The sequence below is a fragment of the Paenibacillus sp. FSL H7-689 genome (assembly GCF_000517905.1).
Lineage (GTDB): Bacteria > Bacillota > Bacilli > Paenibacillales > Paenibacillaceae > Paenibacillus > Paenibacillus amylolyticus.
This window is the reverse complement of sequence record NZ_ASPU01000057.1, coordinates 230686-288356: the sequence shown is the minus strand read 5'-3', so window position 1 is coordinate 288356 and position 57671 is coordinate 230686. Positions and strand designations below refer to the sequence as shown.

46 protein-coding genes and 1 pseudogene (2 of these 47 only partly in view) are annotated in these 57671 nt (G+C 44.0%); 34 read left to right on the top strand and 13 right to left on the bottom strand.

All coding sequences use genetic code 11. From position 1 onward, the window contains the following. The 6 genes from C170_RS26165 to C170_RS26140 form a co-directional block, all read left to right on the top strand. Positions 1 to 1283, top strand: the 3' portion of a protein-coding gene (locus C170_RS26165; protein ID WP_036615824.1) for a sensor histidine kinase. 457 nt of this gene lie to the left of the window's left edge; only the last 1283 of its 1740 coding nucleotides appear in the window; its start codon lies beyond the left edge, outside the window; it ends in the stop codon at positions 1281 to 1283. Between the two features lie 121 nt (positions 1284 to 1404). Further along, entirely contained in the window at positions 1405 to 3066 is a 1662-nt protein-coding gene (locus C170_RS26160) for an ABC transporter substrate-binding protein (RefSeq protein ID WP_036615821.1), read from the top strand. 42 nt (positions 3067 to 3108) lie between these two features. Further along, on the top strand, positions 3109 to 4785 hold the full coding sequence (locus C170_RS26155; RefSeq protein ID WP_036615819.1) for an ABC transporter substrate-binding protein: 1677 nt from the start codon (positions 3109 to 3111) through the stop codon (positions 4783 to 4785). Between the two features lie 321 nt (positions 4786 to 5106). Then, positions 5107 to 6048 carry an ABC transporter permease gene (locus C170_RS26150; RefSeq protein WP_051153902.1) on the top strand — a complete coding sequence of 314 codons (942 nt, stop codon included), beginning with the start codon at positions 5107 to 5109 and terminating at the stop codon, positions 6046 to 6048. 15 nt (positions 6049 to 6063) lie between these two features. Then, positions 6064 to 6984, top strand: coding sequence for a carbohydrate ABC transporter permease (locus C170_RS26145; RefSeq protein ID WP_036615816.1), 921 nt, complete (start codon positions 6064 to 6066; stop codon positions 6982 to 6984). 97 nt (positions 6985 to 7081) lie between these two features. Continuing rightward, complete coding sequence (locus tag C170_RS26140; RefSeq protein WP_051447404.1) at positions 7082 to 9343, top strand: glycoside hydrolase family 3 N-terminal domain-containing protein; 2262 nt, start codon at positions 7082 to 7084, stop codon at positions 9341 to 9343. Positions 9344 to 9434: 91 nt separating this feature from the next. Here the strand turns inward: C170_RS26140 and C170_RS26135 are convergent, their stop codons facing one another. After that, entirely contained in the window at positions 9435 to 10079 is a 645-nt protein-coding gene (locus C170_RS26135) for a TetR/AcrR family transcriptional regulator (protein ID WP_036615814.1), read from the bottom strand. Continuing rightward, on the bottom strand, positions 10072 to 11274 hold the full coding sequence (locus C170_RS26130) for an MFS transporter (protein ID WP_036615811.1): 1203 nt from the start codon (positions 11272 to 11274) through the stop codon (positions 10072 to 10074). The genes C170_RS26135 and C170_RS26130 overlap by 8 nt, the downstream gene beginning before the upstream one ends. Positions 11275 to 11411: 137 nt before the next feature. Between C170_RS26130 and C170_RS26125 the strand changes: the two genes are divergently transcribed. The 9 genes from C170_RS26125 to C170_RS26085 all read left to right on the top strand — a co-directional run bounded on the left by C170_RS26125 (position 11412) and on the right by C170_RS26085 (position 22108). Then, complete coding sequence (locus C170_RS26125; RefSeq protein WP_036615809.1) at positions 11412 to 11834, top strand: DUF3237 domain-containing protein; 423 nt, start codon at positions 11412 to 11414, stop codon at positions 11832 to 11834. Between the two features lie 239 nt (positions 11835 to 12073). Next, a complete protein-coding gene (locus C170_RS26120; RefSeq protein ID WP_036615807.1) occupies positions 12074 to 13654 on the top strand; it encodes a histidine-type phosphatase in 1581 nt (526 codons plus the stop codon). 185 nt (positions 13655 to 13839) lie between these two features. Then, positions 13840 to 14331 (top strand): RNA polymerase sigma factor, encoded by a 492-nt coding sequence (locus C170_RS26115; RefSeq protein WP_036615805.1) that lies wholly within the window; start codon positions 13840 to 13842, stop codon positions 14329 to 14331. Further along, positions 14331 to 15305 (top strand): hypothetical protein, encoded by a 975-nt coding sequence (locus tag C170_RS26110; RefSeq protein ID WP_036615802.1) that lies wholly within the window; start codon positions 14331 to 14333, stop codon positions 15303 to 15305. The genes C170_RS26115 and C170_RS26110 overlap by 1 nt, the downstream gene beginning before the upstream one ends. Positions 15306 to 15499: 194 nt before the next feature. Beyond that, positions 15500 to 16255, top strand: coding sequence for a carboxymuconolactone decarboxylase family protein (locus C170_RS26105; protein WP_036615801.1), 756 nt, complete (start codon positions 15500 to 15502; stop codon positions 16253 to 16255). 128 nt (positions 16256 to 16383) lie between these two features. Then, positions 16384 to 17265 carry a LysR family transcriptional regulator gene (locus C170_RS26100; protein WP_036615799.1) on the top strand — a complete coding sequence of 294 codons (882 nt, stop codon included), beginning with the start codon at positions 16384 to 16386 and terminating at the stop codon, positions 17263 to 17265. Positions 17266 to 17443: 178 nt separating this feature from the next. Then, a complete protein-coding gene (locus C170_RS26095; RefSeq protein ID WP_036615797.1) occupies positions 17444 to 19333 on the top strand; it encodes a beta-glucoside-specific PTS transporter subunit IIABC in 1890 nt (629 codons plus the stop codon). Positions 19334 to 19361: 28 nt separating this feature from the next. Then, positions 19362 to 20786: a 6-phospho-beta-glucosidase gene (locus tag C170_RS26090; RefSeq protein WP_036615795.1), complete on the top strand. Its 1425-nt coding sequence runs from the start codon at positions 19362 to 19364 to the stop codon at positions 20784 to 20786. Between the two features lie 131 nt (positions 20787 to 20917). Continuing rightward, a complete protein-coding gene (locus tag C170_RS26085) occupies positions 20918 to 22108 on the top strand; it encodes an MFS transporter (RefSeq protein ID WP_036615793.1) in 1191 nt (396 codons plus the stop codon). Between the two features lie 59 nt (positions 22109 to 22167). On the opposite strand, the pseudogene C170_RS30575 reads toward C170_RS26085, so the two are convergent. Together C170_RS30575 and C170_RS26080 are read right to left on the bottom strand one after the other, a co-directional pair. Beyond that, positions 22168 to 22338: pseudogene (locus C170_RS30575) on the bottom strand (GNAT family N-acetyltransferase); the annotation flags it as partial. A gap of 26 nt (positions 22339 to 22364) precedes the next feature. Continuing rightward, complete coding sequence (locus C170_RS26080; protein WP_036616117.1) at positions 22365 to 23240, bottom strand: LysR family transcriptional regulator; 876 nt, start codon at positions 23238 to 23240, stop codon at positions 22365 to 22367. A 109-nt stretch (positions 23241 to 23349) separates the two neighbouring features. Between C170_RS26080 and C170_RS26075 the strand changes: the two genes are divergently transcribed. From C170_RS26075 to C170_RS26050, 6 genes are all read left to right on the top strand, one after another. After that, positions 23350 to 24744, top strand: coding sequence for an MFS transporter (locus C170_RS26075; protein ID WP_036615791.1), 1395 nt, complete (start codon positions 23350 to 23352; stop codon positions 24742 to 24744). Between the two features lie 398 nt (positions 24745 to 25142). After that, positions 25143 to 26507 carry a cytochrome ubiquinol oxidase subunit I gene (locus C170_RS26070; protein WP_036615789.1) on the top strand — a complete coding sequence of 455 codons (1365 nt, stop codon included), beginning with the start codon at positions 25143 to 25145 and terminating at the stop codon, positions 26505 to 26507. Further along, positions 26507 to 27520 (top strand): cytochrome d ubiquinol oxidase subunit II, encoded by a 1014-nt coding sequence (locus tag C170_RS26065; protein WP_179086461.1) that lies wholly within the window; start codon positions 26507 to 26509, stop codon positions 27518 to 27520. The genes C170_RS26070 and C170_RS26065 overlap by 1 nt, the downstream gene beginning before the upstream one ends. A gap of 52 nt (positions 27521 to 27572) precedes the next feature. Beyond that, entirely contained in the window at positions 27573 to 29357 is a 1785-nt protein-coding gene (cydD, locus tag C170_RS26060; RefSeq protein ID WP_036616114.1) for a thiol reductant ABC exporter subunit CydD, read from the top strand. Then, entirely contained in the window at positions 29354 to 31081 is a 1728-nt protein-coding gene (gene cydC / locus C170_RS26055; RefSeq protein WP_036615782.1) for a thiol reductant ABC exporter subunit CydC, read from the top strand. Before cydD ends, cydC begins: the two co-directional genes overlap by 4 nt. 166 nt (positions 31082 to 31247) lie before the next feature. Continuing rightward, a complete protein-coding gene (locus tag C170_RS26050) occupies positions 31248 to 31871 on the top strand; it encodes a hypothetical protein (RefSeq protein WP_036615778.1) in 624 nt (207 codons plus the stop codon). A gap of 220 nt (positions 31872 to 32091) precedes the next feature. Here C170_RS26050 and C170_RS26045 read toward each other — a convergent pair whose 3' ends face one another. After that, complete coding sequence (locus tag C170_RS26045; protein ID WP_036615775.1) at positions 32092 to 32367, bottom strand: hypothetical protein; 276 nt, start codon at positions 32365 to 32367, stop codon at positions 32092 to 32094. A gap of 187 nt (positions 32368 to 32554) precedes the next feature. On the opposite strand from C170_RS26045, the gene C170_RS26040 reads away from it, so the two are divergent. Both C170_RS26040 and C170_RS26035 read left to right on the top strand, forming a co-directional pair. Next, a complete protein-coding gene (locus C170_RS26040; protein WP_036615772.1) occupies positions 32555 to 34171 on the top strand; it encodes a helix-turn-helix domain-containing protein in 1617 nt (538 codons plus the stop codon). 28 nt (positions 34172 to 34199) lie between these two features. Then, positions 34200 to 35945, top strand: coding sequence for a cache domain-containing sensor histidine kinase (locus C170_RS26035; RefSeq protein ID WP_036615764.1), 1746 nt, complete (start codon positions 34200 to 34202; stop codon positions 35943 to 35945). A 105-nt stretch (positions 35946 to 36050) separates the two neighbouring features. Here the strand turns inward: C170_RS26035 and C170_RS26030 are convergent, their stop codons facing one another. The 4 genes from C170_RS26030 to C170_RS26015 form a co-directional block, all read right to left on the bottom strand. Next, positions 36051 to 36941, bottom strand: coding sequence for a carbohydrate ABC transporter permease (locus C170_RS26030; protein WP_036615762.1), 891 nt, complete (start codon positions 36939 to 36941; stop codon positions 36051 to 36053). Positions 36942 to 36959: 18 nt separating this feature from the next. Beyond that, the gene (locus tag C170_RS26025; RefSeq protein WP_036615758.1) at positions 36960 to 37850 is read right to left on the bottom strand and encodes an ABC transporter permease; all 891 of its coding nucleotides are present in this window, start codon (positions 37848 to 37850) and stop codon (positions 36960 to 36962) included. A gap of 89 nt (positions 37851 to 37939) precedes the next feature. Further along, a complete protein-coding gene (locus tag C170_RS26020) occupies positions 37940 to 39544 on the bottom strand; it encodes an extracellular solute-binding protein (protein WP_036615755.1) in 1605 nt (534 codons plus the stop codon). A gap of 186 nt (positions 39545 to 39730) precedes the next feature. Then, complete coding sequence (locus C170_RS26015; protein WP_036615754.1) at positions 39731 to 40741, bottom strand: alpha/beta fold hydrolase; 1011 nt, start codon at positions 40739 to 40741, stop codon at positions 39731 to 39733. A gap of 124 nt (positions 40742 to 40865) precedes the next feature. Here C170_RS26015 and C170_RS26010 point away from each other — a divergent pair, with 124 nt between their 5' ends. Beyond that, positions 40866 to 41750, top strand: a complete 885-nt coding sequence (locus tag C170_RS26010; protein WP_036615753.1) for a LysR family transcriptional regulator — start codon at positions 40866 to 40868, stop codon at positions 41748 to 41750. Positions 41751 to 41861: 111 nt separating this feature from the next. Next, the gene (locus C170_RS26005) at positions 41862 to 42326 is read left to right on the top strand and encodes an NUDIX domain-containing protein (protein WP_036615752.1); all 465 of its coding nucleotides are present in this window, start codon (positions 41862 to 41864) and stop codon (positions 42324 to 42326) included. Between the two features lie 162 nt (positions 42327 to 42488). On the opposite strand, the gene C170_RS26000 is transcribed toward C170_RS26005, so the two are convergent. Continuing rightward, positions 42489 to 42836, bottom strand: a complete 348-nt coding sequence (locus tag C170_RS26000; protein WP_036615751.1) for a winged helix-turn-helix transcriptional regulator — start codon at positions 42834 to 42836, stop codon at positions 42489 to 42491. A gap of 134 nt (positions 42837 to 42970) precedes the next feature. Here C170_RS26000 and C170_RS25995 point away from each other — a divergent pair, with 134 nt between their 5' ends. Together C170_RS25995 and C170_RS25990 are read left to right on the top strand one after the other, a co-directional pair. After that, the gene (locus tag C170_RS25995; protein ID WP_036615750.1) at positions 42971 to 43885 is read left to right on the top strand and encodes a DsbA family oxidoreductase; all 915 of its coding nucleotides are present in this window, start codon (positions 42971 to 42973) and stop codon (positions 43883 to 43885) included. A 116-nt stretch (positions 43886 to 44001) separates the two neighbouring features. Continuing rightward, positions 44002 to 44571 (top strand): hypothetical protein, encoded by a 570-nt coding sequence (locus C170_RS25990; RefSeq protein ID WP_036615745.1) that lies wholly within the window; start codon positions 44002 to 44004, stop codon positions 44569 to 44571. A 548-nt stretch (positions 44572 to 45119) separates the two neighbouring features. On the opposite strand, the gene arfA is transcribed toward C170_RS25990, so the two are convergent. Continuing rightward, positions 45120 to 46613 (bottom strand): arabinosylfuranosidase ArfA, encoded by a 1494-nt coding sequence (gene arfA / locus C170_RS25985; protein WP_036616112.1) that lies wholly within the window; start codon positions 46611 to 46613, stop codon positions 45120 to 45122. A 225-nt stretch (positions 46614 to 46838) separates the two neighbouring features. Between arfA and C170_RS25980 the strand changes: the two genes are divergently transcribed. From C170_RS25980 to C170_RS25960, 5 genes are all read left to right on the top strand, one after another. Then, complete coding sequence (locus tag C170_RS25980; RefSeq protein ID WP_036615742.1) at positions 46839 to 47771, top strand: ArsR/SmtB family transcription factor; 933 nt, start codon at positions 46839 to 46841, stop codon at positions 47769 to 47771. 230 nt (positions 47772 to 48001) lie between these two features. After that, positions 48002 to 48850: a BglG family transcription antiterminator LicT gene (gene licT / locus C170_RS25975; protein ID WP_036615740.1), complete on the top strand. Its 849-nt coding sequence runs from the start codon at positions 48002 to 48004 to the stop codon at positions 48848 to 48850. Positions 48851 to 49008: 158 nt separating this feature from the next. After that, positions 49009 to 50946 (top strand): beta-glucoside-specific PTS transporter subunit IIABC, encoded by a 1938-nt coding sequence (locus C170_RS25970; protein ID WP_036615737.1) that lies wholly within the window; start codon positions 49009 to 49011, stop codon positions 50944 to 50946. A gap of 42 nt (positions 50947 to 50988) precedes the next feature. Beyond that, positions 50989 to 52455, top strand: coding sequence for a glycoside hydrolase family 1 protein (locus tag C170_RS25965; RefSeq protein WP_036615734.1), 1467 nt, complete (start codon positions 50989 to 50991; stop codon positions 52453 to 52455). Between the two features lie 172 nt (positions 52456 to 52627). After that, the gene (locus tag C170_RS25960) at positions 52628 to 53752 is read left to right on the top strand and encodes a phosphotransferase enzyme family protein (protein WP_235200836.1); all 1125 of its coding nucleotides are present in this window, start codon (positions 52628 to 52630) and stop codon (positions 53750 to 53752) included. A gap of 98 nt (positions 53753 to 53850) precedes the next feature. On the opposite strand, the gene C170_RS25955 is transcribed toward C170_RS25960, so the two are convergent. Next, positions 53851 to 54702, bottom strand: a complete 852-nt coding sequence (locus tag C170_RS25955; RefSeq protein ID WP_036615732.1) for an AraC family transcriptional regulator — start codon at positions 54700 to 54702, stop codon at positions 53851 to 53853. A gap of 176 nt (positions 54703 to 54878) precedes the next feature. On the opposite strand from C170_RS25955, the gene C170_RS25950 reads away from it, so the two are divergent. Continuing rightward, on the top strand, positions 54879 to 56285 hold the full coding sequence (locus tag C170_RS25950; RefSeq protein ID WP_036615731.1) for a family 4 glycosyl hydrolase: 1407 nt from the start codon (positions 54879 to 54881) through the stop codon (positions 56283 to 56285). An 87-nt stretch (positions 56286 to 56372) separates the two neighbouring features. Here the strand turns inward: C170_RS25950 and C170_RS25945 are convergent, their stop codons facing one another. Next, the gene (locus C170_RS25945; RefSeq protein ID WP_036615729.1) at positions 56373 to 57260 is read right to left on the bottom strand and encodes a LysR family transcriptional regulator; all 888 of its coding nucleotides are present in this window, start codon (positions 57258 to 57260) and stop codon (positions 56373 to 56375) included. Positions 57261 to 57411: 151 nt separating this feature from the next. Between C170_RS25945 and C170_RS25940 the strand changes: the two genes are divergently transcribed. Beyond that, positions 57412 to 57671, top strand: partial view of an acetoacetate decarboxylase gene (locus C170_RS25940; RefSeq protein WP_081746052.1) — the beginning only. The gene runs 487 nt beyond the window's last position; the window shows 260 of its 747 coding nt (coding positions 1–260); its start codon is at positions 57412 to 57414; its stop codon lies beyond the right edge, outside the window.

The following is a 57671-nucleotide window of genomic DNA, read 5'->3' as shown; positions in this document are numbered from 1 at the left end:
CCGCCCCTTATCCGGCATTGATCTCATCGGATCAGATGTTAAGTCTGGTTCAAAGGCTCGACAATCTGGACACTGGGGGGAGAGAGCAGTTACTTAAAATTGACCTGAATATGGATATGATCAAGCAGTATTTTCACAACAGCGGATTTGATGGAAAAGTGTATCTTCTTGATCCGGGGGGACACATCCAATTTTCAAATGATCCTACAGCAGAAGAAGCTCAGATAGGGAAACGTTACAGCGAGATCCAGTTTCCAAACAAAATGATTCCCTTTGAGATTACGTATACAGGTATTAACTATCTGGAAGGGTGGTCCCTGCATGGAGTGATGGATGAAGAAATTGTGTTGAAGGAGGTGCGGAAGTCCCGTTCCTTCGTCGTATGGCTGGCTTGCATTAATTTTGTCCTGCCTTCTATTATCATCGCGGCGATGTCCAGATCCATCCATGTCAGGCTGGTGCGTATTCTAAAACATATGAAAAAAGTAAAAACACAGAATTTCCAGACGATTCCGCCTGAAGATGCAAGAGATGAAATAGGTCAACTCACGATGGAATTTAATCGAATGACCGAGACGATCCATAACCTGATTCATGAGGTATATCTCGCCGACATCCAAAAGAAAGACCTGGAGTTGAAGCAGCAGGAAGCACAACTTCATGCGCTCCATAGTCAGATCAACCCACATTTTTTGTTTAATACGCTGGAGTCGGTACGTATGCGGAGCCTCATCAAAGGTGAGAAAGAGACTGCCAAAATCGTGCATAACATGGCCAAGATGTTTCGCAAGTCGATTAGTTGGAATCAGAATGATGTGACAGTGAAGGAAGAATTGGAACTCATCGAGAGTTTTTTGCAAATTCAGAAATACCGCTTTGGAGAAAAACTCCAATATACCATTGAGGCAGATCCTGCGGTACTGATGTACCGAATCCCCAAGATGGTTATCCTTCCCTTTGTTGAGAATGCAAGTATTCATGGAATTGAGTCATCTCCGGGTGTAGGCATCATTCAACTCTTTGTTTCAATGGAAAATGAACAGCTCCATATCAGACTAACGGATAACGGTATAGGGATGTCACAAGCAAAATTAGAAGAGTTGTTAAGTTACCTGGATCAAAACACCGATATGGGAGAGCATGTTGGCATGAAAAATGCGTATAGTCGCTTAAAACTTTGTTATAAAAATCACTTTACATTCGACATCCAGACATGGGAAGGAGAAGGTACGCGTATCCAAATTAAGCTTCCACTTGATCCATCAGCCATGCCAGGCGACTAAATACGAGGGATATACTTTTCAAAGTAGGAGGTACACTTTCATGGGTAACTTTGAAAGCGCTATCTTGATATATTGAGAAGGCTTAAAGACACAAACAATACTTTAAGGGGGCATTTGCTACATGTTTAGAAAAAAAAACATTATAACAGGTCTGGCCATTTTACTGGCTGTAACCCTGGCAGGTTGTAATAAAGCCAGCCCGGAAGCCTCTTATCCTGACAGTAATGACAACACCCCGGTCACCTTTAAATATTTCACGTTTGGCGGTGGCAAGAAGGACATTCTGGCAAGCAGCACGACCATTGGCAAGAAGCTACAGGAACAAACAGGCGTTGACTGGAAGATGGAATATCTGGTCGGTGACGGTGCAACCAAGGCAGGTGTAATGATTGCGAGTGGGGATTACCCCGACATCATCGACTCCAGTGGTGAAATGGCCAAATTGATGGATGCAGGATCTTTTATCCCGCTGGATGAACTGATCGATCAATATGGGCCTAACATCAAGCGGGTATACGGGTCTTATATGGACAAATTCAGACAGGAGGATGGAAAGATATACTTCTTGCCATACACTGCCAACATCGGTTATGTGTCAGAGCCTAATTTTCAGACCGGCTTTTATATTCAGCGTGCTGTGTTAAAAGAGTTTAACTATCCCAAGATCAAAACGCTGGACGAATATTTTGACTTGATTGAGCAATACAAGCAAAAGCATCCGCAGATCGATGGAAAAGAAACCATCGGCTTCGCCACACTTGCTGGTGAATCGGGCAGCTTTTTCACCCTGCTAAATCCGGCTATGCATCTGGCAGGTTATCCAAACGATGGCAGTGTGATGGTGGATATGCAGAGTCATGAAGCCAAACTGGTAGCCGGATCTGATTATCAGAAACAATGGATTCAGAAGCTGAGCGAGGTTAACGCACAGGGGATGTTTGATCCAGAATCCTTCACAATGAACCAGGATCAGTATCTCGCCAAGTTGACGTCCGGTCGGGTGCTGGGATATTTCAGTTACTCCTGGCAAGTTGGAGACGCAACGAACAACCTCAAGAAGGCTGGTATTGACGATAAACGATACGTATCTCTACCGATCGTATTTGATGACAGCGTCAAAGACCAGTATGTGGACCCGCCAGGTTTTGTGAACAACTACGGTGTCGGAATTACCGTAAATGCCAAAGATCCCGTGCGAATTATTAAATATTTTGATAATTTGCTCAAGGAAGAAAACCAAATTCTGGTTCAATGGGGTGTTGAGAACGAGACGTATAGTGTGAATGATGAGGGCCGCTTTTACTTTGAAAATGATGACCAACGCAAAGCACATGAAGATCCGGAATTAAGTCGTAAATTCGGCTTTGACTATTTTAATTACAGCTGGCCTCGTTACGGGAATAACTCCGTGCTGGAGGATGGCAACGCCTATGGACCGGGCAACCAACCAGAAGTGGCTACCTTTAGTTACACGGACGGTGACAAGCTGTTGTTAGAGAAATATGGTGTGGAGACATTCACAGAACTATTCAGCACACCGGATGAGCGTCCTTGGTCTCCTGCTTGGTCTATTGCACTGGAGCAGGGCTCTCCTGAACAGATTTTTATCACCAAGGCAGAAGACCTCCAGAAGAAATATTTACCCAAAATGATTATGGATTCGCCTTCCACTTTCGAGAACACATGGAATGAATATATGAGTCAATTGAATCAACTCGACAAGAAAACATACGAAGCTACGATAACACAGGCAGTTAAGGATCGTGTAGCTGGCAAATGGTGAGTGTAATCCACGAGAGAAAACACGGAACGGGGGAATATTCACATGTTAAAACCAAAATTTAGAACAGCGGGTTTAGCTGTATTACTAACAGCTTTGCTGGCTGGGTGCAGTCAGAACAGTTCGTCATCAGCGCCTTCAGCCACAGGTGATGATGAGAACAGTCCAGTCACGTTCTCGTATTACATGTTCTCTCCAGGCAAGAAGGATGTTCTGGCAAGCGAAACAACCATCGGTAAAGCGTTGCAAGAGCAGACGGGTGTGGACTGGAAGATGGAATATCTGGTAGGTGATAGTGCTACAAAAGCCGGCGTCATGATTGCCAGTGGAGACTATCCTGATGTCATTAGCTCCAGTGGTGAGATGTCCAAGTTACTGGATGCCGGGGCCTATATTCCGCTGGATGATCTGATTGAGGAATATGGTCCTAATATCAAAAGGGTGTATGGACCATATTTCGATAAAATGAAAAATGCCGAAGACGGTAAAATCTATGCCCTGCCTTATACGGCTAATCAGGGTGAGTATTCAGGTAGTCCAAATGTGGGCGGAGGAGCTTTCTGGATTCAACGATCTGTGCTCAAAGAGTTTGATTATCCCAAGATCACTACACTGGATGAATATTTTGATCTAATTCAGGATTATAAGGAAAAACATCCAACTGTCGACGGTGCAGACACAATCGGATTTGTGTCACTTGCGGGTGTGGCTAATAACTTCTTCACACTGCAAAATCCAGCGATGCATCTTGCCGGTTATCCGAACGATGGCAGTGTTATGGTGGACATGACTACCCATGAGGCAAAAGTTGTCGCCGGAACAGATGCCCAGAAAAAATGGATTCAGAAGTTAAATGAGATCAATGCTCAAGGTATGCTTGATCCGGAATCCTTTACGATGAACAAAGACCAGTATTTGGCCAAGCTGACTTCGGGTCGTGTGTTAGGATACTTCAATTATGGCTGGCAGATTGGGGATGCATCGAAAAACTTGCTCTCTGCAGGCATTGATGAGAAGCGCTACGCTCCACTTCCGATTGTGTTTGATGAAGGAATCAAGGATCAGTATGTGGATCCTCCCGGCTTTGTCAACAACTATGCAACAGGTATCTCGGTGAATGCCAAAGACCCTGTTCGTATCATCAAATATTTTGATAATTTGCTGAAGGAAGAGAATCAGGTTCTGGTGCAATGGGGAATCAAGGATGAGACGTACAGTGTGGATGAAAAGGGCCGATTCTATTATGCAAATGAAGATCAACGCAAGGCTCATGATGATCTGGAGCTCAGCCGTAAATTCGGGTTCACCTACTTTGGGACAGACTGGCCGAAATATGGCGGTGAATCTACACTAACCGATGGTAACGCTTATAGCCCTGGCAACCAGCCGGAAGTGGCCGCTGCATCTTACACCGAGGGAGATAAGAAATTCCTTGAAGCCTACGGTATCCAAACCTTTAGTGAATTGTTTAACAAACCGGAAGAGCGGCCTTGGTTCCCGGCATGGTCCATCGCATTGGAGCAAGGATCACCTGAACAGATCTTCACGACCAAATCGGATGATTTGCAACGTAAATACTTGCCGGAGATGATCTTGGGAGCGCCATCGAATTTTGATAAATTGTGGGATGCCTACATGGCTGAACTGAACAAATTGGATAAAGCTGGTTATGAAGCGACCATTACCAAAGTTGTGAAGGATCGTGTTGCAGGAAAATGGTAATACGAACACTTTAAGTGCGTGTTCAATAAGACCGGTTTTCAGTACCAAGAAGATGGGATGAAGCTAGAAATGGAGTAGCGGAGCGTAGGGAAAACTACGTGAGCAACGGACATTTCGGCTGAATTCCATATTCGATGCTGATGATGCCGCAAGGCGTCTTTCGTGTTCAAAAGCGGACTTTTTGAACAACCTCTTTAAAACAAACTGTTACATGCGCAGGAGAAGACGAAAGAGCATAAACTCCGGCTTCTCCTCGCATGAATAACAGCACAGGAAAGGAGCAGGTTCACCGTGGAGAAACCTAATGTCTCCCTTAACTCGATGCCTCCAGCCTCGAGTCCGAAGGGAACCAGAGCACACTCGTTCTTTAAGCGACTTGTGCAGCAACGAACGCTTGCCTGGATGTGTATTCCTTTTGTCATCTGGGCTTTTATCTTCAAGTACCTGCCGTTATGGGGATGGACCATGGCTTTTCAGAATTTCAAACCGGCGAGGTCCTTCTCCGATCAGCAGTGGGTAGGCTGGCATCATTTTAGTATCTTGTTTGAGGACAATACCTTCTACCGGGTGCTGCGAAACACACTCGTTATGAGTTCCATTAAACTGGTGTTGGGATTTGTTACAGCAATTACACTGGCCCTTTTGCTGAATGAGCTGAAAAATGTCATATTTAAACGTTTTGTGCAAACCGTCAGTTATCTGCCTCACTTTATCTCGTGGGTGGTTGCTTCCAGCATTGTATTAACAGTCCTGTCACCAGATGGAATTATCAATCTGCTGCTGATGAAGCTTCACCTGATTGACAGTCCGGTACTATGGATGGGGAAAGGAGAATACTTCTGGGGTATTCTGGGGGCAACTGAGGTCTGGAAAGATGTCGGTTGGAACACCATTATCTATCTGGCAGCGATTACGGCAATTGATCCGGCGCAATATGAAGCTGCCGAGATTGATGGAGCCAGTCGCTTCAAACGGATGTTATATATCACCCTGCCTGGCTTGAAACCGGTTATTGTGATCTTGTTGATCATGAACATGGGAAGTATTCTTGAATCCGGATTCGAACCACAATATCTGCTGGGTAACGGGATGAATATGGACTATTCGGAGAATCTGGACATCTTTGTACTGAAATATGGATTAGGGATGGGGAACTTTTCCTTAGGTACAGCAGCTGGCATATTCAAAACGGTGGTCAGCTTCATCTTCCTTTTCTCAGCGAACTATATAGCCAAAAAAATGGGAGAGAGCAGACTATTCTAAAAGGAGGCCTATGCCATGCGAAAAGGAAACACATCCCGCTTGCGGAATAGCAGCACCGGGGATCGAGCGTTTGACACCTTTAACATCATCTTCATGGTATGTCTGATGATTGTGACGATTTATCCCTTTGTTAATATGATTGCCGTATCCTTCAATAATGCAAACGATGCCATTCGGGGTGGAATATATCTATGGCCTCGTGTATGGACACTGGACAACTACAAATACATTTTTGGCGAATCCGATATCTATCACGCAACTCTGATCTCAGCGCTGCGTACGATCATTGGAACCGTGGTGTCCGTCTTCTGTACAGCCATGCTCGCGTATACGGTTAGTCGTCAGGAATTTGTGCTTCGCAAGTTTGTTACGATGTTTTTTGTATTCACCATGTACTTCAGCGGGGGGTTGATCCCCGGTTATCTGCTGATTCGAGACCTTGGATTGATCGGTTCCTTCTGGGTATATATCATTCCGGGTGTAATTGGTGTCTTCAATATGATTGTCATCCGTTCATTTATTGAAGGTCTTCCTGAAGGCATTCTGGAGTCAGCCCGTATTGACGGGGCAGGGGAGTTCACGACATTTATCCGCGTTGTCCTGCCGCTAACGATTCCCGCAATGGCAACCGTATCACTCTTTGTAGCTGTGGGACAATGGAATTCCTGGTTCGATGTATTCCTGTACAACTCTTCCAATAAAGAATTAAGCACATTGCAATATGAGTTGATGAAGATTCTTCAAACTTCGACAACCTCAGCGACTTCATCAGCAAGTGATGCTTATCAGTCTGCCGAGAGCAATGCAACGGCGGTCACACCAACCTCGATTCGAGCGACCATGACCATTATTGCAAGTGTTCCTATTCTGATGGTGTATCCGTTCTTACAGAAATACTTTGTCCAGGGTATGACGATTGGTGGCGTGAAGGGATAGTCATGACCTGTATAACTTCATTGAATCTGTGAAAACGCAACAAACTATACCGCATTAGCGTCTATTCATCCATAGGATAACAACAGGAGTGAAACAAATGCATGTAAAATGGATGACGATTATTGGTGCCGTTGTCGGCTCTATGCTTATAGGGGTGGGAACGGCAGCTGCGGAAGAAACGTTTGTTGATCTAAAGTATTCCAAGTGGGCAGAGGATGGCATCACGTATATGGCGAAACGGGGAACAGTAGCCGGATACGGCAATGGGATCTTCAAGCCAGAGGCACTTGTGACAAGGGCACAAGCCGTCACTTTTATGGTGCGCGAGCTTTATCCAGATCAGCTTCAAAGAGCAGTGGAAGGTACAACCTATTCGGATGTTCCAACTACACACCCCTTCCATCGAGAAATCATGATAGCTGCTAAAAATGGTCTTGCAAGTGGTTTTCCTAACGGAACTTTCCGTCCGGACGCACCACTTAGCCGCGCAGAGACTGCGGCCTTCCTTACACGGGCATATTCACTCGCTGAAGGTAAGAAGCCCGCAGCATGGACAGATACGGACAGGCATTGGGCAGCAGCACCCATTCTTATTATGAGTTCAAACGGCTTGGTCGGCGGTTATTCAGATGCCACCTTCCGTCCGAATCAAGCTGTCACGCGCGCTGAATATGCCGTATTTATGGCGAGAGTAATTCGCTTCGAACGTGAAGCGGCCATTCGGACACAAGATTGGGACAAACTGATATCCTATATGACGGTAAGCGAGCAAGTTGGTCAGATGCTTATGCCCGACATTAGGCAATGGAATGGTAAAGCGACAACGACCGTTAATGAGGGGCTGAAACGCACGATCCATGATCAGGACTTGGGCGGACTTATTCTTTTTGACAAAAATATTGTAGACGTGACGCAGCTTACAACGTTCACACATGATATACAAAGAGAAGCAGGTGACATTCCTCTATTTCTTAGCATCGACCAAGAAGGAGGCGTTATTAAACGAATACCAGGAGGTACGAACCTTCCCGGTCAGATGGCGCTTGGCGCAACTGGAGATGCAACACTAGCCGAAGCAGCTGGTCAGCTGACAGGGGAGGAGCTGAAGGCACTGGGACTGCAGATTAATTTTGGGCCAGTGCTGGACATCAACAGCAATCCAGATAACCCCATCATTGGTATACGGTCGTTTGGCTCGGATGCGGATTTGGTGACACGGCTTGGTCTGGCAACAATAAAAGGGCTACAGCAATCAGGGGTGATGGCGGCAGTTAAGCATTTTCCGGGACATGGAGATACAACGGTAGATTCCCATCTTGGTATGCCTGTGCTTGCCCATAACCGAGAACGGCTTGATGCGGTAGAATTAAAACCGTTTCGGGCTGCGATTGAAAATGGGGCAGAGATGATTATGACCGCGCATATTGCTTTCCCTTCCATAGACAACGAACATGTCACTTCGCTCAAGGACGGTGAACGTGTGCCGATTCCTGCCACCTTATCGAAAAAGGTACTGACAGGACTTCTTCGCGGAGAGCTTGGATACGAAGGTCTCATTGTGTCTGATGCCTTTACCATGAATGCAATTGCAGAACATTTTGGGGAGAATCAATCGGTAGAACGCGCCGTTTCCGCAGGTGTTGATATCATCCTTATGCCAAAAAAATCAGTAGCGGCCCATCAAACGCTGGTAAACGCGGTGAACAATGGAACGATCAAGGATGAAACCATACATGCATCTGTGAAACGAATCTTGGAGATGAAAGCGAAATATGGTTTATTTGAACGCAGTCAAACCCTCGCGCAAAAGCTAACTCAGCTTAACGGTATCATCGGATCGAAGGCGCACCGAGCAGTGGAGCAGACAATCGCAGAGCGGGCGGTCACTGTACTCAGTAGTCACGAAGGCGTGCTTCCTGATCTAATCAAGCAAGGCGACCGGGTTGTTATTGTCGCAGCTGAGCAGGAACAGGCGAAACAGCTTGAGAAGCAACTGTTGCAAGCCGCTAATAATCTGTCGTTAAAAACTGAAATATCACTTGTTGGACAAGGCAACATGAATGAAACACTTCAGGCGATTGGCAAGGCCGATTACGTCATTCTTGCTTCTTACCAATTCCGCAATGTGGCCAGCCAGTTCGGTTGGGGTGATTATCAAACCTTGATTAATGCGATGAACAAGAGTAATCAGCGATACACGCTGTTGTCTCTCGGTAACCCTTACGAAACGATCTATTTGCAAAACGTGCGCTCAGGAATTGCTGTGTATGGAAAGCAGGAGCCAAATACGTCTGCCGGGATCAAAGTATTGCTTGGTCAACTAAAAGCTGGAGGACAGTTGCCCGTACTAACGGATTAACGCTTAATTAATGAAGAAAAAAACGGATTCCAATATACGGAATCCGTTTTTTATTTCAAACTTTTGTTTTATCGATCCATATACCATGCCATCACTCGGGTATTTCTTCGCTACAAACAAAATGAAGCAGCATCTTCACAAATTGCTCCGTCATCCGCATATCCAATGAATTATCATGAGCACCACGAATAGTTACCATGCGCTGGAGCATGCCCATCATCGTTGTGAAGATAAACTGAGCCAGATCCAGCGGAGGGGACGGGTTCTTAATACTGCCGTCAACAACACCTTGGGATAAAGCGTCCATCAGGAAATGATTTTCTTTCCCGTTCTGGTTGAACTTATCATACTCTTCTCTTAATTCAGGGCTAAAATCATACATCTCATAGTTGATATCAAATAATTGAATAAACCGGATGTAGTCTGGATGATTCTCGGCATAAACAACCCATGCATTCAACATAACCGTGAGTTGTTCTCGCCCGTTCAAGTCCTTCGTTGAAGCACGGCTAACCTCATCCGTTAAATGTTCGATCAGTTGCATCTGAATGGCTAGAAGAAGCTCATCCATAGACTGAAAATGTTTATAAAAGGTCACTCTACTAAGTTCAGCTTTCGTACATACATCCTTAATCTTCACCTGGAGCAATCCATATTTCAAAAAAAGCTCCTTACCTGCTGCAATCAAATCATCACGATGTTTATTTCCCAATTGTTGATGCCAGTTTTCATTCACTTGTATACAATTGTCCTTTCTTCGAACGAAATGCGTTCAAGGTCAGTCCGAGTGAAGCGAGTAGCATAATTGCACCAAAAATATACGGGAAGTTTATGTTTTTGTCAAACAATAGTCCTGCGATCAGCGGCCCAATCACCGTGCCGAGACTGGAAAAAGTAGTATTCAGACCGGATGCATAACCTTGCCGATCTCCTGCATTTTTGGATATTAACGTGCTGACCGAAGGTCGCAAAAACGAATTGAATGCAAAGAATAACGCAGAAGCGAACAACAGAAACACAAGGTTGACCTTAATTAACATTAACAATAGAGCTATGGGTGTGACTATTAAAGATAGACGGATCAACTTAACTTCACCGATTCTCTGTACGAACCAATCCAAAAGCCAGATCTGCACAACGATACCGATAATCGCGCCCAAAGTAATAATGATGGAGATTGTTGCAGCGTCGAATCCGTATTTTTGCTCTGCAAAAAGAGCGAATACTGTCTCATAACTCATGAGACCAAAGGTCATGACAAGCAACACAATCAAGTATTTGAAATAGGGGACTTTAAAAGAACTCCAGATTTTTTTGCCCAAGTGATCTCCTTTTTGAAGACGGATGGAGACCGTTCTTTTCTCCGGGGGAAGTGTCTCAGGCAATAGCAACGTCATTAGGGCCGCAATCAGTCCCAGCCCCGCTGCGAAGAAATAGGGCATGCGAATGCCCATCTCGGCGATGAGACCGCCCAGACCAGGTCCCAGAACCATCCCCAAGTTCATAGCTGCGCCGAAATAGCCCATGCCTTTTGCACGTGTCTCTGGCGTTGTAATATCGGCGACGTATGCGAGGTTGGCAGGAACCATTAAACCAAGACTGATTCCACCGATAAACCGTGCGACATAGAGGAACGGTAATGACGTCGACAGCGCAAAGATGATATCTGAAATGACAGACAGAAACATACCTGCGATGATCAACTTTTTGCGTCCAAATCGATCAGACAGTTGTCCCCCGAGAGGTGAAAAGAAGAATTGAGCAGCACCAAAGGCTGCAACTAAAAATCCTGCTACTGTGCCTCCCGCATGAAAAAGCTTCAAATACTCCGGCAATATGGGGATGATCATCCCTTGCCCCAATAAAGCGATAAACAGATTTAACATCAGAATGAACAGTGGAAAGCGAACTGATTTTGGTAATGTACTCATGTACGTCATTAACCCCTTCATTTACAACTTGTTAACCTTTACATTGTGTAAACCATTTTAAATGATTTGAAGGAAATATGTAAATCTTTTTTTTAGTGAGTAGAGTTATAATTGAATTCATATGGAGGTGGGAACACGTGAAATTAGAGGAATTGTTTACGGTACATGTGAACATTGAGAAATCATTTGATTTACAGAATAGCGAAGATGATTCGGTTGTCATGATTACTTTTACAGGCAGCGTAACCGGAAAGTACTTTGAGGGAATTGTGCTGGGTGGAGGAGTGGATACGCAGATCATCGGGAAGAATGGTGGTCCGCATACGCTATCGGCAAGATACATGCTCCAAGGAACCGACAACGCAGGTCATTCCTGCAAAATTTATATCGAAAATAACGGAAATATTGATAAAACGCTGAAAACTGCTTTATTTCGTACTTCCCCCAAAATGATTACAGACAGCAAAGCCTTATCCTTCTTGAACCGTGAGACACTTGTTGGAGAAGGTCATCCGACGGAGTCAGGGATTGATATAAAAATATATAGAAAACCGCTGTAATGCGGGGCAAATAGCAATTATCTTTTCATTGTATGGCAGAGAAGATAGCTTTCTATAATGAAAAGTCAGAGTCGCTAAGGAGCGGCTCTTTTTGTTGTATGAGACTTTACGTCAATATTTATATGTACTCTTTTACAATTAATTAACATAGGATGGATACGGCGCAGACACTTCACACCTATAGTATGATGAGCGAAAATAAACCCATATCAGGCGGAATAAGGAGAAAACTAATCATTATGATGATCAAAAAAATCGGGATTTCAGTAGCATCACTCGCCATCTTAACGTCTGTAAGTGTATTTGACGCATATGGTGCAGGTTCAAAGCGCATGATCGAAGTTTCTGAACAATCGGCTAATGTGGTTGTGAACGGACAAAGGGTGGAAGGCGAATCATTTCTCTACAATGGGGTCACTTATGTACCTGCAAGAGCGATTGGTGAAGCCTTGGGGCAAGAGGTAGACTGGGATAACAACACCCAATCGGTGTTTGTTGGACAAAAAATGGATGATCAGCAGGGATACCGCGGTACCAAAACGCCATATCCTTTTAAGGAAACAAGTTACACAAAAGCTCCTATTGGATATGAACCCATATTTATTAACTACATAGGGAGACATGGTTCCAGACATCTATCCAGTTCCAAGTACGACAAGACGTTATTTGAACTGCTCGACATCGCTGAAAAGGACGGGCAGATCACTAATCTGGGCAAAGAGCTGAAGAAGGAAATTGGCAATCTGATGAAGGTTGAAAAAGATCATTATGGATTGTTATCCACTACGGGTGGAGAAGAACTGAAAGGAATAGGGGCCAGAGTTGGGCAGAATTTCAAAGAACTCTTTACATCGGATAAAAAAGTGATTGCACAAGCAACCTTCAAAGATCGAACGCCGCAGAGCAGAGATCAGTTTATTGACGGGTTAAAGGAAAGCTTGGGAGATAACAAGGTAGACATTCTGGCTTCAGCTTTTGAAGAAGGGAAAGACCCCTATCTACGGCCCTACGACTTGGCTACGAAGTATAACGAGTACGTAGAAGATGGAGACTGGGTTAAGTTATACGAGGATTATGTCACACAGAACACTGGAACGCGTTATGCAAAAGAGGTCCTTCTGCAATTTTTCTCTGAAGGCTTCTATCAACGGCTGAACGCTGGAGAGTTTGAACTGAAAGATGAGAAGGGAAAAGTGAAGCTCAGCAACCCAACCGAGGCTGCTTCTAATCTATATGAACTCTACATCATTTCTTCGAATATTAAAGGAGAAGGTGACTTCGAATTCGGGCGGTATTTCACGGCTAATCAGTTAAAATGGTACGAGAGCATTGACAATATCAATGATTTCTATGAAAAAGGTCCATCTTTAACCTCAACGGATCTGCCGCAAAATATCATTGCACCTCTGGTCAAAGAGTTGATCGTGTCTACCGACCAGTCCATTCAGCAGAAAGACACGGCTGGTATATTTCGTTTTGCTCACGCAGAAACCATCATTCCACTATCTTCATTCCTGGATATCGCCGGAGCTAATGTGAGTATCGACAAACCGCAGGACGTGACCCAAAACTGGAATGGCTCGGTTATCTCACCAATGGGAGCAAATATTCAATGGATTCTTTATTCCAATGGTAAGGATGTTTTCGTGAAAATGCTTAGAAATGAAGAAGAGATCGCGTTCCCGATCGTAACAAAGACCTATCCATACTATAAGTGGGAAGATGTAAAAGCATATTACCAAAACAAACTGCAGAAGGTAGGCGTAAGCTTGGACAGCAGTTTGGAAGACAACATTGAGCTTTTACAGAAGAAATTCTAATCGGTGAAACGATATGCATTTTATATGAAAATAAAGACGAAGATGAAGAAAGCAACTCCTCTCCATGGGGCTGCTTTCTTTTTTTGCATTTTGAATGAAATGGACCAATAAAAAAATCCTAAAACAAAATGTGACCAAATGCCGTCCGTAAGAGTGTTAGAGGTATAAAGGAGGGCATACCAACCATGCAGCGATCAGTGCCCCAGCTGGGCGATCATGTGATGAAAGTCTATGAGACATACGCGGATACGCTGTTCCGGATTGCCATGGTGCACCTCGGCAGACGAGAAGACGCGGAGGAAGCCACTCAGGATACCTTCATCAAACTAATAGAAAAAGCCCCTACGTTCAACGATGCGGAGCATCAAAAAGCATGGTTGATTCGGGTCATCACCAATCATTGCAAATCCTTATTAGGCAGAGGCTGGCGCAAACGGGAGGTCAAGCTGGAGGGAGTCGATCCTCTTACAACCGACAACCCTGAAGATCACGCGCTGATCGAACTTGTGCTGTCACTGCCCGTCAAGTATAGATCGGTGGTTCATCTGTATTATTACGAAGATTATCCGATCCGAGAAATCAGCGAGATCCTGGAGATTAGCGAATCAGCAGTGAAAATGAGATTGAAACGAGGAAGACAGCTGTTAAAACTGGAGCTGGAAGGAGAGGAACTGTAATGAACGAAGAACAATTCAAACAAAACTACAAGAAAGCGGTGGATCATATGAAAACAAACGAGCAAATGAAAAAACGGGTAGAGCAATCCTTAAACACGCAACATCAGGGACCAAAACGTCAACGTAAACCACTATACATTGCAGCAAGTGTTGTTATCGCTGCCAGCATTGGATTGGCTGCGCCAAGTGTATGGCAACAATTCAATGGACCAGCCGCACCAACACCACAGGTGGCAGCGGTGACTCCAGGAGCATCGTTTGATCCGATCGTGATTCCGAAGATGGAGTTGCCGAGTTCACAGGGCAAAGGCGCGATGGCTGATATGATGCAACTGGTTGTATATGGAGGAAGCGTATATACACAGTCCCCAACATTGCTTGAAGGTGCAAATGCACTCAGCCTGCGGGGGGATAAACTGGGTACCACCACTGGCGGCATTGATGAGCTGAGCGGCCAGGATAAATATACGGAGCTTGCTTCCAACATTGGCGAAGCAGACATCTATGCGGTCAATGGCTACGACAAGGATTTCCGCATCATGTCTTACACCGAGATCGATGGTCAGGTGTATGCTCAGTTATTCGACAAGAACAACGGGATCACCATTGGTACTGGTGCCGACCTGATCGGCAAGCTTTATCTCGAAGGCAACATCGCCTCGGCGCAATGGGAGACGTTTAACAGCTGGAACAATGGATTGCAGCAGCTTCAACCGTTAGCAGCGGATGAAGCACTGGACAGCTTTATCTCATCGCTAAATGCTGCCAAACCGATCGCAACGAGCCCGGAGTTGGAAGAGAACCTCTACGGCAAGGAAGATCGCAAGATCATCTATCTCACGCTGGAAGACAAAACGCAGGTCCCACTGGTTCTGTTTGGTGAAGAAGCTCTGGTTCGTTATGGTAATGTTCCGGCATTCCTGGAAGTGGAGAAAGGCGCGTTCCAATCATTCTGGGACAGCTTGGGCGAGTAAGGCACAGTAACATGGCTGCACGAAGAAGAGCGAACAGGGCACGCAAGTGCTTTGTTCGCTTTTTTCATCAACAAACAATCATTTGATAGGATTAGGCAATAAAATGATATGAATAGGATATGGATTCTTTCCCCTTTCAATGTAAAATGGGTACACCTAGTTTTAACTAAAAAAAAACAGGAGGTTAGATGAATATGAATCGAATCGAAAAGAGCCAGGAAACATATAAAAGACTATTCGGCGAGGGAGTTCCAGCGGCATATGCTACTGATCCTGAGTTACAGGACATATTAAGTCGCTTCATATTTGGTGAAATTTTTGATCAAGGTACTCTTGACGATAAGCAACGTGAGCTTATTACTGTGGTCGTACTGGCTACTAATCAAACGTTGCCACAGCTCAAAGCACATACTCGTGCAGCGCTAAATGTTGGGTTGACTCCAACGGAGATCCAAGAAGCAATCTATCAATGCGCACCTTATTTGGGATTCCCCAAAACCTTAAATGCCATATCGGAAATGAATGAAGTGTTCAAAGAGCGAAATGTTGCACTGCCTCTTGAAAGTCAAAAACGGGTTGAAGAAGATAATCGCTTTGACAAAGGACTTGGTATTCAAAAAGAGATTTTTGGCGATATTATTGAGAAAAACCGGGAAAATGCCCCGTCAAATCAGAAGCATATACAGGACTATCTTTCAGCATTTTGTTTTGGAGACTTCTATACCCGCGGAGGTCTGGATCTGAAAACACGAGAGCTCCTTACCCTTTGTATACTAAGTGCACTCGGAGGTGCGGATAGTCAAGTCAAAGCACACGTTCAGGGTAACATCAATGTTGGCAATAATAAAGAAACCATGATCACCGCTCTAACTCACTGCCTTCCCTACATGGGATTTCCTAGAACACTAAATGCTTTAGCCTGCGTTAATGAGATCATTCCAGAGAAATAATCTTCTTTATTTGAAACAACAGACAGTTGATTATCCCAATCAACTGTCTTCTTCTGGTTAACAGGAAGGTATAGTAAAGAAATGAATGATTCAGTAGATACTTAAATGAACGTAAATCAGGAGGAATTATGGAGTTAAGAGTACTTCGATATTTTTTGACAGTAGCTCGAGTAGAAAATATCACACATGCTGCAACGATCTTACATGTGACACAGCCAACGTTAAGCAGACAGTTGGCTGATCTGGAAAAAAATTTAGAAACTCAATTGTTTATACGCGGGAAAAGTAAAATAACACTCACAGATGCAGGCATGCTTCTACGTCAAAGAGCAGAAGAAATTCTCACTCTTGCGGATAAAACAGAGAAAGAGTTTAAAGATCAGAACAATCTGGTTGGAGGAACCATATCGATCGGGAGTGTTGAATCATTAACGTCCAATGTTATTTTACAATTATTAAAAGACTTCAATATGGAGTATCCGCAGGTTAAATATCACATCTATAGTGGAACGGGGGATGACATAAAGGAGCGAATCGATAAAGGACTGCTCGATGTGGGCATTTTGTTAGAGCCCATTCACATTGAGAAATACGATTTCATCAGACTGCCCCAGAAGGAACGCTGGGGAGTCCTTATGAAGACCTCATCACCTCTTGCCCAGAAAGAATATGTCACTTCAACCGATTTAGCCGGAGTGCCTCTGCTCATATCCAGCCGATCTGTCGTACAGAATGAGATTGCAAGCTGGTTTGCCGATGAGTATGCACATTTAAACTTCGTTGCGACCTATAATTTAATATCTAACATACTTAACCTCGTAGAGGAGGGGTTAGGGACGGCCATCTGTATTGAGGGTGCGCTTGCAATGAAGCAGTCTGACACATTATGCTTCAGACCTTTTCAACCGGAACTTCAGTTTCCAACAGTGATTGTCTGGAAAAAACATAAGGTATTCAGTCAAACGGAGGTACGTTTTTTGGAACATATCAGGCATGCCTTTCAGGCATAATAAAGTATGAATTATAGGTATTGGCTATAGCTGTTTATCAGATGATATTTTAAAGGTGTAATGAATGCAGCCTTTATGTATTTCAGATAAATAGCTTTTTTTATTGCAAAGAGAAGTTATTTAGAGCGCTTTTGGTCTCATTCATTTAGATGGCAACAACAAGAGGGGGCATTATTGGATGAGCAAGAAATACGAGAAGTTGGCTCAAGATATTGTAGAGAAAGTGGGCGGTAGTGAGAATGTATCCACTCTGACTCACTGTATGACTAGGCTTAGATTTGCACTGAATGATACTAATAAAGCAGATCAAAAAGCGCTTAAATCGTTTGACGGTGTTATTGATGCGGTTGAGAGCGGCGGACAATTTCAAGTCGTCATCGGCACACATGTTGAAGACGTTTACAAAGAAGTGATCAAGCATCTTCAACCTAACGCGAGTTCATCGGGTGAACCAACTCAAGCTAGAAAAGTTAGTATTTTGGGGAAATTAATCGATTTCGTCTCGGGGACATTTAGTCCGATTGTCCCTGCTATAGCTGGGGCTGGTATGATCAAGGCATTACTCGCTCTACTTATTTTGTTCAACTGGATTTCAAAAGATTCCCAAACCTACTATGTCGTAAGCCTTATGTCAGATGCTATTTTCTACTTTTTACCATTCTTGTTGGCGTTTTCAGCCGCAAACAAACTAAAATGTAGTCCCGTCTTAGCACTCGTTTTAGCCGGTGTTTTACTCCATCCCAACTTGACACAATTGCGTTTGGATGGGTCTGACGTAAGTGTTTTTGGAATCCCGCTAACTCTTGTATCTTACAGTTCTTCTGTAGTTCCAATTCTCTTAATCGTTTGGTCACAATCATATATTGAATCGTTGTTTAAAAGGATCATTCCGAATGCAGTGAAAGTTATTTTTGTTCCCATGTGCACTATTTTAGTAACGGGAATTCTGGCCTTAACCGTGTTGGGACCACTCGGGTCATTTTTCGGAACGTATTTAGCGATGGGCTTTGAATTCTTGGGCGCACATGGTAGCTGGCTGGTTATTTTCTTGGTAGCAACCTTCTGGCCAATACTGGTTATGTTTGGACTGCACCATAATATTGTTCCTCTATCCATTGCTCAAATCACCACATCAGGTTATGAGAATATCCTCGGTCCTGGAGCGATGATCAATTGTATAGGTCAAGGTGTTGCGGCATTAGTTGTAGGGATGAGAACCAAGGATAAAGCATTAAAACAAATTTCTGCTTCCAGTGGGATCACAGCGTTGATGGGCATCACGGAACCAGCTCTTTACGGCGTAAATTTACCGAAGAGATACCCACTTGTCGCGGGTATGATTGGAGCTGCCAGTGGGGGACTCTTTGCAGGGCTAATGGATGTTTCTCGTTACGCAACAGGCGCTTCAGGAATCCCGGCGATTCCTCTGTACATTGGTGAAAACATCTGGAATCTATATAACATTTTGATCGCACTTGTTATAACAACTGTCGTAACTGCTGTACTTACCTATTTGCTCAGTTTGAAATATGAAAAAGATGCACCTTCACAGAACACTGTTTCAAATGCAAACGAAGTGAGTGGGGTTGCGGATGAAGTCATTACAATTAAAGATTCTGTTATTGCAACTCCACTTAAAGGTCAGCTTATTCAACTTCAGGATGTACAAGATGCAGCGTTTGCCTCAGAGGCAATGGGTAAAGGAATTGCTATTGAACCTAGCGAGGGGAAAGTTATTGCTCCATTTGATGGCATGATTGTATCTCTATTTCCTAAGAAACATGCTATTGGACTATTATCCGATGAAGGAATCGAAATTCTTATTCATGTCGGGTTAAATACGGTAAAGCTGAACGGAAAATATTTTGAAGCGTTCGTTGAAGAAGGTCAGAGAATTACAAAAGGACAGACCTTGCTGACTTTTGATCTGGACAAAATCAGACAAGAAGGATATGTCACTCAAACGCCCGTTATTGTAACCAATTCGTATAGTTACTCGGATGTGATCGCAGAGACTAGTCCCCAAAATATTGATTTTAACAATACATTGTTGGTTGTCAAAGCTTAACAAAACTACAGGTTAGGAGTGTGTTTTAATGACTTTAAGAAAAGACTTTTTGTGGGGTGGGGCAGTTGCTGCTAACCAATGTGAAGGTGGATATTCAGAAGGCAACAAGGGACTATCCACAGTTGATGTAATCCCGGCAGGGAAAGATCGTGTTCCTGTCATGCGAGGACAGTTAAAAATGTTGGAGTGTGATCAAGAACATTTTTATCCGAGTCATGAGGCTATTGATTTTTATCATCGGTATAAAGAAGACATTGCTTTATTTGCAGAGATGGGCTTTACGTGTTTCCGCTTATCTTTGGCATGGACTCGGATCTACCCTAATGGAGATGACGAGTTACCCAACGAAGAGGGTTTGAAATTCTATGAAAATGTATTTGACGAATGTTTGAAGTATGGCATTGAGCCGTTAGTCACCATTACCCATTTTGATGTCCCTATTCATTTAGTGAAGACCATTGGATCGTGGAGAAGCCGAAAAATGGTGGATTATTATGAGAGATTGTGTGAAACGATCTTCACCCGTTATAAAGATAAAGTGAAGTATTGGCTTACCTTTAATGAAATTAACATGCTGTTGCATCTACCTTTTGGCAGCTCAGGCCTAGTGTTTGAAGAAGGTGAGAATGAGGATGCTGTGAAGTATCAGGCGGCTCATCATCAATTGATCGCAAGTGCAAAAGCAACTGAAATTGCGCGTAGAATTAACCCGGAAATTAAGATTGGCTGTATGTTAGCAGGTGCCAACACTTACCCGTATACATGTGCACCAGATGATGTCTGGAAAGCCATGACAAGAGATCGCGAGCACTACTTCTTCGTCGATGTACAATCCCGAGGAGAATACCCAAACTATGCTAAGAAAATGTTAGAACGAATGAATATTCATTTAGCCATGGAAGACGGGGACGAGGAATGTTTGAAAAATAATACGGTTGATTTCGTTTCGTTCAGTTATTATGGTTCGCGGTTAACCAGTGCAGACCCGGAAGTAAACACTCAAACGGCAGCTAACCTGTTTCCAACACTGCGCAATCCTCATTTGAAAACGAGTGAATGGGGATGGCAAATCGATCCTGAAGGTCTAAGAATTACAATGAATTCCTTGTATGACCGATATCAAAAGCCACTATTCATCGTTGAAAATGGCTTAGGAGCGATAGATACTCCTGATGAGACGGGATATATTGCGGATGATTATAGAATCGAGTATCTGCGTCAACACATCCAAGCTTTCATAACAGCAGTGGAAGAAGATGGCGTAGAGTTGTTGGGTTACACGTCCTGGGGTTGCATTGATCTAGTAAGCTCAAGTTCTGGAGAGATGAGTAAACGATACGGTTTCATACATGTCGACAAAGATGACGCTGGAAATGGTACGTTGAAACGTAGCAAGAAAAAATCATTTGAATGGTTCAAAAAAGTTATTCAAAGTAACGGTAAAGAACTCTAATCGACTGAGCAGTAACGTATGAAGTCATCGACTTATGCGTTACTGCTTTATCCATTTATCGCAGCATCAAGGTTAACTACTGGCCATATGGAGCAAAAACAAACATTAGGAGTTGGTTTTTTATAATATCCATGGAGAAGCTTAGAACATATTCGTTATTGTCCGTTGCGTTATTAATTTCTTCAGGTCCAGTGATTGCCGCTAACATTCCTGCAATAACCAATGATTTTCCAGAGATATCGGTAACACACGTAGGATTATTAACGACCATACCTTCATTATTTGTCATTCTTGGTGTGTTAATTGCTAATCGACTTGAACTTCTTATTGGGAAGAAAGCAACTATACTGACTGGATTAGGACTTGTTCTCATTGCGGGAGTATTCCCTGCATTGTATCATGACTTTTTTTCGTTGCTGTTCATTTCTCGCTGTTTGTTTGGGTTAGGTGTAGGTTTATTTAACCGGCTCATCATTCAGATGATCAGTGATATGTATCATAAGAATCCAGCTAAACAAGCAACCGTAATTGGCTTAGAAAGTGCCTTTGAGGGATTAGGAGGCATTTGTCTAACACTACTCGTTGGTCAACTATTGAAAATGGGCTGGCACACATCATTTTATGTCTACGCCCTGGCACTTCCTATTTTCATTGCATTCCTGATTTTCGTTCCTTCTGATAAAAAAGAGCTTAATAGAAGAGAAGAGGTCACCACGAATCCAAGCCACACAAATAATAAAAAAGCCCTTCAAGTCATGATTGGCTATGGTCTCTTATTATTTGTGATTGTAGCTATCTTCATCAATTATAATTTACAGATTACTCCTTTGATTTTGGAAAAAAATATCGGAACTGCGACAAACGGAAGCAACATGATTGCATTTATAGGTTTGGGAGCTTTTGTTGCCGGCTTTTCTTTTGGGAAAGTATACAAAACACTCGGTAACTATATCGTTCCATTATCGATTCTGTTACTTGGAAGCTCGATGTTCGTTACGACGATCTCGCAAAGTATTATTCTTACTACCGTGTGCTCAATGATCATCGGGTTTTCATTCCGCTGTATAATGCCCTATTTATTGCATACTTTTGCACAACAAATCGCCAAAATGGCAAAGCTGGGTACGACCATTGTTCTGATCGCGTATAACTTGGGAGCCACACTTTCACCCTATGAAGGAAGGTTAATTACGCAATTATTACAACTAGATACATTGCAATCATTAGTCTCAAGTAATGCAATAATCCTATTATGGATTTCAGCAGTTAGTTTGGGAGTAGTAACCCTTCATCGCAAAAAGAAGAATATTCAACAAACATAGAAAACAGGGAACTTCTTGATATGGAGTTCCCTTGTTTTAGAATGAGTTGTATGAACCGTTTAAATAGAATTTTTGTAATACACCAAGTGATCGGTCCATTCATTATTTTCGTGTATAAACCCTTTACGTAGACATTCAAATTCCATACCAACACTCTCTGCCAGTTTCATGGAAGGGGTGTTATCCACATTGATATGAGCCTCTATGCGGTGGAATTTCAGATGTTCGAATGGACTCCTCTGGATTGAATTTATGCTCATGGCATAGCACTGAAATAGTCCATAACCACGCTGCGAAACTCTAAAGCGGCTTTGGAAATATACCTGTTTTTATGCGAAAGTAAAGCGATTTTCCGAACGAGTTGGTGCTCCTCTACCTGAAGATATCTAATGCGCTCATGCGGGTTTCTGGCTGTGCTAGGTATAAACGCGAGACCGATCTCTGCCTCCACAAGGGCTGTTAATCTTGCAGGCTCATCACCTTCATATACATACTTTGGTAGGAAACCAGCGGATTGACATACGGAATCTACCATATCACGAACCCCATACCCTTGCTTCACCCCAACAAACCACTCGTCCTTAAGCTCGGTTAATTGAATGCTGCTTCGGTCGGCATATTGATGACCCATAGGAACAGCGACTACAATCGGGTCGTCATATAGTATCTGACATTCGATATCGTCACCTTCAATCGGAGGGGAGGAGAGACAAAAGTCTACCTCGCCCCGATGCAGAAGTCTGGACATGTTTTCTAACGAAACCATTTGCACATGGAACTGAATATCCGGCTTGTTTTTCCGGAATTCCCGCAGTATACCTGGCAATGTGCTCGCCGTAGTCACCGCCAATTGCAGTGTACCCTGATCCGGATTGGAGAGGTCAGCAATTTCCCGCTTTCCTTGTTCCAATTCAAATAGGGCTTTTTCAGTTCGCTGAAGAAATGTTCTTCCAAAGTCGTTTAATCGCAGCTTTCTCCCGATTCGATCAAATAAAGGGACTCCCAAGTCGTCCTCTAATCGTTGTATCGTTTTGCTCAGGGAGGATTGCGTGACATGCAGCTTTCCCGCAGCTTCCGTAACATGTTCGCATCGGGCCACCGTCAGGAAATATTTTAGTTGAAGAAGCTCCATTTGCACCATTCCTTCATTCCTTCTAGTTCATCAAATCATAACATATAATGCGTTGGAATAAATGAATACGTTCAAGTAAGATAACAACAGAAGAGAGAGAGGTGCACCAATGAACGTTCGAAATAAAGGATTGATGTTAGCTGTTGGACTCGGAATTATGTTGAATCCGTTGAATTCCTCCATGATTTCGGTGGCAATTTCCAGGCTACAACAAGTGTATCAACTTAATTTTACAGCCGTTTCGTGGATTATTTTATCATTTTACATTGCCAGTGCTGTCGCTCAACCCGTCATGGGCAAGTGTAGTGATTTGTTTGGCCGCAGGAAGATCTTCCTCATGGGTCTTGTTATTGTTTTTGTATCGTCCATGTTAGCTCCGTGGTCTCCTAGTTTTTCGTGGCTCATCGTATTCCGGATTGTTCAATCAATTGGCACAAGCATGATGGTGGCCGTCGGAATGGCGATTGTCAGAATTAACGTGACTGAAAAACAAGCCTCCGCCTTGTCCACCTTGGCTATATTCCTTTCTGGAGCGGCTGCAATTGGACCTTTTATTGGTGGAGTATTGATTCATTGGTGGGACTGGCACAGCATATTCTTCGTTAATATTCCGTTTGTCTTGGCGAGTTTTTGGTTCGCCTGGAAAACAATCCCGAAGGACGAGCAATCTTCGTCTATCTCTGGTCACATGTCCATTCGGCAATGGCTTGCGTTAATTGACGCACCAGGTATCCTGATGTTTACGGTAGCTTTGGTGACTCTGCTCATCGGTTTACTTTCAGTAAATTCCACAGGAGATATTTCAACATGGCATCTGCTGACAGGGGGGATCGGGTTAATCGCATTCGTCATGTTCTTCCGACATGAATTAAAAGCAGCCACGCCTTTTATCCCTCTGCGAACGTTTGCCTCATATCCCGAGATGACTTGGGTGAATGTGCAATACATGCTGGTGAACATCCTGTTTTACGCTCTTTTTTTTGGAGTTCCTACGTACTTGAAGCAGGTACGTCATCTCAACGAAGTTCATACAGGAATGAGTATGCTAGCTTTGGGGTTATGTTCAGTCATCATTGCTCCAATCGCAGGACGCTGGATTGACAGATCGGGATCACGGCCAGCACTGATCGTATCCGCTTCTTTAATGACATTAGGCTCTATATTGATCGCCGTCATGAATGAAACTTCTCCAATCTTCATAATCATTGTTGCCTTAGCTTTATTTGGAATAAGTAACGGCCTAAACGCGGTCGGCATGCAAGCAGCTCTGTTCAAAAGCACACCGAAAGAAATGATTGGAGTGGCATCGGGTATTTTTAATACATCACGCTACCTGGGGACCATTTTATCGTCGTTATTGATTGGGATTGTCATGGGAGATACATTCAATGTGACAGGATTTCAGATGCTTGGAATCATCCTTACGGTATTAGCTGCATCACTGATCATCATGAGCGTACGTCGCGAGGCAGGTGTGGTGAGTCCGGAGCAAGTAAGCAAGTAAAATAGAGAATCTGCCGTGCAATAACACGTTTACACCCAATGAATCAATAGCTCCATTGGGTGTATTTTTTGTTTTTCACCAAGTTGTCAGAAAGAGTTGATCCTTTCTTGAACGTTTAGGGTAGAAGACGTGTCTTTGATTGAATTAGGTAAAAATAAAGATATAATAATTTTGATTAATAGGCTTGGTTAGTACCTTAAGTGCATCAATATCAGATTTTAATAGGCATCCAACGCTTGCTATTATCGGGGCCTACAGGAGTAAACGCATTATAGGTGTGGCAAGATATCGTCATACCTAACTTTGTGAATTTTTTCGCAACTCTGCATTGAGCTTGGCCAAATCTGATATTGAATGTTTCTAAATTGAACAGAGTTTGAAAGGAGGCAACACAAAGAATGGCTATTGATACGGTTTTATGGAGCAGGCTAGTGACTGGTTTGACGCTCGGGTTCCACGTGATTTTTGCAACGCTTGGTGTCGGCGTACCTTTGATGATTGCTATTGCAGAGTTCATCGGCATTCGGAAGAAGGATCACCATTACATACTTATGGCAAAGAGGTGGTCCAGAGGGTTTGTCATTTCTGTCGCGGTTGGTGTCGTGACAGGCACAGCGATCTCACTACAGTTGGCCTTGGTATGGCCGAATTTTATGAAACTGGCCGGGAATGTCATTGCACTGCCACTATTTATGGAAGTATTTGCATTCTTTTTTGAAGCAATATTCCTGGGCATTTATCTGTACACGTGGGATCGGTTCAAAAATCCGTATATCCACTGGTTGCTGACTATTCCGATTGTCGCCGGGGCAGGCATGTCTGCTGTTTTTATTACAACAGTGAACGGATTCATGAACCAGCCTGAAGGTTTTGTCATGGAAGCAGGTCAATTCATGGCAGTGAACCCCGTGCAAGCGATGCTGAATACAGCGACGTTCTCCAAAGTGTTCCATGTATTAAGCTCGGCTTATCTGACAGGAGCTGCTCTGTTAGCAGGAATAGCAGCCTTTGCGATGCTGAGAAAAGGAGTGTCGGCCTACCACAAAAAAGGCTTGAATCTCATGATGGCCGTTGTGCTGGTATTCAGTTTGTTAAATTCTTTAGCTGGAGATGTGTCTGCCAAGTTTTTGGCTGAGCATCAGCCGGAGAAGCTCGCAGCTGCCGAGTGGCATTTCGAGACGGAAAGCGGCGCGGATTTGATTTTTTTAGGATGGCTGAATGCAGAACATGAAATTATAGGCGCTCTTCATTTGCCGAAACTGCTCAGTTTCCTTGCCTTTGGAGACTTTAACGCCGAGGTAACCGGGCTGAACGAATTTCCACCAGATGAACACCCGCCCTTACTTGTGCATTATTTGTTTGATCTAATGGCTGGTATTGGATTCGCTCTGCTTGCTATATCAAGTCTGTACTTCCTGTTTGTATTCTGGAAGAAACGTAATCAGTTTAACAAGTGGATGCTTCGTATGGTTGCACTGAGTGCACCGCTTGCTTTTCTGGCCGTTGAGATGGGTTGGTTCTATGCAGAGATCGGGCGGCAGCCATGGATCATCCGAGGTTATATGCGGGTAGAAGAGGCCGCTACTTCTTCACCAAGTGTGAGAATTTTATTTTTCGTCTTCTTGCTTCTCTACATCCTGCTAGGCGTTATGTGTGTCGTCGTACTGAGACGGTTGTTCAATAACAATCCTGCTGAACTCGAGATGGAGAAATGGTTGAAGGAGAAGCATGATCAATCAGCCAAGAAAGGGGATCAGGCCTGATGAGTTATGAATTAATTGGTATTTCGGTACTCTGGCTGTTCTTGTACGGCTATCTTATTGTAGCTTCCATTGATTTTGGAGCAGGTTTCTTTGCCTTTTATGCACGCCTGACAAAGCAGGATCATCTGATTAATCGTCTGATCTCCCGTTATCTATCACCTGTCTGGGAGATCACCAATGTATTTTTTGTCTTTTTCTATATTGGTATCGTCGGATTTTTCCCGGACACGGCCTATTATTATGGCTCCGCGCTGCTTGTTCCAGGAAGTATTGCCGTCATTCTACTTGCCATTCGTGGGTCGTTCTATGCTTTCGAAAATTATGGTTCCAAAAAAAGTATCGTGTATTTGTTCTTATATGGAGCTACAGGGTTGCTTATTCCAGCGTCATTGTCAGTGGCACTGACCCTGTCTGAAGGTGGCTTTATTTTGAAGCAGGGAGATACCGTTTCCCTGGATTACTGGGCACTATTTACGAATCCATTATCGTGGAGCATCGTTGGACTGGCCATCGTGTCGGTATTGTTCATTAGCGGGTCATTTCTCACATTTTACGCTTCTCGCGCAGAGGACCATTCGGCATTGAAGCTGATGCGGAACTATGCTTTGTTCTGGAGCACACCGACCATTATTCTCGCGCTGACTGCATTTATATATTTGGGTCAACACAATGAGCGTCATTTTCAAAATATGATGGATTTATGGTGGCTGCTGGCGCTTTCCGTTGCGTTTTTCATGATTGCCATGTGGCTGTTATATAACGGACGACGTTATGGATTAGCTTTTATATGCATCATGCTGCAATTTCTTACAGCCTTTTTCGCTTACGGGATTGGGCAATATCCATACATTCTTGATCCATACATCACCATTCAGAGCAGCGCCACATCGCCAGCGATGGGTTTCGCCCTAGTAGTCGTGTTTATCGGTGGTCTATGCCTGTTAATTCCTTCTCTGATTCTGGTCTTCAAACTGTTCCTGTTTGATGCGGATTATGTGAAAGGGAAAAAATAAAGGAGGAGCGTCTGTGAAAAGGAAAGCCAAATCCAATCTGATCTCGCAGCAAATGTCTTTACAACGAAAAAACAGGCTTCTCCTTGCGATCATTTCGCTGGCGCTTGGTGTAGCTATTGTAAGTCAGGCCACATTGGTGGCTGAAGCAGTCCAGCGAATCTTTGTAGAGAAAGCTTCCTTCTCATCAGTGATGCTGTTGCTCGGCCTATTGCTGGCTGTTATGGCTGTACGTACTCTGTTGACGTATGGCAACGGGAAAGTGGGCTTGCATATGGCAGCCCGTGCCAAGACGAATATGCGAGCAGCCGTTTTGCAAAAACTGACTCAAGCTTCCATGCCTTCAACCCTTCGTGGACAGACGGGAGGAAAGGTCAGTGTGGCTTTGGATGCTGTGGATGAAGCCGACAGTTATTTCAGTCAGTACATGCCGCGAATGATGGAAGCTGCGATGATCTCGATTCTGATTCTCGTCGTTACGTTTACGCAGCACGCCAACACAGGCTGGATTATGCTGTTTACGGCACCGTTTATCCCGCTGTTCATGATCTTGGTTGGGCTCAAGACAAAGAACAAATCAGAAGAAAAATACGCGCAACTGGCTGAGTTTTCCGGTACATTTCTGGATTCGCTTCAAGGGCTGGTTACGTTGAAAATATTCGGACGGGCTAAACGTCAACAGCAGGAGATTGAACGCAGCAGTCTGGGGTATCGTGATGCCACCATGGGCATTTTGAAGATTGCATTTACAAATACGTTTATGCTGGAATCGATCGTGATGTTAAGCATTGGTATTGTCGCGCTTGAACTGGCTATCCAGTTACTCGTGTTCAAATCGATGAACTTCCACACGGCCTTTCTCGTGTTGTTGCTCGTGCCCGAGTTTTACAGTCTGTTGAAGAATACGGGAACGGCTTTTCACAGCGGGCGAACCAGTATGGGGGCCATTCGTAAGGTGGAACAAATGCTTGAGGAAACAAGTATCAAGAGCACACAAACGGAGCGGGAAGAAGGATCGGATCAAAGCCAATTAACCAATGTCGATACAATGGCAAAGACGGAAGAGCTCCGTACAACTCGTGCCGAGTTGATTCCAATGCCACCAACCATTGAACTGAATGATGTCCGGTTCCAGTACACACCTAATTCCTTTGGACTTGAGACAGGACAGATCTCAATTGGACCAGGAGAACAGATTGCTATTGTAGGCAAAAGTGGCTCAGGTAAAACCACGCTGCTTCATCTCATTGCTGGTTTACTGAAACCAGATTCGGGAGCGGTTCTGGTTAACGGAAGCCAGCTTTCGCAACATGATGAGGCTGCATGGTTTGAACGTGTTAGCTATATTACACAGCATCCGTATATTTTTGCAGGTACATTTGCCGAGAATATTTCGATTGGCGCGGGTCGGAACGTCTCCAGAGCTGAAATTGAGCAGGCGGCAGATGAAGCAGGACTTGCTGGCGTTGTTGCACAATTGGAGCAGGGCTTGGATACGTTTGTTGGTGAAGGTGGCCGGGGACTGTCTGGTGGGGAAAAGCAAAGACTTGCTTTGGCACGTGCTTTTCTGAAGCGACCAGCTGTTATTTTGTTCGACGAACCCACCGTTGGTCTGGATCTACACACCGAGCGTGTACTGCAACAATCCATTGCGGCATTAGCCAAAACGGCAACGATGATTACGGTGGCACACCGTTTATATACAATTCAACATGCGGACAACATTTTGTTTATGGATAATGGGGTATTGGTGGATTCAGGACATCACAACGAGCTTCTGGCGCGCCTGCCTCAATATGCGGAGATGGTGGATGTACAACGGAAAGGAGGGTTAGCATGAATGAGCTGACGATTCTGTCAAAAGCGATGATTCAGGAGCGCAAGGATATCTTGCTTTCGATATTGGGCGGATTTATCGCCGGCATAGCAGGGGTAGCTCTCTTTTCCGCGAGTGGTTATATGATATCTCAAACAGTATTTGCGCCACCGTTGTACACCTTAATTGTACTCACCTCCATGGTCAAACTACTTGGTTTCCTTCGAGCGGCAAGTCGCTACGGGGAACGCTTGTATTCGCACAGGGCGACATTCTCCATGCTGAGCCGTTTGCGGACGTCCTTTTTTGCCAAACTGATCCCGGTAACGCCAGGTATATTGAACAAAAACCGAAGCGGGGATCTGCTTGCGCGGATCGTGGGTGATGTGGAAAGTTTGCAAAATTACTTTTTGCGGGTCGCGTATCCACCCATCATGGTCGTTATGGTGTTTTTGGCTACCATGCTGTTCACTTCGGCCTTTTCGATCTGGATTGCGTGTTTGTTAGTACTAGGTATGCTGATTACGGCATTTGTTGTACCAGGTATTATCTTGTTAGGTCAGCGAAAAATACACGGACGTGTCCGCCAGCAACGGGCCTTGCTGTCCACGGAAGTGACCGAAGTGTTGTATGGTTTCAGGGATTTGAAAGTATACGGCCAATTGGAACAGCGTGAGCAACAGCTTCAGCAGGCTTCCGCTGCATTGGCAACGGAACAGAGGCAAGCCGCTTCGCACCTGTTGCGCGGGCAATCCATGCACGTTTTTGTGACGTATCTTGTTACATGGGGAGTGCTGGCACTGAGCGCTTTTTTAATTGTGAATGGAGCGTTTGCCGGTGTATTTCTCGCCATGCTGATCCTGGCCACGCAGACCGTGTTCGAAGAAGCTGCCGCAATGGCTATATTGCCTCTATATAAGCAGGACAGCGAACACGCCGCTCAGCGACTGGCGGAAACAGTGCCAACCTCCGATGTGCAACCTGTACAGCCAAGCGGTGAAGTTTCAGCCGATCAGGCGGTTTCGATTGAACTATCTGGTGTTAACTTTCAATATGAAGGGGAATGGAGACCGGCGCTGAGGGAGCTCTCCCTACAATTTGCAGCAGGCTCCAAAACAGCATTAGTCGGGCCAAGTGGGTCAGGCAAGTCAACGATTATCGATCTGTTACTCAAGCTGCGTACACCAACGTCTGGCGACATACGATTAAACGATGTTCCGGTGCAGGAACTGAATGAGGAGAGTATTTGGCAAAACGCCAATGTCGTGTTGCAGCAAAGCCACTTCTTCCGGGGAACCATCCGGGACAACCTGTTGCTGAATGGAGAAGAACATTCGGATGAACAACTGTCGGCTGTGCTGGATCAAGTACAACTGCCGAATAAGTTGTTGACCGACATGGTATATGAAAAAGGGGAGAACCTATCGGATGGTGAGAAGCAGCGGCTGGCTCTCGCACGGGCCATGCTGCGCAAAGGACGGTTATGGCTTCTGGACGAACCGACTTCTTCACTAGATTACGTCACAGAACAACGTGTGCTCCAGCATCTTCTGGCACAGGCATCCGAAGATACACTTCTCCTGATCTGCCATCGGCTGACGGGATTGGAAGAGATGGATCGGATTGTGGTCATGGACCAAGGTAAGATTGTAGAATCAGGTTCTTTCTTCGAGCTGATGGAGCAAAAAGGCTATTTTTATGAAATGAAACAAATTGAACGACAAATGATTGGAGACTTCGGGGCGTGAGAATCTAGTCTATTGAGTAGACAATACCTGTCGGTTGTCGTTAATGAAGAAAATTTCAATAAATCAATTTTTATAAATCTAACTAAACCCCAAAGGATGCGGTGCATATACTCCTTGGGGTTTGTTTTGATATAATAGTTTTTTATGTCTATAAAGGAGATGGAAGATGGGAAAATATAAGTGGGATATTGTTTTTTATTTGGCCGTATTTTTATTTGTTGTGTACATGAAGATGAATGACCAATCTCTGTTTTGGATACTTGGAGTTGTTCTCACCGCTACTCTGATCATGTTTACCATTCGTATTTTTTATCCTCTGGGTTGGGAAACACGCATGGACCGCGTCGAGGCATTTCTACGCAGACAGGAGAATACCCCAAAGCTTTATATCTATTACGCTCTTGCAAACAGACTTGATGATGAATTGGAACACACAATAGAACGCATCAGAAATGAGGACACCAATAAAAGGACACAAGCAGTCTATAATGCAGCTTACGGCTCCTATCGCAACGACTTGGTAGCTGTTCGTACTGCGGTGCAGAATATGCGTAGATCGGATTATCGTACATATTATGAAACGTATTTGCTTATGGAAGAAGGAAGAAGTGAGCAGGCGAGGGAACACTTGAAATCCATTAACAAGGTCTGGATGAGATCTTCGCTTCTTGCAGCGATCGAACTAAAAGCGGGACAACGCGAAACTGCAATTCAGCTATTAAAGGAAGCAATGCATGCTGTCAGAGGTGTCCATCGTTATATGATATTTAAGGAATCAGAGAGATACTAAGGGTGAACAAAAATCTTCCTTGGCATATAGTACAACTGACACGGATAAAAGTTTGTTCCATATAGGAGCAGGCTTTTATCTTTTGTCTTAAAGGAAGGTCAGGAAGGACAAGAGTATACAGAGGCGCTAAACTGTTCGGCATAGTGGAGAACACCCGAATTAAAATGTTCTCCAACCAGTTAGACTATATGATGAGAATCTTAAAGTCTTTTAGTAACCTTTACATAACCGCAGATGATTCAGCCGTTTTATTTTTCTTCGCAAGCGGCTTTTTCCTGAGTGTCCTATCATACAGATATGGTTTTCCGTGATATTCCCGTGCATGCTTTTGTTTCTGCTTTTTATGTATACCAACCTTGATCTCCAGATTGGCAACGTTATTCTGGAATTCAGAAGCAACTCGTTTGCACCATTTCAATCCACTTTCTTCAGATGCACTGAAATGAACACGTAATAGATATCCGTTCACCGTTAATTCAAACTTGTATAAATTCATGATATGTATCCTTTCCAGACGGGCATGTTATGTTACACCAAATATGATAATCTGATTATAACAGGAACGTATGTTCTATAAAAGTGTTATTTATGATACCCGCAATTCAATAAGGTTCGCTAGACATCTTTGCAACAGTTCGTTTAATGGTAAAATATCTAAAAATGGTTCATGTTGGGGGATACGCATGTATAAACTGATGATCGTAGATGATGAATTGCTCATGCGGGTTGGAATTCGTTCCATGCTGAATTGGGAAGAGTATAATTTCTATGTTGTTGGAGAGGCGGGAAATGGAAAAGAGGCATTAAGCCTTGCGCTTGAAGTGATGCCTGATCTAATTATTACAGATATCAAGATGCCGATTATGGATGGGCTACAGCTTATACAAGAGGCCTCCTGCGTACTGAAAACATGTAAGTATGTCATCCTGAGTAATTTTGACGAATTTCATTATGTGAAAGAGGCGCTAAAACTTGGCGCTTCAGATTACTTGATTAAAAGCGAGATCACCGAATCCTCCCTTATTGACCTCCTGAGCACTGTTGGACAGAAACTGCAAAGTAAACATGTTCACCCAACCAACACACCCTCTATAACACAGGACTATTCCAAGAGCCTAAGATATCTAAAGGATAGTTTCTTCCAAGATGTTGTAAGCGGATTCATTAGTGAGGAAGATATCGTCACCAAAGCGGAAGAACTGCATTTTCGTATACGTTCGGACCAGTTGGTCGTCATGAAGTTCATCGTGAACTATTACGAGGATGCAAAGCGGAAATATGTTGAGAAGGGGGAAAAGCTGCTCCGATTTTCGATTCTTAATATTATGGAAGAGATCATTCCATCGAAGTGGGAGAAAGAGATTTTTGTTGAAAGTTCCTCTGAATATTGGGTGATCGTCAATGTACTTCCTGAGAGCCAATCTGTACACGCCGACTTGAATAAACTATGTAATAAATTGCTGTCTTCGATCAAGGATTTTATGAATCTGTCGCTCACGGCTGGGGTAAGTAGAATGACTTCCGGTTTCCTTCACATCAGGAAGGCCTGCCAAGAGGCAGAAACGGCTCTAGAACAGGGGTTCTTCACAGGAAGCAACCAGGTGCTGTATTACGATGATATGGTTCAATCCCCAGATCGACATGAAGTTAAGGGGGCTTTAAGCCCGCAACAAGAACGAGATTTGTTGAAGTTGTGGGTAAGCAAAGACAACCAAAAGGCGGAAGAGTTCCTTGAAGGAATCCGATCCAATCTGGAACGGCTACGAGCAGATGAGAATAGCATTCGCAAGCAATATATCATGGTAATGGAAACGATACATTCCCATCTATCCCGAGCTACGGAAAGAGGTGCACCTTCTTTAACAGAGAAATCACCCTATGAAATTGTTCTAAAGGGGGAGTATTGGGAGGATATCCACCAAGATATGCTTGCTCATATTGCGTATTACTTCCATACCGATTCCCAAATCAAACAGGAAAGCACTTACACCGATCTCGCCACTGAATTGATCGACAAGTATTATGCGGAAGATATCTCACTGCAAAGTATCGCTAGCCAAATCAGTGTGAATCCGTCGTATCTCAGCCGTGTGTTCAAACAGGAACGAGGAGAGAACTTTATCACGTACTTGACCCGAGTTCGAATTGAACATGCCAAGGCGTATCTATTGAGCAGAGGAATGAAAGTGTATGAAATCGCAGAAAAGGTGGGCTACCATAATTACACGTACTTCAGTAAGATTTTCAAAAAATCGGTAGGTGTCACTCCTGAGGAATATCGAGAATTACAGCAGGGATGAATGTAATCGGTGAATAGAGGTGCAGCATATGAAGCATGTTCGGCCCTTCCGAATCAAGTACAAAATTATGGTGATCTGTATGACGGTAATTATCCTTCCCGTATTGGTGATGACAATCAACTCGTATTACTCCTCAGAGCGTTTATTGGCACAGAACTATACAACGTTACTAAACGATCTGGCCAAACAAACGAATATTCGCATTGACGAGTTCCTCAAGGAGATTGAGAAAATTTCGCTGCTAGCCAGCAATGGCCTTAGTGACAATCTGTCTGCGACTCATGAAGGGAGTTTTCCGATCCAGGATTTCCTGCGAGAGGGTGATGAACAACATGAGATTGCCGCATACAATATTCTGATGAATTACATCATGATGAAAGATCGCGTATTCTCCATCTACCTCTACAATATGAACGGGGGTCAAGACCTTTTTGTAAGTCCACATCAACCCATTGATCCAAACTTCAAAGTAGCAAACGAATTGTGGTTTAAAAAGTTTATGCATGATAGTGATAGAACCATTACCCTCACAACACGAATCGATGAGCAATTGGAGAATAAAATTCTGGCAGTTTCACACGCTCGCAAAATTCATGATGTGACTAGTGGAAAACTGCTTGGCGTGATTGTTGTCAGCATTGATATCAAATTCATCGAAATCGTCAATCGAAACTTGCAGGAAGGGCTGCGCTCCAGATTCATGATCGTTGATGAGGATGACAAAATCGTATATAACGTGAACGAACGATTAATCGGGACACTGTTCCGGGACAACGTTCGTCCGCCTGAATCAGTAAATGTTGTGGTGACCAGTCCCCTTAGTCAGCAAAAATGGACAACTTACTTATATATGCCTTTGGATGAGCTGACTGCTGATGGCAAAATATTAGGCCGTAATCTGGTGACGCTTGCCATCGTCATTGTTCTTTTTGCTGCCGTCATATCCATCTTTTTATCTCACGTGATCACAACTCCCATTAAAAAACTGCTACGGAATATCGCTCTAGTCGAGAAAGGGCAGTTTGAACAAGTTGAACCTATTGGCTCCAGAGATGAGATTGGACATTTATCCATTCGATTTAACAGAATGTCACACGAATTGAAGCGAATGGTCGAGCGGATGCAGCAGGAAGAAATAGAGAAAGCCAAGGCCGAGATGCGTGCGCTCCATGACCAGATCAAGCCTCATTTTCTGTATAACACCCTTGGGTCGGTGAAATGGATTGCCTCGATGCAGCAGGCTGATAAAATCGTGGAAATGACCGATGCACTAATCTCGATGCTCCGCTATGCAACAAAATCCGATGGAACCCTCGTAACCATTCGTGAGGAACTCGATAATATAACGAATTACGTAACGATCCAGAATGTCAGGTACTATGATTGTATTCAGATGAGGTATGAGATTGAGGATAAAGTGTTGGATTATCACATGCCCAAAATGATCCTGCAGCCCATTGTGGAGAACGCGATTTTTCATGGTCTGGCCGAGCTTGAGGAAGACGGAATCATTACCATTCGGATTCAACTGCGGGTGGATACAGTTGTAATCGAAATCTGCGATAATGGCGTTGGTATGGATCATCATACGATGCAGAATCTATTGGAAGAGAAGCCCGGTGCAAGTACGGGAACGAATGGGATTGGATTGCATAATGTACAGCGGCGGATTCAACTCCATTTTGGGAAACCCTATGGAATACAGGTGGAGAGTAAAATGGGTGAAGGTACCATTTTCTCCATTCTGCTGCCTGCCATCATAGAAGCCAAATAGTCATTCATGCTTTCATTTAAGCATCTCATAATGCGGTACAACGATCATAAAAATAAGTTTAGATATAAACAAAGGGCTCGCAGTATGAACTGCAAGCCCTTTTGTTCACCCTTTGACGCTACCTAGCACCAAACCTTTGGTAAAATATTTTTGTAAAAACGGATACACGAGTAAAATCGGAATGGCACCCAAGAACATCTGAGCGGCGCGCCCCGTTCTGGCGTTCATCATGGACAACAGCTGCGTATAATCTGACCCAGATTTCAGCATGATTTGCTCAAAACTTTGCAGGAGGGTCTGGAGGTAGCTTTGCAATGGATAATTGTCTGGATTGTTCATATAGATAATGCCATCGAACCACGAATTCCAGTGGGCAACGATACTGAACAAACCAACCGTAGCGAGAGCGGGCTTGAGAAGTGGTAGTAGAATACGAAGCAATACCTGTACAGGCCCAGCACCATCGATAATTGCTGATTCTTCAATTTCCTCGGGCAGCCCCCGAATGAAATTCATGAGGATAATCATACTGAATACGGGGAGGGCCCCAGGCAGGATCAGAGACCAGATGGAATCGATTAGTCCCATTTTGACAACCACGAGATAGGTTGGAATTAGTCCTCCACTGAATAACATGGTTATTATGAAAAATCCCATATAGATATTACGCCCCATCAATTTTTGTTTGGATTTGGAGAGGGGATAAGCTGTGAGTACGATCAGAACCAGATTCACCAACGTTCCGATAACGGTTCGTTGAATGGCTACCCAGAGAGAGGAGAAAAATGATCCTCCAGTTAATGCAAATTCATAGGCTTTTGTCGTAAATTCCACAGGCCAGAACGTAACACTCCCCGCAGATACAGCCGCGCTGCTGCTGAATGAAACAGCCAGCAGGTTGATAAACGGCAGGATACATAGGAGAGAGATTAGAAGCAATATGGTGTAGTTTATGATAAGAAATACACGCCTGCTCATACTTTTATCATAGATCATAATGTGAGTTCCTCCTTCTTAGAAGATACGATAACCAGCCACTCTGTAAGCCAAGATATACGATACGGCAACCAGAACACTGGAAATGATCGATTTGAATAACCCGACAGCGGTACCAATTGAATACTGTGCCTGCTGAATTCCCAGACGGTAGACATAGGTATCAATAATATCACCGGTCTGATAGACAACAGGGGAGTAGAGATTATAGATCTGGTCAAAGCCAGCATTGAGTACGTTACCAAGCGATAATACAGTCATTAAAACAATGGTTGGCATGAGAAGAGGCAAAGTAATATAGATGGTCTGCTTCCACCGTTTCGCTCCGTCGATCACCGCGGCTTCGTAAAGTCCCGGATCAATACTGGTCAGGGCTGCCAAATAAACAACCGTGCCAAACCCGAAACCTTTCCATATGTCACTCACAATCATCGTCCAAGGAAAAATAGAAGGTGTGCCAAGAAAGGAGATCGGTGCAATACCAAATACACTTAGAAATGTATTGATAATGCCGTCGGAGCTAAGGATATCCAGCATGATGCCAGCCATAATGACCCAAGAGAGGAAGTTCGGAATGTAGACAAGTGTTTGAAATGTACGTTTGATTCCACTGTGCAGTACCTCGTTAAGCAGTAACGCGAAAATTACGGGCACGATTATACCACCGATAATCTTAAAGACAGACATGTACAATGTATTCCAGATCGTTCTTACGAAGTTCGGCTGATTAAATATGTGGGTAAAATTATCCCATCCTACCCATGGCGAGTTAAAGCCGAGGCCCGGATTGTACTTCTGAAATGCAATAATAAGTCCGTAGAAAGGGATGTAACAAAAGATGAAGACCAAGACCAGGCTTGGAATCAACATGAGATGGTAAGGACTCTGCTGCTTCCATTTTCTCAACATTCATATTCCTCCGTTCATCGTACGCCAAATGTAATCGTTATCAAATAAAGGGGAGAGATCCCCTCATCCCCTCTTTGTGACAAACGAGATTATTTCTTCCCGTAGGCTTCATTAACTGCCTGGGTTGCATTATCGCCCCCGGCTGCGCGCCAATTCTGGACAATAACATCGAAATAATCGATACTTTCGCTACCCATAATGATCTTGGTGAAACCTTCGGTCAGGATATCATCCAAGGTTGTGCCGTAGCTTGAAAGTATTTCTGGCGTAACACCCCATAAGGCCGTCTTTGTATAGTTCTCGCTGTCCAGTACTTTCTTGGCAAGACCATACGCATTCTTTGGAGCCCCTTGTTGCAAATAATCACCAACTGCTCCTGGGGTTGCATTCTCCATGAATTCCACACTGTTGTTATATTTTTGCCACATACCCGACGTCGTGAGCCCACTGGTATCCTTGGATTGAAGGGCAGCGGAGACCGCCTCAAATTGCTCGTAATCGGAATTCGGATTAAGTACACGGAACGCTCCAACAACATGGGCAATATCGTTGTCCAGCAAGGCGGATAACGTTTCTGTGGATTCCTTGCCATTGCCTTCATCCACAATATAAGCATAGTCGTTCAAAATTTTGATCACTTCTTCAGGGCTCTTAAATCCCTTTTTCATGACGATATAATTGTTGTTGGCGAAGAAAATGGATTGTTTGGCTTCTTTCCCATCAACAGTAGGGATGATATAAGGGTAGAAGATGGCGTCCTTACCCAGATTGGATACCGTATCGACACCCGGATTATAACCCCACCACTGGTAATAAGGCTGCATGCCCACTTTGCCGGCTACAATGTCCGCGTTCATCGCATTAAAGTCTTTGATTGCAAATTCCGGATCAATGATGCCTCGCTTGTACCATTCTGACCACTCAGCCAGCGCATTTTTCATCTCAGGCTGCACGGAGCCGTACACGAGTTTTCCATTGCTATCCTCCATCCACATATCCGGATGCGCATTCCATGCAATGGCGAGCAGGTTGAGGTAATCCAACGATTGGTCTACCGCTATACCATAACCGCCATGCTTATCCATGAATTTTAATGCGATATTTTTGATGTCTTCCACAGATTTCGGATCTTGGACTCCCAATTCTTCTTTCCAGTCGTTCCGGATCCAGATGAAGTCTGGTTGTTCAATTAATCCCCAGTGCATCTGTGGTATCCCGTACAGCTTACCGTCCTTCTTTCCAGACTCGTAACTGTCCGCATCTGCTTCCATGTAACCTTTGAGACGATCTGAAGCGTGTTGATCAAAGACCTCGGAAAGGTCCATGACCATATCTGCTTCGACTAACTGTCTCAGTTGTGATGGATTAACTCTGAATACATCAGGAAGATCGTTCGATGCGATAGCCAAATTCAATTTGGTATCGTACTCATCGCTAACCCAGTCTGTTTTGACGTTGATATTAAACTTCTCTTTGTATCGCTTAATCCATACATTGTTGGTGATATCGTCGCCCTTTGGATATTTTGCAGAAGAGTATTCTGATGTTACGGTATGAATGGTTGTCGTCCCAGCCTCGTTGGAATCCGTGTCCGTCGTTGAACCTTTATCAGCACCGCTTCCATTGCTACAGGCTGCGAGTAATAAGGTTGACATGCACACAGACAAGACTAAGGCTTTCGTTTTCTTGTTCATTTCTTTTCCCCCTTATCAGTCATATTTCAATAACGCTTTCTTGAAAATATTCTAAACGAGAAAGGGGGAACGGGATATAAAGGTTATTGACGAGAAGCGGTATCTTTTTTTACTTTTGAGTCGTAGCGGAGAAAAGATAAATGAGCTTTGTGCACTTTTTTTACTTTGTACTCCTTCTTTTTTTACTCATGTCTCCAAAAATTGCTTTAAATGACGATCGATAACGATTGAATCCTCTTCGTTTGCTCCGATTCCAAAGCAGTGTCCCCACTTGGACTCTATAGGTTGATACACAGCGTTTGGCATATGCTGAGCATCATACGCACTATCTTCTGGTGTGAAGAACAAGTCACTTGATCCTGGCATAACGAGTGCAGGAGAAGTGATCTTGCTTAATGCCTGTTCGAAGTTGCCGTCATCTACGGGATTATCGCTAATGTCTCCATATATTCCTGTACGCAACATGGTAATCAAGTCGTTAGCATCGAAGGGAAGAAATACCTGATCCCAGTAATCTTCTACATAAGATTTCAAGGTGTCGTAACCCTCAGATTGGTACAATTTCTCCAAATAGTACGCCTGCGAGAACCCCCATGGAGCATAAGCTCTTCCCATCGCTGCGAGACCGGCAACCGGAGGGCGCTCATATCTACCATTTTCATAATTTGAATCTGCCTGTAACGCCGCGATCATTGCTTCGAATACCAACTGTGTATGCGGTCTGCTTTTTGCCGTTCCGCCAAAGGGGGCAATACGTTCGACCATCTCAGGATAACTGGTTCCCCATTGATAAACCTGCATGGCTCCCAGAGACCAGCCCACAACAAGTTTAATTTTGGAGATACCAAATTTTTGAGTGATGAGTTGATGTTGGGCGCGCACATTGTCATACATGGAGATGAGGGGAAAGTTGTCCTTATCGTATGGGGCAGGGGTATTACTTGGAGAGGACGATAATCCGTTACCCAACATATTGGGCACAATGATAAAATGACGACTGGGGTCCAGTGCCTTGTCTGTTCCAATTAACCATTCATTATCTGTGTGAATTCCAGCAAACCATGTTGGGACAACAATAACATTGTCCTTTGCCGCATTTAAGTTTCCATAGGTCTTGTAAGCGATAAAGGCTTGAGGGAGCTGTTGTCCCGATAGAAGTAATGTATCTCCAAGGTTATATGTTTCATAATTGTTCATAGATTGATTCTCCTTATAAAATAGTAATAACTTGATTTCACTCTACAATACGTCTATTATCAATTCAACGAAACGTTATAGAACATATCATTCATTTATTTTGAACTTAGGAGGTGCCTGATTCATGGAAATACGCCAGCTAAAAACCTTTTGGACACTTGCATCGACCTGCAGCTTTAGTCAAACTGCTGAATTATTGAGCTATGTACCCTCTACCATAACCATGCAAATCAAATCGCTGGAAGAAGAGCTTGGGGTGAAATTGCTGGATCGATTAGGCAAAAAGGTCGTGTTAACGGATGCTGGCCAACAGTTTCTGCCTTACGCCACTAAGATATTAAACGATGTAGAGGAAGCAAAGTGCATATCCAGTCAGCACGGAGAATTGGCGGGAACGGTTGTGATCGGAGCAGATGAAGTGCTGTGTGCATATCTTCTTCCAGCCTTGTTCAAACGCTTCCGAGCGGACTATCCTGGTGTGCGGTTATTGTTCCGCCCCCTGTCTGGGCAAGAGCTTAAATCGAGTCTGAGAGAAGGGCATGCCGATGTCGTTTTTGTATTGGATGAGCCTATAAATTCCAAAGACCTTCAGTCAGAGTTTTTAAAGGATGAGACCTTTCAAATGGTGGTTTCTCCCGATCATATGTTAGCATCGCGTTCCGCGTTGGTCATTGATGACTTCCACAAACAGCATTTTTTGCTGACCGAAAAGAACTGTTCGTATCGCACTTATTTTGACCAATCCATAACAAAGAAAGGTGCAGATGCTCTGACAGAGCTGGAGTTTCATAGTGTAGAAGCCATTAAACAATGTGTTGTGGCTGGTCTAGGGATCGCTTTATTACCTGAAATGGCTTTGAAGAAAGAGTTGAGCGATGGGGAAGTGGTTGCTCTGCCGTGGGATTTATCAGATGTATCCTTTTCTGCGCAAATGCTCTGGCATCGGGAAAAATGGATCTCTCCGTCTATGGCTGCTTTTATGGAGGTCGCCAAGAGTGAGTTGATTTGATTGTTCAGAATTTGTTTAGATGTATGTGTTAAAATATTCTTCATGGAAATCGTGATGTAAAATGGAATCAACCTTCAACAACATGATACAGATATATATGGGGGATTAGCAATGGAGAGAAAGATTAGAAATTCTGCAAAAGCATTGATCATTAAAGACGGGAGAATGCTTGCAATGAAGCAGGATGATAATGATGAAGTCATCTACATCCTGCCTGGTGGGAGCCAGAATGCAGGTGAAACCCTGACGGATGCTGTGAAGCGTGAAGTTGCGGAAGAAATCGGAATAGATGTAGAACCGTTATCACTGGAATTTGTCATTGAAGGTGTATACGGTGAAGCTCTTCATCGTGTAGATTTTGTTTTTTTATGCGAGTACATAGGTTTGATGGACCAAGATAGTTCTATTCTGCCAAGTGACGAAAATCAAGTGGAAAATGAATGGCTCGAGATTAAAAATATAAACGAACTACCTTTATTTCCTTCAAAATTACGAAAGCAGATCATTAGATTGGTTGAGGGAGAAAAAACGGTTATGTATTTAGGAAATGAGGAAGATGACGACCTGAATAGTTAGATGTGTACACGTCGTAAACAAGCGGCCGTCTTGTATTTATAAAGGAAAGGCTATTTCAAAGGACATGATGGTCCAGTGAAATAGCCTTTTTGTCGTTGAACAAAGTGTACAAAGCGATTCAAAAATGAACATCTATGATAAGGGGTTAAATTAGGCCAGGAGTTATATATCTTGTTGCTTCACGCCTGCTGTCATATTTTTCTGACCCCATATTACCATGGATTCAATTAAAGGAACCAATTCCTTGCCTGATTCTGTGAGCGAATACTCCACTCTCGGTGGCACCTCGTTATATTGCTCCCGATGCACGATGCCGTAATGAATCAAATCCTTCAAACAGTTTGTTAACATCGTTCCGGTAATGCCAGGCAGTCTTCTTTTTAATTCATTGTAACGTATACAGTCATTTTCACTGAGGATTGCCAGGATCGGAAGATTCCACTTGCCTCCAATGACCTGAAATGCATAAGTCGCTGGACATAACTGATCGAAATTAAACTCGTATTTCACTTGATACCCTCCAATAGTATACTTTTTGATACTAAGTCAGAAAAAGAATCGTACTTGTTCAGAAGATTGTAGACATTATAATCAAACTAACACAAGAAAATCAATTCATAAGACAAGATAAAGGCGGGATACACGTGAGTAACGAATCTATGATGTGTGATCTGGAAACAGGCGTATGTGGTGTGAGCGAGGAAGAGGCTATGCAAGAAATCAATCTGAATCACGTTGAGAAAAAGATAACTCTTTATTACGCAACAGATCCGATCTGCTCTCACTGCTGGGCGCTTGAGCCTGTGCTTCATCGGTTTATTGAGGAATACGGCCATTATTTTACGCTGCAAATTAAAATGGGTGGGCTACTCGCTAACTGGAATGGTTTCTCGGATGGCGCTAACGGGATTCAGAAACCTTCGGATGTTGCAGAGCATTGGAAGGAAGTGGGTGAGCATTCACGCATGCCCATAGACGGTTCCTTGTGGCACGATAATCCAATACTTTCTTCCTATCCGCCATCTCGCGTATTTAAGGTGATTCAGAGTACACACCCTGGTAAAGAGCAGGACTTTTTAAGACGTGCGCGTGAAGCCGTGTTTGCATTTAATCGAAATATTGGAGAAGATGATGTGCTGACGGATATCGTCAATCAACTGGGCTTGAATGGAAAAGAAGTGGTTGAGGCGGCTGCACAGCAATCTGCACAAGAGTTATTAGAGGAAGACTTTGAGAGTGTCGCTAGTTTGGGAGTTAGAGGTTTCCCATCAATTATCATTGTGAATGAAGAGAACCAGGGTATGAAAATTGTCGGAGCGCGTTCTCTTGAAACATATGTGCAAGCACTTCAGCAGGTGCTCGGTGGTGATCTGAAACCCAAACAGATAACCTCGTTGGAACAGAAAATCAATGAGGGACACGTTCTTTTCTCTAAAGAAATGGAGGTTATGTACAATCTCGAAAAGACTGATATTGAATCATATGTGAAATCTGAATTGGCAGAGCACACATACCGTATGGGTCATATTTTGAATGAGATGTATATTGAGCATATCTGAGACAGGAACCGTGTCAGAATCTTCCTGCTTTCGGCACACGGATGTGTTATTCGCACAGGCAAGTCGTCCACCCATTGCGTAGACTGAAGTAGATCAAGTCAAGTGAGGTGAATTCCATGGCTAAAACCAGTGAAATACACGTCCGGGTGAAACGGCTCAAGGATCGCCCAGTCTGCGTGACTCTTCATAATGGCGAAACGTACGTCGGGTACATCTCTGGCGTTAACAGCGAAGGCGTAGTGCTTACCGGGGGCGGAAAGCTTACTCAGGCCGCAATCACAGCACCCTCATCTGAAGGCAGTGCTCGCAAAACCAAACCTAAAGCAGGGGCTACGAGAAAAACAGCATCCTCTCGGAACCGTAAACGGGGGAACAGCACTCGTAAGTCGCAGGTGCGATCCCGGTCGATGTCTCGTTCAACGTCTAGGCAAGCCCAGGTATCATCTTTCATGCCTATGCTAGGTTCATTGTTAGGTGGCTTTGGCGGTGCAGGCTCGATTGGAGGTATGTTAGGCGGTGGTATGCGGTTGTTTGGCATGATCCAGAAATTTACACCTGTGGTCAAAATGGGGTATGGCATGATTAAGCAGATTCAGCCATTTATGGGGGCAGTTCAAGGGTTGATGACTCCAGCAAGCCAAGCTGCGGCAGAAGCCGAAGGTGAAGAGGAAGCACAACAAGGTTAATACTTGAAATGAATTCGTGAAATAGAAAACAACCTTCGTTGCATTTGGGAAGGAAGGATTGCTAGTGTAATGGGTGATCTGATCTCTTTCTGTTCTGTTCTGTTCCTTATCTTCTTCGCTGTTCTGTTTCAGCTTCTTCGCTAGATGCTTAACTGCAAGCTGCTCTCCGTACGGCAAACGGAGGGTGGCTTATTTGCTTATGCTGTATATGAGGTTCGAACCAGCTCGATTTCGCATGCTTGCTCAGTGCTAACGAACCTCAGAAACCTTATTCGGGTCAATATCAAGCCATTAAAATTCTAACGAACATGACAAACCCTATTCGCTGCAAAATGTAAGATATAGTGTGAAAAAGGGGCTGGTTCTGCAGCATAGCTACTCCTGTGTTCGTTAGAATTAAAATCCGCGCCAAACGTCTAACTTTGCAACCATGTAGTTCGGCCGACCACTGTCATACAGCAAAAAGCACCGCGCGCTGGGAGCTGCACGCGGTGCTTTTTGCTGTATTGCAGAGTGGAAACCGATTCTATTCCGCTGTTATTAAGCCTTTATGCCTGTTTGGTTTTGAGGCGAATCACGTTCCATGATGCTTTGTTCAAGACTGCTTGCACTTTACCCTGGTCAACCGTTGTATATCCGCCGTTGTGAGGAACAACGTTACGTGGGTTTTCTTTGGTATTAGTGGCTTTCAAGTCGTTGTTCTCCAGTACGATATGCTCCACAAATGTCGTTTCTCCGAAGGAACGCAGGTCCACATTCAGTTCCATTTGCTCATCCAGATGTCTATTCACCGCAAAGATTGTGATTGTGCCGTTCTCTTCATCATGCACACTGATTGCTTCGAGATAAGGCACATCTGTAAAGTCTTTGGAATCATATTTAGGTGAAGTTGTGATGGATCGCAACACCGTACCACGTCCGAAGTTGGATGCATGCATGAACGGGAAATAGGTCGTCTGGAACCAGATCGCTCCGTTGTTCTCGGTCATGATTGGTGCAATGGTGTTAATCAACTGAGCAAGGCAAGCCATTTTTACACGGTCGGCGTGCTTGAGTATGGTAATCAGGTAACAGCCCACAGCTAGTGCATCTTCATGTGTATACACATCTTCAAACTCTGGAGGCGCAATCTGCCACCGTTCTTCCATACGGCTTGTGCCGATGGATTTCCAGACATTCCATTCATCCAGAGACAGCATTAATTTCTTTTTGCTGCGTTTCTTGGCTTGTACAAAATCACAGATTGAAGCAACACTATCAATAAATTGATCCAGATCCAGCGATGTCGCCAGGAAGTCATACGTGTTGTCTTTATTGTTGTTGTAATACTGATGCAGGGACAAGTAGTCCACATTTTCATAGGTGAGATCCAGCACGGTTGCTTCCCAATCTGCAAATGTACTCATGTCACGGCTGGAACTGCCGCAAGCCACAAGCTCAATTTCCGGGTCTACCCATTTCATCGCTTTAGCGGTCTCATTGGCAATACGGCCATATTCATATGCAGTCATTGCACCAATCTGCCAAGGGCCGTCCATTTCGTTGCCTAGACACCAGGTTTTGAATTTATGGGGGTCCTTGTAACCGTGAGAGATACGCAGATCACTCCAGTATGTGCCAGATGGGTGGTTGCAGTATTCGATCAGGTTTCTGGCCGCATCAATGCCGCGAGTACCCAGATTTACAGCCATCATCACTTCGGTGCCAACCAGTTTGGCCCAATCTGCAAATTCGTTTGTTCCTACCGCATTCGTTTCAATCGTCCACCATGCCAGTTCAAGTCTGCGTTTACGCTCCGCTACCGGACCGACGCCGTCCTCCCAATTGTAACCGGATACGAAATTGCCGCCCGGATACCGAACGATGGGTACGTTCAGAGCCTTGATCGCTTCAATGGCGTCCTGACGGAAACCTTGAGCATCTGCCGTGGGATGACCTGGATCATAAATACCGCCGTATACGGCCCGTCCCAGATGTTCTATAAATGAACCATAGACACGTGGATCTACTTCAGCAATCTGAAAGTCTTTATCAATAAGCATTTTGGATGTAAGCAATGGGAAAACCTCCATAGAATTAATTTTAGGTGTGTAATAAACTTTATTTCGAGATGAGTTCGCATAAAAGCAAAATCAATGGATTGATTTGTTATCTAATGTGTATCATAATGCTATTATATTGAGCAAGTTCATTTCGTAGGATTCGCTAAAAAACGAATCCTAAATCCATAATATATTGAATTCTATAGAGATAAGGAAGTGAAGGTCATGATGCTTGGCACGGATGCCTCGTCCTTGATCATATATGAGGCGCTCGCCAGCGAGGCCCGTTTAAATATCGTTCGTTTATTATTGCAAAACAGGGAGATGCATATTAATGCGCTTGCCAAAGAGCTGTATCTGAGCAAAGCCATCGTTAGTACACATGTGAGCAAATTGCAGAAAGCGGGCATCGTAGGCAGCCGCATGAAGCGCGAGAACGGTGGAACGTATAAATACTGCTTTATTCTGCAAGAATTTATGACTATCAATCTTTCTCCTGAACCAGTAGATGCTCCTTACCATGAAGTCTCTATTCCGGTTGGTCAGTATACGGATTACCAAGCTTGGCCCACCTGTGGCATTGCAACAACAACGCAAATGATTGGACAATATGACACACCAGCCTGTTTCATGGACCCAGATCGGGTGAACGCGGGAATCCTTTGGATGGCACGAGGTTTTCTGGAATATAAGATTCCTAATTATCTCAATACAGAACAGCATCTCCAGGAAATTGAAATTTCACTCGAACTCAGTTCGGAAGCACCCCAAGTCAATGAAAACTGGCCTTCCGACATTCGCTTTTCACTTAATGGCAATCACTTGGGAACATGGACAAGCCCAGGGGACTTTGGGGATCGGAAAGGCAAGCATACACCGCTATGGTGGAAATTGGACGTCAACCAGTATGGTGTACTGAAAGTACTGCGCATTAACGGAGAAGGGACATTTATGGATGGCCAGCGCATCTCGGATGTGCGTATCCATGATCTGCAACTGGATTTTTCCACCTACTGGACGTTTGGTTTGAAGCCGGAAGAGGGAGTAGCTGGCCGAGGTGGGCTTACCCTGTTTGGGAAAGGGTTCGGTAACTACGATCAGGACATTTTGATTCGGTACTATTATAATGCTCAGGAAAACCAAACTTCGGATGAATAGGATATGCGATTTCATGTTAGTTTATATAGAGGCAATCTCCATATGAACGAAGTGCATAACAATTCCAGAGTAATGGTATTGACAACGATTACATGGCTGGTATAAAATACAGCTAAATAAGGAGTGTCACTGATTCGATCAGGCACCACCACAATCTGGATTTCACAAGTTTTTTTGACTTGTGTTCTGGATCATGGTGGTGCTTTTTGTATATTGGGGGTGAGAACATCATGAGGTTCAAAAAATCGTTAAACAATAACATCGCCCTGGCGGAAGACACGGAAGGTTGCGAAGTCATTGTCATCGGAACGGGTGTTGGCTTCAAAAAAGTGAAAGGACAGCCGATTGAGCAGAGCCAGATCCAGAAAATGTTCAGAATCGGCTCGAATGACAAATATCAGCGAGTCGAGCAATTTCTCAGCGATATCCCTCTGCAAGTCATCGACATTACGGATCAGATTATTGAAGAAGGCAAGACGCTGATTGGAAAAAAGCTGAATGACTCGATCCTGTTAACACTGGCGGACCATATTCATTTTGCGCTGGATCGTTTCAAAAAAGGCGTGGATGTGCAAAATCCGCTTCACTGGGACATTCGCCATCTATATCCTGCCGAATACCGTGCCGGAGAATGGGCAGTTCAAAAAATCAATGAAGCTTTTCTAGTCTCACTGCCATCTGGTGAATCAAGCTCTATTGCCCTTCATTTCGTGAACTCTCAATTCGACTCGGGCAGCATGAACCAAACAATTAAAATTACACAGATGATTAACGACATTATAGGGATCATGACGGAACATTTCGGAATGGTACTGAATCAGGAATCTGCTGATTTTTCCAGGTTCATCACCCATCTGAGATACTTCATTGTACGTCAGTTGAACCGGGAAGTGCTCTCTTTTAAAGATCAGCAATTTCTATATGATGTATTGTCGGAGCGATATCCTATCAGCTTCCAATGCGCACTCAAAATAAAGGAGGCGATGGAGAGGCAACGCGGATTCGTGATTACTCCCGATGAGATGGTATATCTCATGATACACATCGAGAGAGTGACATCCCGTACCGATATGGATTAATCTCAATACAACCTGTTTGAAGTTATACCATCATCAATATGAATTGAATATGGAGTGTTACTGATTCGATCAGGCACCACCAAATGTTTCCGACTCCGCATCTGCGGCGGGCCGGTAATACATTTGGTTTTTTTTTCGCCAAAAAAGGAGGAAGCATCATGAATCACCGGGAGTTGTCCAAAGAAATTATTCGATTAACGGGCGGACAGGAAAATATTACGCAAGCTTGGCATTGTATCACACGACTTCGCTTCAATGTTCGAGAGCAAAACAAAGTTCAATTGGAACAGATCAAAGCACTCGATGGCGTGCTCGGTGCACAGTTTCAGAACGATCAGTTTCAAGTGGTAATTGGTAACCAGGTTGCAGCCGTATATGAGCAGATCGAGGATCAGATGAAGCATAGTGGCATATCAAAGCCTGAAACAGACGCGCCGCGCTCTAAAGGGATTAATGCTGTTTTGGATACAATCTCCGGCATTTTTACTCCGATTCTGCCTGCCATCGTAGGTACCGGGATGTTAAAGGGGATTCTGGCACTGCTCGTTACACTTGGCGCGATACAGGAGAAAAGCGGTGAGTATCAAGTTCTGTCCTCAATCGCTAATGCGGCCTTTTATTTCTTGCCTTTCCTTCTGGCTCTATCATCTGCCCGCAAGTTCAAAGTGAATGAATATATCGCCCTGACGCTTGCAGGTACTTTATTGTATCCAACGATTCTGAATGCGTATCTGGCAAACCAGCTTGAACCAATTCGTTTTCTCTCGCTGCCCGTGTCCATTGTGAATTATACCCAGTCCGTTATTCCCATTATTCTGGGTGTGTGGCTTCTGAGTTATGTACATCGCTGGGTCGATCGTTTTATTCCCGGTCCTGTCAAAGTCATCTTTACCTCGATGATTGTGCTAGTCATCACGGTGCCAATTCTATTAATTGCGATTGGCCCCCTAGGGAATTACATGGGCATCTATCTGGAAATGGGTACTTCCTGGCTCTTTGCCCATTCAGGTCCGTTAACCGGCATTATTCTCGGCGGCCTCATGCCTCTGATTGTTATGACGGGTATGCATTATGCGTTCTTCCCAGGCACATTGCAGAATCTGAGCAAACTTGGATATGACGTGCTTTTGCTACCGATCAACCTGATAACCAATATGAGTCAGGCTGGTGCAGTCACGGCTGTTTTCCTCAAGACCAAAGATAAAAAAATGAAATCCATTGCTTTATCCAGTGGCATATCAGCCTTGCTTGGTATTACTGAACCCGCACTGTATGGTGTCACCTTGAAGCTGAAAAAACCGTTTTACGCTTCACTCATTGGTGGGGCAGCAGGAGGTGGCTTTATTACCGCAGTGGGTCTGAAATGCTTCGGTTTTGCTGTACCAGGATTGCTTTCACTTCCGTTATATATTGGCCCGAATGGTGGCATGTCCAATTTCTGGTATGCATTAATCGGAATTGGCATCAGCTTTAGCGTTTCTTTCGTAGTGACTTTGCTGCTCAAGTGGGAAGAGCCAAATACACGCAATTCCGCCATGTCCGACTCAGCACAAACATTAACCGAACAGGAACTGAATACAACTACTGCCTTTTCTCAAGAAACGGTGACACCTGTCACAGTACATTCCATCGAGGAAAAGAAGGGGGAGGTGTTCAGCCCGCTCACTGGTGAATTGGTGCCGCTCGCAGAGCTTCCAGATCAAACGTTTGCTGAGGAAATGACCGGGAAAGGTATTGCAATTCGTCCGCAGGATGGACGTGTTACAGCTCCTTTTGACGGAACCGTCACGTTGGTTGCCAAAAGTAAACATGCGATTATGCTGACCTCATCCAGTGGAATTGACATTCTCATTCATGTTGGACTAAACAGCGTATCGCTCAAAGGGAAATTTTTTGACGTGAAGGTTGTTGCTGGACAAGAAGTGAAGAAGGGTGATTTACTTCTGGAATTTGATATGGATGGCATTCAGGGTGCGGGTATTGACCTTGTGACACCAGTCATCGTAACCAATACGCCGGATTACCTCGATGTAGTACCTGTTCAGGTGAAGGGGGTGATTCCAATGAATGAATTGCTTCTCCTCACCGTTCGTTAACAGCTTCATGAATACCATATACAAAAAAAGGAGAGAAACAACATGACAAAAACAATTAAACACTCATTTCCTAAAGGATTTTTATGGGGCGGAGCTACCGCTGCCAATCAGCTGGAAGGTGCATATGACGCAGACGGCAAAGGACTCTCTACCTCAGACATGGCTCCATTCGTTCCTCATGAGGAGCGCAATGGCAAGGATTTTACCTTCGACGTGGATTCTGTTCAATTAGAAGAATATCTGAGCGGTAACACCAACGTATATTTCCCGAAACGGAACGGCGTGGATTTCTACCACCGCTACAAAGAAGACATTGCCTTGTTTGCGGAGATGGGCTTCAAAGTGTTTCGTCTTTCGATCGCCTGGACACGGATCTTCCCTACAGGAGAAGAAGCCGTTCCCAATGAAGCTGGTCTTGCCTTCTATGATAACGTGCTTGACGAACTCTTGAAATACGGCATTGAGCCGCTTGTAACGATCTCTCACTACGAGATGCCCGTAGAGTTAACCCGCAAGTACAACGGCTGGGAAAGCCGCGAGATGATCGATCTGTATCTGAAATTTGCCAATACGCTGTTTGACCGTTACAAAGACAAAGTGAAATACTGGATTACCTTCAATGAAATGAATATGATGCTGACAAGTCTGTATACTGGCGGCGGCATTCTGGAAGATAAAATTAAGGGTACACCAGAGCAGGTAGCCTATCAGGCAACTCATCATCAATTTGTAGCAAGCTCACTGGCTGTCAAAAGTGGTAAAGAGAAGATGCCAAATGCTCAGATTGGTTGCATGATCTGCCGTCTGGAAACGTATGCTGCTTCTAGCAAACCGGAAGATGTGTTGCAGACAATGAAGGAAGATCAGATGAACCTGTTCTACCCAGAGGTGCAGGCACGAGGCGAATACCCATCCTATATGCAAAGATATTTTGAGGAAAACGGCATTGAACTGGTTAAAACTCCTGACGACGATGCCATTATCCGGGATAATACCGTGGACTTTATTGCTTTCAGTTATTACATGACGTATATCGGAAAATATGACCCGAATGACAACAGCAACTCTGGTATGCTGGTAAGTCAGATCAAAAACCCTCATCTGAAAGCTACCGAATGGGGATGGCCTATTGATCCGATTGGTCTTCGCGTCGCCCTGAACCGATTGTATGATCGTTACCGTATGCCGCTCTTCATCGTTGAGAACGGGCTGGGTGCTATCGACACACCGGAAGAGGACGGGGCAGTCCATGACCCTTATCGCATCAATTACTTGCGCAGCCACATTGAGCAGATGAAAGAAGCTGTCGCTGACGGCGTTGAATTGATGGGTTTCACTAGCTGGGGGCCTATCGATATCATTAGCTGCTCGACTTCTGAAATGGGCAAACGTTATGGTTTCATATATGTAGATCAAGACAATGCTGGCAAAGGTTCGCTTGAAAGAACTCGCAAAGACTCCTTCCACTGGTACAAACAAGTTATTGAAACAAACGGAGAAACGCTGTAATTATAAAAAAAATTTACACGCCGCCCATATGGGCGGTCTTTATTTTGTACTAGTCAAATAAGGGATAATTATGTAAAATTGTTTTATTCAAACAAGAGGAGTGAATTCAATGTCTAACAAGGTGATTATGCTTTAGGTTCACAAAAGGATATTTGCGTTACAGAGATTCCTTTTGTGGACATTGCAGTGCGGGAAACCGTCCAAACAATGTTTACTGGAGGAGATTATTATTAATTTTAACGAAGCTGTTATCATCAGCAATACGCATGTACTGGCATTGGTATCCGAGTTGTTTGACCTGGAGGGTTACAATATTCAGCTTATTCCGCCTCATGAGGGTGGACGGAATGTCGTTTACACATGCGAGCAAAAGGGGCGTGAATCGCTAATTCTACGGGTGTCTTTTTTGCCTGACAGAAAGCGGGAAGATTACATTGCCGAACTGGAGTATGTCCGGTATCTGTTTGAGCACGGTGCAAGTGTCTCGAATGTAGTTAGCTCGAAAAAGGGCTTTTTGTTAGAAGAGATCACTTATGATGAGCATACATTCTTTGTCTGTATGTTTGTGAAGGCCAAGGGAAAGTTGCTGGTAGAGAACCATTATCAGTATCGTGAAGGGGTCCCACTTACCGAATACTATTATAATAGCGGTAAAGTTCTGGGGAAAATGCATCAGCTATCGAAAGGGTACACTCCCGTTCATCGCCGGCATCATTTGATTGACAATTACAGCGGTGAATATATCGATAACCTGGTACCTGAATCATTCCCTCTGCTTAAGGAGAAGATGGTTGAGCTCCTGAATACCTTACAAGGTTTGGATACAAACCAAGAGACATTTGGCATGATCCATTTTGATTATAACGATGGGAATTACTCGATCGATTTTGATACCGGACAGATCACCGTGTATGATTTTGATAATTCATGCTTTGGTTGGTATATGTATGATCTGGCCGATCTATGGACACACGGAGTCGGCTGGGTTCAATTTGAGCCGGATGCGGATAAACGCAGACAGTTCATGGATGACTATTTTCAAAATGCCCTCGCTGGATATACTTCCGAGACCAAGATCGAAGATTCGATGTTGGAGAAGCTGCCTTTATTTATTCAAGTTACTCTCTTGGAGAATATTCTAGGTCAATTTGAGGAAATGCAGCGTGCTGGCGAAGAACCGGAAGCTGACGAAGCACTGTTGTATCTCATTAAATGTCTGGAAGAGGATATACCGTATAAAGGATTTTTCCATGAGATGTATTCCACTGAAGCTCCTTTTGAGTATGAGGGACGCTGAAGGGACCTGTACGTAAACTAAACCCTGAATAACCAATGATTCATCAAGTATGGAGGCAGCCGGATCGACCGGTTGCCTCTTTGTTTGTCTGCGGCATGTTATTCAAATTTGGAAGGAGGCACGTTGTAGAATTTTTTGAATGCTTTGGAGAACGTAAAGGGATCGGGATAACCCAGAAATCCGGCAATTTGCTGGATCGTATATTTTTTCTCGTACAGATAGTCTCTGGCCCGGTTCATTTTGATCTGATTGATATACTGCCCAGGTGTTATACCGAGAATTTTTTTGAACAAAGAAATAAAATATTTCTCAGAGACGCCAGCAATATCTGCAAGTTCCTTAACTCGGATGGCACGATGCAGATTCGCATCCACGTATGGGAAGACATTCTGCAGAACCTCCAGACTTCCTTCGATTTTCCTCGGTTTTCGGTCTTTCAGAAACTCACCGTGATATAAGCCTTGCCCGTGTAATTCCAAAATTTTGGCGATGACGAGAAGCAGAGAGGCTTTCAAATAAAGTGGACTGGCGGAAGCGCCGCTACTCTGCTTGAATCTTCGATAGGACGAGGTGAACAGCGTTGATTCCTCATGAATCAGATTGCCAAGTACAATGCCCGGGAGCTGAAACTCGCCGAGAATCCGCTTCTGCTCAGCGATGCTGAAATCAAAGTGCATGTATACGAATCGGCACAACTCTCCGGTCGTGGAAGCAGTGTAGGGCATATCCGGATAAAAAAACACGACGTCACCCGGGTTCGCCATATGCTCGATTCCATCGATGGTAATTAGCACGGAGCCAGCTGTAATGAACCACAGATCATAATCGGAATGAGACTTGTGCTCCGTCCAATTACTGTTGTGTGTTTGTTCCAAATAAGAGCTCATGCGAAGTGTGATATACTCCGAAAGTTCGTCGATTATACTCATATTTACAGTTCCTGTATGCATCTAATCCAACTCATTCCTCTCTACTTTATGACATCCTTCATTTTTGACTATCATAACAAAGGATTTATCTCTTGTTAACTATCGTACGATATAACATGTTTTGAAAACTATCACACATTCCGATTCCAGCCCACTCACCTATAATGAACTTATATCGTTAAAAGGAGGGGTTATTAATGAATGCTACAAGTACTCAGCATCCAAAGGTAGTTGTTATTGGGGCGGGCAGCCTGTTTTTTGGTCGGCAGTCCATCTGGCAGATGGTACACTCCCCATATTTGAATCAGGGAACGCTGGCTTTGGTGGATACGGACGAGGAACGGCTCTCGAAAATGGTGAAATTAGCGAAAATGGTCGCCAAGGAGAACAACGTATCCCTAAAGATTGAGGGTTCAGTGGACCGAAGACAGGTACTACCGGGAGCCGACTTCGTTGTGCTCAGCTTTGCGGAAGAATCGGTGAAATATCGGGGCATTGACTGTCAGATTTCTTTAAAATATGGCATTCGCATGTGTTCCGGCGATACGATTGGCCCGGGCGGAATTTTTCGCGCGATGCGGGAACTACCGGTTATTATGGAATGCGCCAAAGACATTGAGGAGTTGTGCCCGGATGCGTGGGTGATCAATTATATTAACCCGTCTACCGTGCACGGCATTGCTTTACATCGATATGCACCGAAGCTTAAATCGTTTGCGCTGTGCGATAGTCATCATATGCCGCATAAAAAAGCCTATTACGCTGTACGAGCCGAAATCATTGAAAATACAAGCCAGTTCACCGAAGAGATCAACCAGAAATTCGATTTTCGTATCGCGGGTGTTAATCATTTCACTTGGCTACTCAAAGCCGAGTATGAAGGAAACAATGTGATGCCCACGATCGCAGAAGCCATGCGCAAGATGGCAGGTGATGAAAATAACGGAGGTGATCGCGGCGCAAAGGCTCTGTATAACGATGCAATTACCTATGAACTATATGATATTTTCGGAATCATTCCCACTTGTACAGCGCATACAAAAGAATACGTTCGGTATTGGCAGGGTCTTGGCAAAACTGCGGACACCATCCCGCCATTATCGATCTGGGAGACAGAGGACAGGTATGAGCGTCATGATGAAATGTGGCGTCAGGTGGATGACTTTCTTGCAGGGAACATCCCGATTGCCGATTATATGAGCACCTTCGGACCAGATCATGCGACTGACATCATCGAGAATATGGTAGGGAACTTGGGCAAAAAGTTCTTCATCAATACGCTCAATCAAGGCGCGGTAACCAATATGAATAACGATTCGTTCCTGGAACTACTGTGCGATGTAGATATGGATGGGGCGAAACCACTTCATGTAGGCGAGATGCCACGTGGGATAAGAGGGATGCAAGAACTTGTACTGGATACGCATGAGCTTACAGTTGAAGCTGTTCTGGAACAGAGCTACGAGAAGCTGAGAAGGGCGATGCTCACCGACCCGCTCGTGAGTTCCATCAGTGACGCGGACAAGATCATCCATGAATTGTTGGAACTGGAGCGTAAGATGATTCCGGACATTTGGTATAAGGACAGACTGCAGTATAACTAAGAACGATAACGATCAAAGACCACGTCGGTTCCTTCCATGGGACTAACGTGGTCTTTGTTTTTATCTTTTGTCATGTATCAAGAAATCCTACTCCACTTTAAACAAGCTAGCATGGTCTTCATAGTACGAAGTAATAAAATCACGAAATTCTCGAACAATAGGAGATAACCATTTTTGTTTGACCCAGGATAGGCTAATGGGATATATGGCTGAATCATCAGCAATTTTTACATAACGTAACCCCAGTGCTCTACATACGGAGATCGGAATTAATGCAACACCTTGATTAAGGCTGATAATTTCAAGCAGGGTATGAGAATCGACCTCAAATGCATGATTGGGGAGGAAACCTGCTTTTTCACAGAGCATAGTTGTAAAGCGGCTGTACTCCTTATTATCGGCAAGGGAAATAAAGGGCTCATTTGCAACAACACTTAATGAAATGCTTGTTTCTCCGCCGTATGCATGATCCGTGGGCACAACAAGAACAATGTCCTCCTCAACAAGAACAACACTCTCAATCTCCTCATCCTGAATCGGATGCCCCGTAATGCCCAGATGCATATCATTTTTCTTCAAACCTGTAATAATTTCACTGCGGGTCCCAATACCCTGATGAAGCTTGGTTTCAGGGGAACCGTTGATATAGTCACTAATGAGACCTGTGAGGAACCGAGTATTCGTAATCGAGATCCTGATTGTATTGGATATTTGCTGTTCCTCCGCTTTAATCTCCATCTCTGCATTTTCAATTTCAATAAAAATCCGGTTTACATGCTTTAATAAAATCTCACCTGAGGAATTCAATTGAATGTTTCTTCCTCTCCTGTGGAATAAGGGGGTACCCAGTTCATCCTCAAGTCTTTTAATCGTTAAGCTTAGGGAAGGTTGAGCAATATTCAATTGGGCAGCTGCCTTGGAGATATGTTCAGTATAGGCAACGGTCTGAAAGTATTTGAGCTGAAGCAATTCCATTTATCTGCACTCCTTATTTATTCTGATAAATATATATAGTACTTATTATGTATTATATTAAATTTAAATATTGATGTAGAATTTTTTTATGAGATACAGATCAAATTTTAAATAACAAAATTCAACTAAATTTATAAGGTAGGTGTCTTTGATGAAAATCGATGTGAATAACATAGCTAAAAATCTGAATACACCCCTAACAGCTCCGGCATATCCAATGCCACCGTACAAATTCGTGAATCGTGAATATTTGAATATTATTTACCGGACCGATGAAAAAGCGTTGCGGGCAGCCGTACCGGAACCTCTGGAAATTACTGAACCTTTGGTTAGATTCGAAGTGATGTGGATGCCAGATGTTTCTGGACTGGGTGCATATACAGAAGCTGGACAAGTTATCCCTGTACAATT

What these genes read in the sequence shown, in the direction of transcription:
- cydD (WP_036616114.1), top strand. Translation starts at nt 27,573, where the DNA reads ATGTCTTTACAACGAAAAAACAGGCTTCTCCTTGCGATCATTTCGCTG.
- C170_RS26075 (WP_036615791.1), top strand. Translation starts at nt 23,350, where the DNA reads ATGAACGTTCGAAATAAAGGATTGATGTTAGCTGTTGGACTCGGAATT.
- C170_RS25965 (WP_036615734.1), top strand. Translation starts at nt 50,989, where the DNA reads ATGACAAAAACAATTAAACACTCATTTCCTAAAGGATTTTTATGGGGC.
- C170_RS26115 (WP_036615805.1), top strand. Translation starts at nt 13,840, where the DNA reads ATGCAGCGATCAGTGCCCCAGCTGGGCGATCATGTGATGAAAGTCTAT.
- C170_RS25990 (WP_036615745.1), top strand. Translation starts at nt 44,002, where the DNA reads ATGGCTAAAACCAGTGAAATACACGTCCGGGTGAAACGGCTCAAGGAT.
- C170_RS25950 (WP_036615731.1), top strand. Translation starts at nt 54,879, where the DNA reads ATGAATGCTACAAGTACTCAGCATCCAAAGGTAGTTGTTATTGGGGCG.
- C170_RS25945 (WP_036615729.1), bottom strand. Translation starts at nt 57,260, where the DNA reads ATGGAATTGCTTCAGCTCAAATACTTTCAGACCGTTGCCTATACTGAA.
- C170_RS26020 (WP_036615755.1), bottom strand. Translation starts at nt 39,544, where the DNA reads ATGAACAAGAAAACGAAAGCCTTAGTCTTGTCTGTGTGCATGTCAACC.
- C170_RS26130 (WP_036615811.1), bottom strand. Translation starts at nt 11,274, where the DNA reads ATGAGTACATTACCAAAATCAGTTCGCTTTCCACTGTTCATTCTGATG.
- C170_RS26040 (WP_036615772.1), top strand. Translation starts at nt 32,555, where the DNA reads ATGTATAAACTGATGATCGTAGATGATGAATTGCTCATGCGGGTTGGA.
- C170_RS26045 (WP_036615775.1), bottom strand. Translation starts at nt 32,367, where the DNA reads ATGAATTTATACAAGTTTGAATTAACGGTGAACGGATATCTATTACGT.
- C170_RS26010 (WP_036615753.1), top strand. Translation starts at nt 40,866, where the DNA reads ATGGAAATACGCCAGCTAAAAACCTTTTGGACACTTGCATCGACCTGC.
- C170_RS26030 (WP_036615762.1), bottom strand. Translation starts at nt 36,941, where the DNA reads ATGATCTATGATAAAAGTATGAGCAGGCGTGTATTTCTTATCATAAAC.
- C170_RS25980 (WP_036615742.1), top strand. Translation starts at nt 46,839, where the DNA reads ATGATGCTTGGCACGGATGCCTCGTCCTTGATCATATATGAGGCGCTC.
- C170_RS26015 (WP_036615754.1), bottom strand. Translation starts at nt 40,741, where the DNA reads ATGAACAATTATGAAACATATAACCTTGGAGATACATTACTTCTATCG.
- C170_RS26005 (WP_036615752.1), top strand. Translation starts at nt 41,862, where the DNA reads ATGGAGAGAAAGATTAGAAATTCTGCAAAAGCATTGATCATTAAAGAC.
- C170_RS26100 (WP_036615799.1), top strand. Translation starts at nt 16,384, where the DNA reads ATGGAGTTAAGAGTACTTCGATATTTTTTGACAGTAGCTCGAGTAGAA.
- C170_RS26160 (WP_036615821.1), top strand. Translation starts at nt 1,405, where the DNA reads ATGTTTAGAAAAAAAAACATTATAACAGGTCTGGCCATTTTACTGGCT.
- C170_RS25970 (WP_036615737.1), top strand. Translation starts at nt 49,009, where the DNA reads ATGAATCACCGGGAGTTGTCCAAAGAAATTATTCGATTAACGGGCGGA.
- C170_RS26080 (WP_036616117.1), bottom strand. Translation starts at nt 23,240, where the DNA reads ATGGAGCTTCTTCAACTAAAATATTTCCTGACGGTGGCCCGATGCGAA.
- cydC (WP_036615782.1), top strand. Translation starts at nt 29,354, where the DNA reads ATGAATGAGCTGACGATTCTGTCAAAAGCGATGATTCAGGAGCGCAAG.
- C170_RS26145 (WP_036615816.1), top strand. Translation starts at nt 6,064, where the DNA reads ATGCGAAAAGGAAACACATCCCGCTTGCGGAATAGCAGCACCGGGGAT.
- C170_RS26095 (WP_036615797.1), top strand. Translation starts at nt 17,444, where the DNA reads ATGAGCAAGAAATACGAGAAGTTGGCTCAAGATATTGTAGAGAAAGTG.
- arfA (WP_036616112.1), bottom strand. Translation starts at nt 46,613, where the DNA reads ATGCTTATTGATAAAGACTTTCAGATTGCTGAAGTAGATCCACGTGTC.
- licT (WP_036615740.1), top strand. Translation starts at nt 48,002, where the DNA reads ATGAGGTTCAAAAAATCGTTAAACAATAACATCGCCCTGGCGGAAGAC.
- C170_RS26035 (WP_036615764.1), top strand. Translation starts at nt 34,200, where the DNA reads ATGAAGCATGTTCGGCCCTTCCGAATCAAGTACAAAATTATGGTGATC.
- C170_RS26025 (WP_036615758.1), bottom strand. Translation starts at nt 37,850, where the DNA reads ATGTTGAGAAAATGGAAGCAGCAGAGTCCTTACCATCTCATGTTGATT.
- C170_RS26155 (WP_036615819.1), top strand. Translation starts at nt 3,109, where the DNA reads ATGTTAAAACCAAAATTTAGAACAGCGGGTTTAGCTGTATTACTAACA.
- C170_RS26070 (WP_036615789.1), top strand. Translation starts at nt 25,143, where the DNA reads ATGGCTATTGATACGGTTTTATGGAGCAGGCTAGTGACTGGTTTGACG.
- C170_RS26050 (WP_036615778.1), top strand. Translation starts at nt 31,248, where the DNA reads ATGGGAAAATATAAGTGGGATATTGTTTTTTATTTGGCCGTATTTTTA.
- C170_RS26090 (WP_036615795.1), top strand. Translation starts at nt 19,362, where the DNA reads ATGACTTTAAGAAAAGACTTTTTGTGGGGTGGGGCAGTTGCTGCTAAC.
- C170_RS26140 (WP_051447404.1), top strand. Translation starts at nt 7,082, where the DNA reads ATGCATGTAAAATGGATGACGATTATTGGTGCCGTTGTCGGCTCTATG.
- C170_RS26110 (WP_036615802.1), top strand. Translation starts at nt 14,331, where the DNA reads ATGAACGAAGAACAATTCAAACAAAACTACAAGAAAGCGGTGGATCAT.
- C170_RS26105 (WP_036615801.1), top strand. Translation starts at nt 15,500, where the DNA reads ATGAATCGAATCGAAAAGAGCCAGGAAACATATAAAAGACTATTCGGC.
- C170_RS26065 (WP_179086461.1), top strand. Translation starts at nt 26,507, where the DNA reads ATGAGTTATGAATTAATTGGTATTTCGGTACTCTGGCTGTTCTTGTAC.
- C170_RS26120 (WP_036615807.1), top strand. Translation starts at nt 12,074, where the DNA reads ATGATGATCAAAAAAATCGGGATTTCAGTAGCATCACTCGCCATCTTA.
- C170_RS26085 (WP_036615793.1), top strand. Translation starts at nt 20,918, where the DNA reads ATGGAGAAGCTTAGAACATATTCGTTATTGTCCGTTGCGTTATTAATT.
- C170_RS25955 (WP_036615732.1), bottom strand. Translation starts at nt 54,702, where the DNA reads ATGCATACAGGAACTGTAAATATGAGTATAATCGACGAACTTTCGGAG.
- C170_RS26150 (WP_051153902.1), top strand. Translation starts at nt 5,107, where the DNA reads ATGCCTCCAGCCTCGAGTCCGAAGGGAACCAGAGCACACTCGTTCTTT.